This window comes from Variovorax sp. J31P207, from assembly GCF_030316965.1.
Lineage (GTDB): Bacteria > Pseudomonadota > Gammaproteobacteria > Burkholderiales > Burkholderiaceae_C > Variovorax > Variovorax ginsengisoli_B.
In genome coordinates this window covers 166,816-223,906 of sequence record NZ_JASZYN010000004.1, presented here as the reverse complement: position 1 = coordinate 223,906, position 57,091 = coordinate 166,816, and the positions used below count along the sequence as shown (strand labels likewise).

At 67.9% G+C, this 57,091-nt stretch carries 47 protein-coding genes, 4 tRNA genes and 1 pseudogene (2 of these 52 running past the window's edge); 28 read left to right on the top strand and 24 right to left on the bottom strand.

Annotated elements, in window-relative coordinates:
• The 6 genes from QTI68_RS15650 to QTI68_RS15625 all read right to left on the bottom strand — a co-directional run.
• A protein-coding gene (locus tag QTI68_RS15650; protein ID WP_286522513.1) for a TonB-dependent receptor crosses the window boundary here: on the bottom strand, positions 1–1,666 show its 5' portion. The gene continues 659 nt to the left of window position 1, outside the view; only the first 1,666 of its 2,325 coding nucleotides appear in the window; its start codon is at positions 1,664–1,666; the stop codon falls past the left edge of the window.
• 97 nt (positions 1,667–1,763) lie between these two features.
• A complete protein-coding gene (locus QTI68_RS15645) occupies positions 1,764–2,120 on the bottom strand; it encodes a DUF2946 family protein (RefSeq protein ID WP_286522511.1) in 357 nt (118 codons plus the stop codon).
• A gap of 57 nt (positions 2,121–2,177) precedes the next feature.
• The gene (locus QTI68_RS15640) at positions 2,178–2,531 is read right to left on the bottom strand and encodes a hypothetical protein (protein ID WP_286522510.1); all 354 of its coding nucleotides are present in this window, start codon (positions 2,529–2,531) and stop codon (positions 2,178–2,180) included.
• Positions 2,532–2,561: 30 nt separating this feature from the next.
• Positions 2,562–5,669, bottom strand: coding sequence for an efflux RND transporter permease subunit (locus QTI68_RS15635; protein WP_286522509.1), 3,108 nt, complete (start codon positions 5,667–5,669; stop codon positions 2,562–2,564).
• Positions 5,670–5,682: 13 nt separating this feature from the next.
• Positions 5,683–6,840, bottom strand: a complete 1,158-nt coding sequence (locus tag QTI68_RS15630; RefSeq protein WP_286522508.1) for an efflux RND transporter periplasmic adaptor subunit — start codon at positions 6,838–6,840, stop codon at positions 5,683–5,685.
• The gene (locus QTI68_RS15625; RefSeq protein WP_286522507.1) at positions 6,837–8,327 is read right to left on the bottom strand and encodes an efflux transporter outer membrane subunit; all 1,491 of its coding nucleotides are present in this window, start codon (positions 8,325–8,327) and stop codon (positions 6,837–6,839) included. The genes QTI68_RS15630 and QTI68_RS15625 overlap by 4 nt, the downstream gene beginning before the upstream one ends.
• A gap of 224 nt (positions 8,328–8,551) precedes the next feature.
• Here QTI68_RS15625 and QTI68_RS15620 point away from each other — a divergent pair, with 224 nt between their 5' ends.
• The 8 genes from QTI68_RS15620 to QTI68_RS15585 all read left to right on the top strand — a co-directional run bounded on the left by QTI68_RS15620 (position 8,552) and on the right by QTI68_RS15585 (position 16,698).
• Entirely contained in the window at positions 8,552–10,087 is a 1,536-nt protein-coding gene (locus tag QTI68_RS15620; protein ID WP_286522504.1) for a sigma-54 interaction domain-containing protein, read from the top strand.
• A gap of 150 nt (positions 10,088–10,237) precedes the next feature.
• Complete coding sequence (locus QTI68_RS15615; RefSeq protein ID WP_286522503.1) at positions 10,238–11,428, top strand: substrate-binding domain-containing protein; 1,191 nt, start codon at positions 10,238–10,240, stop codon at positions 11,426–11,428.
• A 138-nt stretch (positions 11,429–11,566) separates the two neighbouring features.
• Positions 11,567–12,334, top strand: a complete 768-nt coding sequence (locus QTI68_RS15610) for an ABC transporter ATP-binding protein (RefSeq protein ID WP_286522502.1) — start codon at positions 11,567–11,569, stop codon at positions 12,332–12,334.
• 5 nt (positions 12,335–12,339) lie between these two features.
• Entirely contained in the window at positions 12,340–13,065 is a 726-nt protein-coding gene (locus QTI68_RS15605) for an ABC transporter ATP-binding protein (protein ID WP_286523177.1), read from the top strand.
• Complete coding sequence (locus QTI68_RS15600; RefSeq protein ID WP_286522501.1) at positions 13,062–14,045, top strand: branched-chain amino acid ABC transporter permease; 984 nt, start codon at positions 13,062–13,064, stop codon at positions 14,043–14,045. The genes QTI68_RS15605 and QTI68_RS15600 overlap by 4 nt, the downstream gene beginning before the upstream one ends.
• A 10-nt stretch (positions 14,046–14,055) precedes the next feature.
• Positions 14,056–15,120 (top strand): branched-chain amino acid ABC transporter permease, encoded by a 1,065-nt coding sequence (locus QTI68_RS15595; protein WP_286522500.1) that lies wholly within the window; start codon positions 14,056–14,058, stop codon positions 15,118–15,120.
• Positions 15,121–15,265: 145 nt separating this feature from the next.
• Complete coding sequence (locus tag QTI68_RS15590; protein WP_286522499.1) at positions 15,266–16,141, top strand: alpha/beta fold hydrolase; 876 nt, start codon at positions 15,266–15,268, stop codon at positions 16,139–16,141.
• Between the two features lie 50 nt (positions 16,142–16,191).
• Positions 16,192–16,698, top strand: coding sequence for a DUF1993 domain-containing protein (locus QTI68_RS15585; protein ID WP_286522497.1), 507 nt, complete (start codon positions 16,192–16,194; stop codon positions 16,696–16,698).
• A 6-nt stretch (positions 16,699–16,704) separates the two neighbouring features.
• Here QTI68_RS15585 and QTI68_RS15580 read toward each other — a convergent pair whose 3' ends face one another.
• The gene (locus QTI68_RS15580; protein WP_286522495.1) at positions 16,705–17,685 is read right to left on the bottom strand and encodes an AraC family transcriptional regulator; all 981 of its coding nucleotides are present in this window, start codon (positions 17,683–17,685) and stop codon (positions 16,705–16,707) included.
• A gap of 74 nt (positions 17,686–17,759) precedes the next feature.
• On the opposite strand from QTI68_RS15580, the gene QTI68_RS15575 reads away from it, so the two are divergent.
• Positions 17,760–18,149, top strand: a complete 390-nt coding sequence (locus tag QTI68_RS15575; RefSeq protein ID WP_286522494.1) for a nuclear transport factor 2 family protein — start codon at positions 17,760–17,762, stop codon at positions 18,147–18,149.
• On the opposite strand, the gene hemH is transcribed toward QTI68_RS15575, so the two are convergent.
• Positions 18,122–19,180 carry a ferrochelatase gene (gene hemH / locus QTI68_RS15570; protein WP_286522492.1) on the bottom strand — a complete coding sequence of 353 codons (1,059 nt, stop codon included), beginning with the start codon at positions 19,178–19,180 and terminating at the stop codon, positions 18,122–18,124. The genes QTI68_RS15575 and hemH overlap by 28 nt on opposite strands.
• 15 nt (positions 19,181–19,195) lie before the next feature.
• Between hemH and QTI68_RS15565 the strand changes: the two genes are divergently transcribed.
• Positions 19,196–19,927 (top strand): HAD family hydrolase, encoded by a 732-nt coding sequence (locus tag QTI68_RS15565; RefSeq protein ID WP_286522490.1) that lies wholly within the window; start codon positions 19,196–19,198, stop codon positions 19,925–19,927.
• A 16-nt stretch (positions 19,928–19,943) separates the two neighbouring features.
• Here the strand turns inward: QTI68_RS15565 and QTI68_RS15560 are convergent, their stop codons facing one another.
• From QTI68_RS15560 to QTI68_RS15545, 4 genes are all read right to left on the bottom strand, one after another.
• Positions 19,944–20,474, bottom strand: coding sequence for a hypothetical protein (locus QTI68_RS15560; RefSeq protein WP_286522488.1), 531 nt, complete (start codon positions 20,472–20,474; stop codon positions 19,944–19,946).
• Positions 20,474–21,154, bottom strand: a complete 681-nt coding sequence (locus QTI68_RS15555; RefSeq protein WP_286522487.1) for a C39 family peptidase — start codon at positions 21,152–21,154, stop codon at positions 20,474–20,476. The genes QTI68_RS15560 and QTI68_RS15555 overlap by 1 nt, the downstream gene beginning before the upstream one ends.
• Positions 21,155–21,166: 12 nt before the next feature.
• The gene (locus tag QTI68_RS15550) at positions 21,167–21,529 is read right to left on the bottom strand and encodes a hypothetical protein (RefSeq protein ID WP_286522486.1); all 363 of its coding nucleotides are present in this window, start codon (positions 21,527–21,529) and stop codon (positions 21,167–21,169) included.
• A 96-nt stretch (positions 21,530–21,625) separates the two neighbouring features.
• A complete protein-coding gene (locus tag QTI68_RS15545) occupies positions 21,626–22,993 on the bottom strand; it encodes a hypothetical protein (RefSeq protein ID WP_286522483.1) in 1,368 nt (455 codons plus the stop codon).
• A 564-nt stretch (positions 22,994–23,557) separates the two neighbouring features.
• On the opposite strand from QTI68_RS15545, the gene QTI68_RS15540 reads away from it, so the two are divergent.
• Positions 23,558–24,877, top strand: a complete 1,320-nt coding sequence (locus QTI68_RS15540; RefSeq protein ID WP_286522482.1) for a tol-pal system YbgF family protein — start codon at positions 23,558–23,560, stop codon at positions 24,875–24,877.
• A gap of 21 nt (positions 24,878–24,898) precedes the next feature.
• Positions 24,899–26,404, top strand: a complete 1,506-nt coding sequence (locus QTI68_RS15535; protein ID WP_286522481.1) for a sigma-54 interaction domain-containing protein — start codon at positions 24,899–24,901, stop codon at positions 26,402–26,404.
• Between the two features lie 6 nt (positions 26,405–26,410).
• On the opposite strand, the gene hpnE is transcribed toward QTI68_RS15535, so the two are convergent.
• The 3 genes from hpnE to hpnC are packed head-to-tail and all read right to left on the bottom strand — an operon-like array spanning position 26,411 to position 29,448.
• Positions 26,411–27,697, bottom strand: coding sequence for a hydroxysqualene dehydroxylase HpnE (gene hpnE, locus QTI68_RS15530; protein ID WP_286522479.1), 1,287 nt, complete (start codon positions 27,695–27,697; stop codon positions 26,411–26,413).
• 1 nt (position 27,698) lies between these two features.
• Positions 27,699–28,538, bottom strand: a complete 840-nt coding sequence (gene hpnD, locus QTI68_RS15525; RefSeq protein WP_286522477.1) for a presqualene diphosphate synthase HpnD — start codon at positions 28,536–28,538, stop codon at positions 27,699–27,701.
• 13 nt (positions 28,539–28,551) lie between these two features.
• Positions 28,552–29,448, bottom strand: a complete 897-nt coding sequence (gene hpnC, locus QTI68_RS15520) for a squalene synthase HpnC (RefSeq protein WP_286522476.1) — start codon at positions 29,446–29,448, stop codon at positions 28,552–28,554.
• A gap of 52 nt (positions 29,449–29,500) precedes the next feature.
• On the opposite strand from hpnC, the gene QTI68_RS15515 reads away from it, so the two are divergent.
• The 10 genes from QTI68_RS15515 (at position 29,501) to QTI68_RS15470 (ending at position 43,209) form a co-directional block, all read left to right on the top strand.
• A complete protein-coding gene (locus QTI68_RS15515; RefSeq protein ID WP_503011685.1) occupies positions 29,501–31,414 on the top strand; it encodes a potassium transporter Kup in 1,914 nt (637 codons plus the stop codon).
• Between the two features lie 117 nt (positions 31,415–31,531).
• Positions 31,532–32,650, top strand: a complete 1,119-nt coding sequence (locus QTI68_RS15510) for an efflux RND transporter periplasmic adaptor subunit (RefSeq protein WP_286522475.1) — start codon at positions 31,532–31,534, stop codon at positions 32,648–32,650.
• A 10-nt stretch (positions 32,651–32,660) separates the two neighbouring features.
• On the top strand, positions 32,661–35,828 hold the full coding sequence (locus tag QTI68_RS15505) for an efflux RND transporter permease subunit (protein ID WP_286522473.1): 3,168 nt from the start codon (positions 32,661–32,663) through the stop codon (positions 35,826–35,828).
• Between the two features lie 117 nt (positions 35,829–35,945).
• Positions 35,946–36,032, top strand: a tRNA-Leu gene (locus QTI68_RS15500).
• A gap of 31 nt (positions 36,033–36,063) precedes the next feature.
• Complete coding sequence (gene tig, locus QTI68_RS15495) at positions 36,064–37,377, top strand: trigger factor (RefSeq protein WP_286522471.1); 1,314 nt, start codon at positions 36,064–36,066, stop codon at positions 37,375–37,377.
• Positions 37,378–37,468: 91 nt separating this feature from the next.
• Entirely contained in the window at positions 37,469–38,077 is a 609-nt protein-coding gene (gene clpP, locus QTI68_RS15490; RefSeq protein ID WP_286504210.1) for an ATP-dependent Clp endopeptidase proteolytic subunit ClpP, read from the top strand.
• Between the two features lie 142 nt (positions 38,078–38,219).
• Positions 38,220–39,485, top strand: coding sequence for an ATP-dependent Clp protease ATP-binding subunit ClpX (gene clpX, locus QTI68_RS15485; RefSeq protein WP_286522469.1), 1,266 nt, complete (start codon positions 38,220–38,222; stop codon positions 39,483–39,485).
• 119 nt (positions 39,486–39,604) lie between these two features.
• Positions 39,605–42,046 (top strand): endopeptidase La, encoded by a 2,442-nt coding sequence (gene lon / locus QTI68_RS15480; RefSeq protein ID WP_286504212.1) that lies wholly within the window; start codon positions 39,605–39,607, stop codon positions 42,044–42,046.
• A 54-nt stretch (positions 42,047–42,100) separates the two neighbouring features.
• Positions 42,101–42,176, top strand: a tRNA-Gly gene (locus tag QTI68_RS15475).
• 304 nt (positions 42,177–42,480) lie between these two features.
• Entirely contained in the window at positions 42,481–43,209 is a 729-nt protein-coding gene (locus tag QTI68_RS15470) for a Crp/Fnr family transcriptional regulator (protein WP_286522467.1), read from the top strand.
• Between the two features lie 41 nt (positions 43,210–43,250).
• Here QTI68_RS15470 and QTI68_RS15465 read toward each other — a convergent pair whose 3' ends face one another.
• Both QTI68_RS15465 and QTI68_RS15460 read right to left on the bottom strand, forming a co-directional pair.
• The gene (locus tag QTI68_RS15465) at positions 43,251–44,528 is read right to left on the bottom strand and encodes an MFS transporter (RefSeq protein WP_286522465.1); all 1,278 of its coding nucleotides are present in this window, start codon (positions 44,526–44,528) and stop codon (positions 43,251–43,253) included.
• Between the two features lie 101 nt (positions 44,529–44,629).
• Complete coding sequence (locus QTI68_RS15460) at positions 44,630–45,043, bottom strand: hypothetical protein (RefSeq protein ID WP_286522464.1); 414 nt, start codon at positions 45,041–45,043, stop codon at positions 44,630–44,632.
• Positions 45,044–45,426: 383 nt separating this feature from the next.
• Here QTI68_RS15460 and QTI68_RS15455 point away from each other — a divergent pair.
• From QTI68_RS15455 to QTI68_RS15440, 4 genes are all read left to right on the top strand, one after another.
• Positions 45,427–45,500: transfer RNA gene (locus tag QTI68_RS15455), tRNA-Cys, on the top strand.
• Between the two features lie 86 nt (positions 45,501–45,586).
• Positions 45,587–45,679 (top strand) — tRNA-Leu (locus QTI68_RS15450).
• A 22-nt stretch (positions 45,680–45,701) separates the two neighbouring features.
• Positions 45,702–46,334 carry a DUF6806 family protein gene (locus tag QTI68_RS15445; protein ID WP_286504213.1) on the top strand — a complete coding sequence of 211 codons (633 nt, stop codon included), beginning with the start codon at positions 45,702–45,704 and terminating at the stop codon, positions 46,332–46,334.
• Positions 46,335–46,411: 77 nt separating this feature from the next.
• Positions 46,412–47,713 (top strand): MFS transporter, encoded by a 1,302-nt coding sequence (locus QTI68_RS15440; protein WP_286522463.1) that lies wholly within the window; start codon positions 46,412–46,414, stop codon positions 47,711–47,713.
• An 11-nt stretch (positions 47,714–47,724) separates the two neighbouring features.
• Here the strand turns inward: QTI68_RS15440 and QTI68_RS15435 are convergent, their stop codons facing one another.
• From QTI68_RS15435 to proV, 6 genes and pseudogenes are all read right to left on the bottom strand, one after another.
• Positions 47,725–48,495, bottom strand: coding sequence for a PA3715 family protein (locus QTI68_RS15435; RefSeq protein WP_286522461.1), 771 nt, complete (start codon positions 48,493–48,495; stop codon positions 47,725–47,727).
• On the bottom strand, positions 48,495–49,307 hold the full coding sequence (gene murI, locus QTI68_RS15430; RefSeq protein ID WP_286522460.1) for a glutamate racemase: 813 nt from the start codon (positions 49,305–49,307) through the stop codon (positions 48,495–48,497). Before murI ends, QTI68_RS15435 begins: the two co-directional genes overlap by 1 nt.
• On the bottom strand, positions 49,304–50,854 hold the full coding sequence (locus tag QTI68_RS15425; RefSeq protein ID WP_286522458.1) for a fumarate hydratase: 1,551 nt from the start codon (positions 50,852–50,854) through the stop codon (positions 49,304–49,306). Before QTI68_RS15425 ends, murI begins: the two co-directional genes overlap by 4 nt.
• 149 nt (positions 50,855–51,003) lie before the next feature.
• Positions 51,004–51,984 (bottom strand): glycine betaine/L-proline ABC transporter substrate-binding protein ProX, encoded by a 981-nt coding sequence (gene proX, locus QTI68_RS15420; RefSeq protein ID WP_286523173.1) that lies wholly within the window; start codon positions 51,982–51,984, stop codon positions 51,004–51,006.
• A gap of 39 nt (positions 51,985–52,023) precedes the next feature.
• A pseudogene (gene proW / locus QTI68_RS15415) lies at positions 52,024–53,148 on the bottom strand (glycine betaine/L-proline ABC transporter permease ProW); the annotation flags it as partial.
• Between the two features lie 19 nt (positions 53,149–53,167).
• Positions 53,168–54,415 (bottom strand): glycine betaine/L-proline ABC transporter ATP-binding protein ProV, encoded by a 1,248-nt coding sequence (proV, locus tag QTI68_RS15410; RefSeq protein WP_286522456.1) that lies wholly within the window; start codon positions 54,413–54,415, stop codon positions 53,168–53,170.
• 459 nt (positions 54,416–54,874) lie between these two features.
• On the opposite strand from proV, the gene fumC reads away from it, so the two are divergent.
• Positions 54,875–56,272 carry a class II fumarate hydratase gene (gene fumC, locus QTI68_RS15405; protein WP_286522454.1) on the top strand — a complete coding sequence of 466 codons (1,398 nt, stop codon included), beginning with the start codon at positions 54,875–54,877 and terminating at the stop codon, positions 56,270–56,272.
• 15 nt (positions 56,273–56,287) lie between these two features.
• Here fumC and QTI68_RS15400 read toward each other — a convergent pair whose 3' ends face one another.
• Positions 56,288–56,902, bottom strand: a complete 615-nt coding sequence (locus QTI68_RS15400; protein ID WP_286522452.1) for a YqhA family protein — start codon at positions 56,900–56,902, stop codon at positions 56,288–56,290.
• 165 nt (positions 56,903–57,067) lie between these two features.
• On the opposite strand from QTI68_RS15400, the gene acs reads away from it, so the two are divergent.
• On the top strand, positions 57,068–57,091 hold the 5' portion of the coding sequence (acs, locus tag QTI68_RS15395; RefSeq protein ID WP_286522451.1) for an acetate--CoA ligase. It continues 1,974 nt past the right edge of the window; 24 of the gene's 1,998 nt are visible here — the first part of the coding sequence; the start codon lies at positions 57,068–57,070; its stop codon lies beyond the right edge, outside the window.

Sequence of the window (57,091 nt, the reverse complement as noted above, 5' to 3'; positions counted from 1 at the left end):
CCACGGTCGGGTAGCGCACCGCCCGGCCGAGCGAGGCCTTGAGCACCGTGTCGTCGGCCCACTGGTAGGCCAGCGCCGCTTTCGGCGAGGCGTCCGATTCGCTGCGCGACGGGTAGGACAGGGCGCTGTTCGCGGTGGCGGTGAAGCCGTTGCTGGCTTGCCAGTCTTCCCATCGCAAGCCCAGCACGGCCTTCCACTTCGGCGCGAAGGACCAGCTGTCCTGCGCCCATCCGGCGACGGTCTCGGTGTTGCCGCCGACGTTGCTGACCAGCGTGCCGGAGGGGCCGGAAAGCCAGTTGCCGATCGTGTTGGTCTTGAGGATGCCGAGCTTGTAGGCATCGCGCTCGACGCCGAAGTCGACGATGTGGGCGCCGCCCACCCCCTGCGGCCGCCAGGTGCCCTTGGCCGTCAGTGTGTTCCAGCCCGTGGAGCCGCCCTGGTCCTGCAGGGTGCCGGCGCCGCCGATGGCCGCCAGCGGCAGCGCCACCGTGGGCGCGCGCTGCTGATCCTTCGAATAGTCGTAGAGGCTGGCGGCCACTTCCCAGTCCCACTCGCCCTGGGTGTTGCTCTTGACCGAGAGGCCGTGCATGTAGTGGGTCTGCGCGTCGTTGGTGAGCGGAAACGCCGTCGGCCCGAGCGTGAAGCTGCGTCCGAGGATGTTGACCAGCCCGGTGTAGACCGGCTGGCCCTGGGCATTGCTCAGGTAGCTCTCCGGCCGGCCTTCGGAGCTGTTCTGCCACCAGCCCAGCGTGTAGGTGGCGGTCACGGTGGGCGAGAAGTCGTAGGCCAGCTTGAGCTTGGCGTGGTCCTGGAGCGTGTGGTACTGGGTGCCGGTGCCGAGGATGTACCACGGCGTGTTGGTGGTGTTGAGGCCCGGCACGAAGCCCACCACCGGGGTGCCGGCGCGCCCGGGCGTGCCCGAGGCCACGGTCGCGGTCGTGAAGGTCAGCGGCTGGCCCTGGCTGTCGCCCCGGCTCAGGTCGATGAACCACGACCAGTCGCCGCTGCGGCTGCCGAGCGAGGCGCTGGACTGCCAGCTGTTGAAGGTCTTGCTCGTGTTGTAGAGGTCGTTGGGCTGCGACTGGTAGCCCATCTTGACGTGGGCTTCAAGCTGCGAGGGCATGCGGGTCACGTAGTCGACCACCGCGCCGGCCGAGTTGCCGGGGTAGGCGGCCGAGAAGGGGCCGTACATCACGTCGACCCGCTCGATTTCCTCGGTCGTGACGAGGCCCCAGCGCGGCGCGTAGTTGCTGCCGTTGGCGATGCCGTTGCCGAGGTAGTTCGACAGCAGGATGCCGTCGGCATAGACCGCGGAGCGGGCGCTGTTGCCGGTGCCCGAGGCGCGGGTCGACAGGATGGCGTGGTTGTAGTCGCCGATGTAGCGCTTGCGCACCAGCAGGCTGGGCAGGTACTTGAGCGCGTCCTCGCTGTCGGTGGCGTTGATGCGGGTCTCGATCTCCTCGCGGGTGACGCCCTCGATGGTGGTCGGGATCTGGGTCGGCAGCGAGGTCGGCTGGCCGCCGGTCACGGTGACGACGCCGAGCGAGCGCGTGCGCTCGGGGGCCTCGTCGGCGGCACGCGATGCCGGTCGCTCCTGGGCCGACGCCGGCAGCGCCCACCAGGGGGATGCCGCGCTCAACGCGAGCGACAGCAGGGTCTTGTTCATGGAAGGATCTCCTCGGCAGCCGTCGGCTGCCTGCGCATTGCGGGATCGCGCAGCGCGGCGCCTTCCATGCGCCGCGTGCGTCAGGGCTGAAGCAAGCTCAGGAGAGAGGAGGTCCGCGCGCTGGCAGCGGGGCGGCGGTGGCCGCGGCGATGCGCGCGGCCGGAATCGACTGGACCGCATGGCCCAGGGGCTGCACTGTCGGCAATTGCGCCAGCGGCAAGGCCGGCGGCGGTGCACCGGCCGGCAGGCACAGCGGGCAGTCGAGGTGGCCGGCGGCCGGCGCCTGTGCGCCGTCGTCGGTCATGACCACCAGCATGGTGGCGCCGGCGGCCGAGCAGACGATTTCCATCGGCTTCGGCTGGACCAGCGGAGAGGCCACGGCGACACCGAGCGACAGCGCGAACCACGCCAGCACGAAGCTGGCGAGGAGGCGGGCGCGGCGGAGTGCGGGCATGGGCGCGATTATGCGGCTTGGCGTGGGGCGGGCGGACCGGCGTCGTGCGGGCGGGGCTCAGCGCGCGGGGGCGTCGGCCGGCACCACGGTGGTGGAACGGCGCGAGCGGACGGTTTCGGTCGCGCCCGGCACTGGCTGGCCGGCCGGCGTGACCACCGTGGCGCGCCGGTCGGGCGTGCGCGTCGTGACGTTGGCCGGCGGTCCGCCGCGCGCGCGGTCCAGTGCCGCGCCGGCGTCGCGGACGCAGGCTTCGCGCTCGGGCGCCGGCAGCTTGCCGCTGTTGCAGACGGCCAGCTGGCGTTCGTGGCGCTCCTGGGCCTGCTGCAGATCGGTCGCGGTCTGCGCGTGGGCGCCGAAGGCGCTGGCCAGCAGGACGCCGCACAGTGCGGCACGGGAAACGGGTCGAGTCATGGTGTGGCTCCGTCGAGTGACGGGGCTAGTCTATCCGGCGCCGTGCGCCGCGTCCGGCCTCGTTTCGGTCACCGGGGGCTTGCCGCGCAGGCGCCGCGCGGTGCGCCTGATCCAGCCCTCGACGTCGTCGACGTAGGTGAACACCGCCGGCACCACCAGCAGGCTCAGCACGGTGGAGGTGATCAGCCCGCCGATCACGGCCATCGCCATCGGCGAGCGGAAGCTGGAATCAGCGGCGCCGAGCCCGATCGCGATCGGCAGCATGCCCGCGCCCATCGCCAGCGTGGTCATGATGATCGGCCGGGCCCGCTTGTGGCAGGCGTCGCGCAGGGCGTCCCAGCGGCTCATTCCGTGATCGCGGCGCGCCACGATCGCGTACTCGACCAGCAGGATCGAGTTCTTGGTCGCGATGCCCATCAGCATGATGAGACCGATCAGCGAAGGCATCGACAGCGCCTTCTGGCCGATCAGCAGGCCGACGAAGGCGCCGCCGAGCGCCAGCGGCAGCGCGCAAAGGATCGTGATCGGATGCAGGAAATCCTTGAACAGCAGCACCAGCACGATGTAGATGCACAGCACGCCGGTCAGCATGGCCAGGCCGAAGCTCGCGAACAGCTCGGTCATGACCTCGGCGTCGCCGACCTCGGCCACCCGCACGCCGGGCGGCAGGCTGCGGATCGAGGGCAGCTTCATCGCCGCGTCCTTGGCGTCGCCGAGGCCGACGCCCGACAGCTCGATCTCGAAATTGACGTTGCGCGAGCGGTCGTAGCGGTCGATCACGGCCGGGCCGCCCTCCATCGTGAGCGCCGCCACCTGGCCCAGCATGACCGGGCCGCGCGTGCCGGGCACCGCGAGCCGTTCGAGCAGCGCCAGGTTCTGCCGCGCCGAATCCTCCAGCTTGACAACGATCGGCACCTGCCGCTGCGCCAGGTTGAGCTTGGGCAGGTTCTGGTCGTAGTCGCCGAGCGTGGCGACCCGCAGCGTCTCGGCGATCGCCGAACTCGTGACGCCGAGGTCGGCGGCGCGCGCGAAGTCGGGCCTGACCGCGATCTCGGGCCGGATCAGGCTGGCGGTCGAGGTGATGTTGCCGAGGCCAGGAATGGTGCGCAGGTCGCGTTCCACCGCGCGTGCGGCGGTGGTCAGCGCATTCGGGTCGTCGCCGCTGAGCGCCAGGATGTATTTCTCGCCCGAGCCGCCGAGGCCCACAGTGCTGCGCACGCCGGGCAGGGTCTCGAGCGCGGCCCGGATGCGGTTCTCGATCACCTGCTTGCGTGGCCGGTCGCCGCGCGGGTCGAGCTGGATCGTGAGTGTCGCCTTGCGGGTCTCGGGGGTGCCGAAGTTGGCGAAGGGGTCGCCGCCGGCGCTGCCGCCGCCGACCGTGGTGTAGACGCTGCGCACATGGTCGATCGCCATCAGGCGCCGGCGCGTTTCCTCGGCAGTTGCGGTGGTCTGGGCCAAGGTGGCGCCGGGCGCGAGCGACAGGTAGACCTGGGTCTGCGAGTTGTCGTCGGGCGGGATGAAGCCGGTCTTGAGCAGCGGGATCATCGCCACCGAGCCGAAGAAGAAGAGGGTGGCCAGCACCATCGTCGTGAATCGGTGCCTCAGGCACCACTCGGCCATCCGCATGTAGATTTTGAGCCAGCGCGGCTCCTTCTCGGCGTGGACGATCGGCTTCAGGATGTAGGCCGCCATCATCGGCGTCAGCACGCGGGCCACCACCAGGGATGCGAACACCGCGAGCGAGGCGGTCCAGCCGAACTGCTTGAAGAACTTGCCGGCCACGCCGCTCATGAAGGCGGTCGGAAGGAACACCGCGATCAGGGTGAAGGTGGTGGCGATCACGGCCAGGCCGATCTCGTCGGCGGCTTCCATCGCGGCCTGGTAGGGCGACTTGCCCATTCGCAGGTGACGCACGATGTTCTCGACCTCGACGATCGCATCATCGACCAGGATCCCGACCACCAGCGACAGCGCCAGCAGCGACACCACGTTGATCGAGAAGCCCAGCAGGTACATGCCCACGAAGGCCGGGATCACCGACATCGGCAGTGCCACCGCCGAAATGAAGGTCGCCCGCCAGTCGCGCAGGAACAGCCAGACCACGATCACGGCCAGGATCGCGCCCTCGTAGAGCAGGTGCAGCGAGCCTTCGTATTCCTCCTCGACCGGGGCGACGAAATTGAAGGCCTCGGTGAGCTGGATGTCGGGGTGCTGCAGGCGCATCTCGCCGAGCGCCTTCTGGATCGCGGCGCCGACCTCGACCTCGCTGGCGCCGCGGCTGCGCGCCACCTCGAAGCCGACCACCGGCCGGCCGTCGAGCAGCGCCGCGGCGCGCGGCTCGGCGATCGTGTCGCTGATGCGCGCCACCTCGTCGAGCCGGATGCGGCGGCCGTCGGTCAGTGCGATCTGCATGGCGGCCAGCTGGTCGGCCGACTGCACCGTGGCCAGCGTGCGCACTGGCTGCTCGCTGCCGCCGACGTCGGTGCGGCCGCCCGCGCTCTCGGTCTGCACCAGCCGCAGCTGGCGCGAGATGTCGGCCGCAGTGGCGCCCAGCGCCTGCAGCTTGGCCGGATCGAGATCGACATGCACCTGGCGCGTGACGCCGCCGACGCGATTGACAGCGCCGACGCCGGGCAGCGCCAGCAGCTTCTTGGTGACATCGTTGTCGACGAACCAGGACAGGGCCTCGTCGTCCATCTTCGAAGACGCGATCGTGAAGGCCAGCACCGGCTGGGCCGCGAAGTCGAGCTTGGTGACCACCGGATCGCGGACGTCAGCCGGCAGGTCGGCGCGCACCCGCTGCACCGCCGAACGCACGTCGTCGACCGCTTCCTGGACCGGCTTCTCGAGCCGGAATTCGACGATCAGCGTGGCCGCGCCGTCCTGCACCTTGGTCGTGATGTGCTTCAGGCCCTGGATGGTGGCGATCGAGTTCTCGAGCTTGCGCGCGACATCGTTCTCGAGCTGCGAGGGCGCGGCGCCCGGCAGCGCGGCCGACACCGTGACGGTCGGCAGGTCGATGTCCGGGAAGTTCTGGACCTTCATGGCGTTGAAGGACAAGAGACCCGCGAAGGTCAACAGCACGAACAGCATCACCGCCGGGATCGGGTTGCGGATGGACCAGGCCGAGACGTTCAAGATCGCTGCTCCTTCACTTGGCTGCGGCTTCGGCCGCAGGCTTGGCGGCGGCGGGCGTCTCGACCACGCGCACCAGGTCGCCGTCGTTCAGGAAGCCGGCACCCTGGACCACCACGCGGGCGTCGGCCGGCAGCGGCGTCGTGATCTCGACCCGGTCGCCGACCCGGCGGCCGGTCTCGACCTTGAGCTGGGCGACCCGATTGTCGGGCTGCAGCAGCAACAGGTAGTTGAAGCCGTCGCGCGGCACCACCGAGGCCTGCGGCACGGTCAGCGCGCTGGTGCGGCCGAGCTGGAAATCGCCGCGCGCGAACATGCCGGCCTTGAGGCCGGTGTTCTGCAGCACGTTCGGGATGTCGACGTAGACCAGCGCATTGCGGGTCTGCGGATCGACCGTCGGCGCGATGCTGCGGACCTTGCCGCTGACGGTGGCGCCGCTGGCGCTGGTGATCACGGCCGGCGTGCCGACCGCGATGCGGCCGAGTTCGGAGGAGGTGACCTCGGCGCGCCATTCGAGCCGGCCCTGGCGCACCATGCGGAACAGCTCGGTGCCGGCACTGACCACGCTGCCGACCGTGGCGGTGCGCGCCGAGATCACGCCGTCGTCGGGCGCCAGCACCTGCGTGTTGCGCCCGCGCACCTGCTGGGCGGCGAGCACCGCCTCGGCGGCCTCGACCCGCGCCTTGGCGGTCTGCTCGGCGGTCTGGTATTGGTTGATCTGCTGCTGGCTCATGGCGCCGGTGGCCTGGAGCGTGCGCGCCCGCGCCGCGGTGCCGGTGGCGTCGGCGGCAGTGGCTCGGGCCTCGGCCAGCGAGGCCTTGGCCTGAGCCACGTCGGCCTGCACCGACTCGGCCGAGAAGGTGGCGAGCACCTGGCCTTTCTTGACCACGTCGCCGACGTTGACCCGCACCTCGGCGAGCTTGAGGCCGGTCGATTCGGAGCCGATGCTGGCCTCCTGCCAGGCGGCGACGTTGCCGTTGGCCGCCAGCGTGATGCTGAGTTCGCTGGTCTCGGGCTTGGCGACCGTGACGGTCAGCGACGGCCGGGCCGTGGCCTCGGGCTTTTTCTCGGGCGTGGCGGCGGGCTTGCCGCGCAGCAGCCAGAAGGCGCCGGCGACGAGGACCAGCACGGCGGCCAGCACGACGATGAGGGTGGAACGCTTCATTCTTTTCATGGCGACGGGGCGGCGGCGGGGGCCGTGGAGGCGAGGGCTTCGGGTCGTGTCCAGCCGCCGCCCATGGCGCGGTAGAGCGAGACCCAGGCTTCGGCGTGTTCGCGCTGCAGCGCGACGCGGGCGGTCTGCGAGACGAACAGCGTGCGCCGCGCATCTTCCAGGTCGAACAGGCTGGCCAGTCCGGTGTTGAAGCGGGCCTGGGTGGCGTCGAAGGAGATCTGGTAGTTCTGTACCGCGGTGTCGGCGTCTGCCGCGCGGTCGCTGGTGCTCTGCAGGTTGATCAGCGCCTGCTCGACCTCGCTCACGGCGCGCCGCACATTGGCGCGGTACAGCGACACGGATTCTTCGTAGCGGCCCTTGGCGGCGTCATAGTTGGCCGCCAGGGTGCCGCCGTCGAAGATCGGGACGTTGAGCGCCAGCGGTCCGAGGGTCCAGGTGTCCAGGGTTTCGCTGAAGCCACCGCCGCGCACCTTCAGCACGGCGATCGATCCCTGGAGCGACAGGCGCGGGAAGCGCTGGGCCAGCGCCGCGCCGGCCTCGGCGCTCGCCGCGGCGACGTCGAGCTCGGCCGCGTAGACGTCCGGCCGCTGCGCCAGCGCCTCGGCCGGCACGCTGTAGACCGCCTGAACAGCGGGCAGCGTGACGTCGATCGGGGCGGCGGCGAGCTTGGCCGCCAGCAGCGGACCTTCGATGCCGGTCAGCGCGATCAGCGCCTGCTGCTGCACGCTGCACAGGGCGCGCTGCTGCGTCAGCCTGCCCGCCGCTTCGGCCGCGCTGGCGCGCGCCAAGGCGGCATCGGCGGGCGCCGTGAAGCCGGCGCGCGCCGACAGCTCGGTCAGCCGCGCGGTCTCGGCGCGCGATTGCGCATCCGAGGTCGACACCACGAGCTGGCGCCGGCAGGCGCGCTCGCCCAGGTAGGCGTTCGCGGTCTCGGCGGCGACCGACACGCGGGCGTCGTGCCAGCGGGCGTCGGCGCCCGCATAGCGCGACTGGCTGGCGTCGCGGCTGGCGCGCAGGCCGCCGAACAGGTCGATCTCCCAGCTCGACTGCAGACCGGCCTGCTGGGTGGTGATCGGAGGGATGTCGGTGCTGGTTCCGCCCGTGGCGCCGGTCGAGAAGCCCGAAGTCGGCGAATTGCCGCGGCTGGCCGACAGCGAGCCGTTGAGATTGGGCACCAGCGCCGCGCCGGCCGCGACCCGCGCGGCGCGGGCTTCGCCGATGCGCGCCTGGGCGCTGGCCACGGTCGGGCTGGCGGCCTCGGCGGCGACGATCAGCTCGACCAGCAGCGGGTCGTCGAGCTGCCGCCACCACTCGGCCAGCGACGGCATCGAGCCGCCATGCGGCAGGGCCGCGGTGCCGGTCGGCAGCGGCGTCTGCCATCGCGCCGGCATCGGCGCCGCGACCTGCTCGGGCGGCCGCGGAACGGCGCAGGCGGCGAGCAGCAGGGGAGCGACGAGACACAGCGCGGGGAGCCGGGAGTTCCTCATGAGATTCCGCAAAGAAAGGGGTGACGTGCGCTGGCGAACGGGGGGTGCGCCAGGGCGTCGGCAGGCGGCCGGTGGACCGTGCATGCAAGGGGCGCAGCATAGCAAGGCCCCTCGAGCGCCTCTGTAGTCGCGCACCGCGTTTTCAAAGGGCTATCGATGGTAGCGACTCGGCGAGTCGGAATCGTCTGATTCGGCGCCGGAGGGATGCACGCTACGATTCCGCCATGCCACCCGCCGCCGCCGCACCTCCCGCCCTGCCGCTCGATGCCGAAGGCATCCTCGCGCTCGCCGCGCGCTCGATGTTCCATCTGTTTTCCAGCATCAGCCAGGGCATGTTCCTGGTCGACCGGGGCGGACGCATCGTCTGGGTCAACGAGGGCTACCGGCGCTTCCTGCCGGCGCTGGGTTTCTCGTCGATCGACCAGTTCCTCGGTCATCCGGTCGAAGACGTGATCCCGAACACGCAGATGCGCCGCGTCCTCGACACCGGCGAGCCGATCCTGATCGACCTGCTGACCAACAAGGCCGGCACCTTCGTGGTCAGCCGCATCCCCTTGCGCGAAGAGCGCGAGGGCGATGCCGGCGCGACGCCCGGCGAGGTGATCGGCGCCATCGGCATCGTGCTGTTCGATCATCCCGAGACCACGCTGCAGCCGCTGATCAGCAAGTTCGCGCTGCTGCAGCGCGACCTCGACGATGCCCGGCGCGAGCTCGCGAGCCAGCGCGCCAATCCGCTCTACCAGCAGTCGGCCGACGGCCAGCGGCGCTCCAAGTACACCTTCGCCAGCTTCATCGGCAGCAGCCCGGCCGCGGTCGAGGTCAAGCGCCACGCACGGCGCGCGGCGCAGTCGTCGAGCCCGGTGCTGCTGCTCGGCGAGACCGGCACCGGCAAGGAACTGCTGGCCCACGCGATCCATGCCGCCTCGGCACGGGCCGGCGGCATGTTCGTCAGCGTCAACATCGCGGCCGTGCCCGACACCCTGCTCGAAGCCGAGTTCTTCGGCGTCGCGCCCGGCGCCTACACCGGCGCCGACCGCAAGGCGCGCGAGGGCAAGTTCAAGCTGGCCGACGGCGGCACGCTGTTCCTCGACGAGATCGGCGACATGCCGCTGGGCCTGCAGGCCAAGCTGCTGCGCGCGCTGCAAGAGGGCGAGATCGAGCCGCTGGGCTCGAACAAGCTGGTGCCCTTCGATGCCCGTGTGATCGCCGCCACCTCGCGCGATCTGGCGGCGCTGGTGCGGGAAGGGCGCTTCCGCGAAGACCTGTACTACCGCCTCAACGTGCTGCCGGTGCGCGTGCCGCCGCTGCGCGAACGGCGCGCCGACATCCCGGCGCTGGTCGAGGCGCTGGGCGAGGACATGGCGCTGCGCAGCGGCGAGGCGCCGCCCGAGCTCACGCCCGACGCGCTGGCGCTGCTGGCCGCGCAGCACTGGCGCGGCAACATCCGCGAGCTGCGCAACGTGCTCGAGCAGGTGACCATGCGCAGCGACTCGCAGCGCATCGACGCCGCGCAGCTCGAGCGCATCCTGCGCGAGGCCGGGCAGGAAAAGATCGCGGCGCCCGAGCCGCTGCCGAGCGCCGCCGCCGACACGGCCGAAGGCGCGGCGCTGCTGCGGCCGCTGGCACAGCAGGTGGCCGAACTCGAACGCCGGGCGATCGCCGCCGCCATGGCCGCGACCGGCGGCAACAAGCTCGCGACCTCGCGGCTGCTCGGCATCTCGCGCGCGACGCTCTACGAACGTCTGGAAAACCCTGAATAGAAAACATGCAATTGCCTGAAATTCGGACAATACATTTGTCCTGATTCCGGGCGCTTCAGGCGAAAACCAAGGGAAAGTCCTTTGTTTTCAAGGCGATGGCGGCTGGCACGAACTGTGCAATATTCAGCCATCACCTTCAGGAGACAAAGAATGCAACGTCGCTACCTCGTCGCGCTGGCCACCCTGGCTGCCGCAGGTGCCCTGGCCGCTCCGGCCTGGGCCCAGTCCAACGAGATCAAGATCGCCCACATCTACAGCAAGACCGGTCCGCTGGAAGCCTACGGCAAGCAGACCCAGACCGGCCTGATGATGGGCCTGGACTACGCGACCGGCGGCACCATGACCGTCAACGGCAAGAAGATCGTCGTCATCGAGAAGGACGACCAGGGCAAGCCCGACCTCGGCAAGTCGCTGCTCGCGGCAGCCTACGCCGACGACAAGGCGGCGCTGGCGGTCGGCCCGACCTCTTCGGGCGTGGCGCTGGCGATGCTGCCGGTGGCCGAGGAATACAAGAAGATCCTGCTGGTCGAGCCCGCCGTGGCCGACTCGATCACCGGCGACAAGTGGAACAAGTACATCTTCCGCACCGGCCGCAACAGCTCGCAGGACGCGATCTCGAACGCGGTCGCGGTCGACAAGGCCGGCGTCACGGTCGCCACGCTGGCGCAGGACAACGCCTTCGGCCGCGACGGCGTGAAGGCTTTCGGCAGCGCGCTGAAGAAAGCCAAGCTGGTCCATGAGGAATACCTGCCGCCGGCCACCACCGACTTCACGGCCGGTGCCCAGCGCCTGATCGACAAGCTCAAGGACCAGCCGGGCCGCAAGATCATCTGGATCGTGTGGGCCGGCGCCGGCAACCCGTTCAAGATCGTCGACCTCGACCTGAAGCGCTATGGCATCGAGATCGCTACCGGCGGCAACATCCTGCCCGCCATGGCGGCCTACAAGGCGCTGCCGGGGATGGAAGGCGCGGCCTACTACTACTTCGGCATTCCGAAGAACCCGGTCAACGAGGCCATGGTCTCGATGCACTACAAGGAATTCAAGACGCCGCCGGACTTCTTCACGGCCGGCGGCTTCTCGGCCGCGATGGCGATCGTGACCGCGCTCAAGAAGACCGGCGGCGACACCAGCACCAACAAGCTGATCACGGCCATGGAAGGCATGAGCTTCGACACGCCCAAGGGCAAGATGACCTTCCGCAAGGAAGACCACCAGGCGATGCAGTCGATGTACCACTTCAAGATCAAGGTCGATCCGGCCTTCGCGTGGGGCGTGCCGGAGCTGGTGCACGAAATCAAGCCTGAAGAGATGGACATCCCGATAAAGAACAAGCGCTAAGAAAGCGATCGCGGCCGGCGAAGCCCGGCCCATTCGGGAAATGCCGCGGAACCGGCTTTGCCGGGCCGCAGGCGTTGCCCCCGGTAGGGGGTGGGCGGCTACACGAAGTGAGCCAACCTGGGGGGGAGCCCCATTTTCATGCTCGAAACCAAAGATCTCACCATCCGCTTCGGCGGACACGTGGCGGTGAATGCTGTCTCTTGCGCGTTCGCGCCGGGGACGCTGACCGCGATCGTCGGCCCCAACGGGGCCGGCAAGACCACGTACTTCAATCTGATCTCGGGGCAGCTCAAGGCGTCCGCGGGCACGGTGTCGCTCGACGGCCAACTGCTGTCGGGACTGCCGGCCTCGGCACGCACGCGGGCCGGGCTCGGGCGGGCGTTCCAGCTCACGAACCTGTTCCCGAATCTCTCGGTGCTGGAGAACGTTCGCCTCGCGGTGCAGGCCACGCGCGAAGGCGCGCACCGGCGCGGCCTCAACCTGTGGAGCATCTGGAGCGATCACCGCGCCTTGACCGAGCGCGCCGACCAGATCCTGGCCGATGTCGCGCTCAAGGCCAAGGAGCACGCGACCGTGGCCAGCCTGCCGCACGGCGACCAGCGCAAGCTCGAAGTGGCGCTGCTGATGGCGCTCGAACCCAAGGTCTTCATGTTCGACGAACCGACCGCCGGCATGAATGCCGCCGAGGCACCGGTGATCCTCGACCTCATCCGCAAGCTCAAGCAGGACAGGAGCAAGACCATCCTCTTGGTCGAGCACAAGATGGACGTGGTGCGCGAACTCGCCGACCGCATCATCGTGCTGCACAACGGGCAACTGGTGGCTGACGGCGAACCGGCCGAGGTGATCGCCTCGCCGATCGTCCAGGAAGCCTATCTGGGCGTTGCGAAGGAGGCCGCCGCATGAGCCGCATGAACACGAATCTTCTCGAGATGAAGGGCGTGCACACGCACATCGGCGCCTACCACATCCTGCATGGTGTCGACCTCGCCGTGCCGCGCGGCCAGCTCACGATGCTGCTGGGCCGCAACGGCGCCGGCAAGACCACCACGCTTCGCACGCTGATGGGCCTTTGGCATGCCTCGCAGGGCAGCGTGCGCTTCGGCGACAAGGACATCACCGCCCTGCATACGCCGCAGATCGCCGAACTCGGCATCGCCTACGTGCCCGAGAACATGGGCATCTTCTCGGACCTCACGGTCAAGGAGAACATGCTGCTGGCGGCCCGCAAGGCGAAGAACGCCGAGCAGATGGACGACGCGCGCCTGAAGTGGATCTTCAAGCTGTTCCCCGCGGTCGAGAAGTTCTGGAACCACCCGGCGGGCAAGCTCTCCGGCGGGCAGAAGCAGATGCTGGCGGTGTCGCGCGCGATCGTCGAGCCGCGCGAGCTGCTGGTCATCGACGAGCCCAGCAAGGGCCTGGCGCCGGCCATCATCAACAACATGATCGACGCCTTCGGCGAGCTCAAGCGCAGCGGCGTGACGATCCTGCTGGTCGAGCAGAACATCAGCTTCGCGCAGCGCCTGGGCGACCAGGTGGCCGTGATGGACAACGGCCGCGTGGTGCACAGCGGCAGCATGGCCGCGTTCTCGGCCGACGAACGACTGCAGCAATCCCTGCTGGGACTCGCGCTATGAAAAACACCGACTTCGACTGGAAGCCGCTCCTGCTGGTGCCGGTGCTCGCGCTGGTGGCGCTGCCGCTCACGGGCTCGGTCTCGACCTGGCTCACGCTCACGGTGGCCGGCCTCGCGATGGGCATGATCATCTTCATCATCGCCTCCGGCCTGACATTGATCTTCGGCCTGATGGACGTGCTGAACTTCGGCCACGGCGTGTTCATCGCGCTCGGCGCCTTCGTCGCCAGCAGCGTGCTCGGCCTGATGGGCGACTGGACCGGCTCGGGCGAGTTGTGGCGCAATCTGGTGGCCGTGTTCCCCGCGATGCTGGTCGCCATGGGGGTGGCCGGCGCGGTCGGCCTGGCCTTCGAGCGCTTCATCGTGCGGCCGGTGTACGGCCAGCACCTGAAGCAGATCCTGATCACCATGGGCGGCATGATCATCGGCGAGGAGCTGATCAAGGTGATCTGGGGCCCGGCGCAGATCCCGCTGCCGCTGCCGGAGGCGCTGCGCGGCTCGCTGCTGGTCGGCGACGCGGCGATCAGCAAGTACCGCATCCTCGCGGTCGTGATCGGCCTCTTCGTGTTCGGCCTGCTGGCCTGGACCCTCGGCCGCACCAAGATCGGCCTCCTGATCCGCGCCGGCGTGCAGGACCGCGAGATGGTCGAGTCGCTGGGCTACCGCATCGGCCGGCTGTTCGTCGGCGTCTTCGTGGTCGGCAGCGCGCTGGCCGGCCTGGGCGGCGTGATGTGGGGGCTGTTCCAGCAGAACCTGATCCCGCAGATGGGCGCGCAGGTCAACGTGCTGATCTTCATCGTGATCATCATCGGCGGGCTCGGCTCGACCGCCGGAGCGCTGATCGGCGCCTTGCTGGTCGGCCTCATGACCAACTACATCGGCTTCATCGTGCCGACGCTGACCCAGTTCGCGAGCATCTTCCTGATGGTGGCGGTGCTGCTGTGGCGTCCGCAGGGCGTGTACCCCGTGGCCAATCGTTGAAGAGAAACCCATGCTGTCCCGACTTCTTTCCAACGACCTGCCGCGCAGCCGCCTGCTGGCCTTGCTGCTCGCAGCCCTGGTGCTGGCGCTGGCCTTCGCACCCTTCCTGTTCCCGGGTGTCAAGGCGCTCAGCGTGGCGGCCAAGATCCTGGTCTTCATCGTGCTGGTCGCGAGCTTCGACCTGCTGCTCGGCTACACCGGCATCGTGAGCTTTGCGCACACGATGTTCTTCGGCATCGGCGCCTACGGCATCGCGATCTCGGCCAGCCGGCTGGGCGCGAACTGGGGCGCCGTGGCGGTCGGCCTCGGCGCCGCGCTCGCGATCTCGCTGGTGCTGTCGCTCGCGATCGGCCTGTTCTCGCTGCGCGTGCGGGCGATCTTCTTCGCCATGATCACGCTGGCCGTGGCCTCGGCCTTCCAGACCCTGGCATCGCAGATGTCGGATTTCACGGGCGGCGAGGATGGCCTGACCTTCAAGCTGCCGGAGCTGATCTCGCCGAGCTTCGAGTTTGCCGAGGAGCCCTTCCTCGGTGTGTCGCTCGACGGCCGTCTGCTGTGCTACTACCTGCTGTTCGTCGCCACCGTGGTGCTGGTGCTGGCGCTGCTTCGGATCGTGAATTCGCCCTTCGGCCGCGTGCTGCAGGCGATCCGCGAAAACGAGTTCCGCGCCGAGGCGATCGGCTACCGCGTGGTGGTCTACCGCACCACGGCCTCGGTGCTGTCAGCGCTGTTCGCGACGCTGGCCGGCGCGATGCTCGCCATCTGGCTGCGCTACAACGGACCCGACACCTCGCTCAGCTTCGAGATCATGGTCGACGTGCTGCTGATCGTCGTGATCGGCGGCATGGGCACGATCTATGGCGCGGTGGTCGGCGCGGTGCTGTTCGTGATCGCGCAGAGCTACCTGCAGGATCTGCTGCGCATCGCCAGCGAGGCGGCGAGCGGCATCGGCTGGCTCGCGGCGCTGCTGTCGCCGGACCGCTGGCTGCTGTGGCTGGGCGTGCTGTTCGTGCTGTCCGTGTATTACTTCCCGACCGGCATCGTCGGCCGCCTGCGCGCGAGGGCCAAAGGATGAAGCACCCCCGAAGCGCCTGCGGCGCCTCCCCCTCCAAGGGGGCGATACCAGCGGCCCGGCAAAGCCGGTTCCGCGGTATCCCTGGCATCTGGCCGTGCCGGTTTCACATGTCACGGGTCACGCGATCGCGTGGTGGAGCGATGAGATGATTCTGAAAACCTCGAACTACCTCCAACTCGCCGGCCGCGAGGTGCACTGGCTCGATTGGGGCCCGCGCGATGGCCCGGTGATCGTGGCCTGGCATGGCCTCGCGCGCACCTGCCGCGACATGGACGAGCTGGCCCGGCACTTCGCCGAGCGCGGCTTCCGCGTGATCTGCCCCGACACCATCGGCCGAGGACTGAGCCAGTGGAGCCCGGCGCCGGACGAGGAGTACCAGCTGTCCTTCTACGGCCGGCTCGCGCTCGGGCTGTTCGATGCGCTGAAGCTCACGCGCGTCCACTGGATCGGCACCTCGATGGGCGGCGCGATCGGCATGGTCTGCGCGTCGGGCCTGCTCGAGGCGACGATGAAGCCGCGCATCGCGAGCCTGGTGCTCAACGACAACGCGCCGCAGATCGCCGCGGCCGCGGTTCAACGCATTCGCTCGTATGCCGGCCAGCCCCCGGCCTTCGACACGGTGGTCGAACTCGAGCAGTTCTTCCGCACCGTCTACAAGCCCTATGGCTGGCTCAGCGACGCGCAGTGGCGCCGCCTGACCGAGAGCTCGACCCGGCGCCTGCCCGACGGCCGCGTGACGCCGCACTACGATCCGGCGATGGTGCGGCAGTTCGAGGCCCACCCGGACGACTACAGCGTGTGGCCGCACTACGACGCGATCGAGGCGCCGGTGCTGTGCCTGCGCGGCGCCGACTCCGACCTGGTGCTGCCCGAGACCCTGGCCGAAATGCGCACCCGGGGGCCCGGTGCCACCGGCCGGCTGCAGATCATCGAGGTGCCGGGCTGCGGCCACGCGCCGGCGCTCAACGTGCCCGGGCACCTGGCGCCGATCGAGGCCTTTGTGCGCGCCGCCGGCACCTGAATCGAGACGGGCAGACAATCGGCCCGCTCATTCACTCGGAGACTTCATCCATGGCGCTTTCGTTCTACGACATCTCGGTCCCGGTTTTCGTCCGCGGACTCGGCCAACTCTCGCACGTGCTCGACAAGGGCCTGGCCCATGCGCAGGCCAGCGGCACCGACCCGGCCGCATTGTTCGATGCGCGCCTCGCGCCCGACATGTTCACGCTGGCCGGCCAGGTGCAGAGCGCCAGCGATGCGTCCAAGCTCGGCACGGCCCGCATCGCCGGCATCACGGCGCCCAGCTTTCCCGACACCGAGGCCACCTACGCCGAGTTGCAGGCGCGGGTCGCGAAGACGATCGAATTCCTCAACGGCGTCGACCGTGCGGGCGTCGACGGCGCCGAGGCGCGCGAGGTCGTGATGAAGGTGCGCGGCAACGAGCTGAAGTTCACCGCCGAACGCTACCTGCTGCAGTTCGCGCTGCCGAACTTCTTCTTCCACGTGACGACGGCCTACGACGTGCTGCGGCACAGCGGCGTGCCGCTGAGCAAACTCGACTACCTGGGACGCTTCTAGGTTCGATCACAAAGGCCGGCAAGGAGCCCTTTGCCGGCGTCGGAACTCCACGGGCGTGCAGCCGGCTTCTCGTTTGAAGAACTTGCTGAAGTTGGTGGCCTCGTCGAAGCCCAGCTTGTCCGCGATGGCGACGGCCGGCATGTCGGTGTGCACCAGCAGACGTTTCGCCTCCAGGTTGATGCGCGCAGCGATGAAGGCCTTGGCTGTCATGCCCATCGCCGCCGTCACTGCGCGCCCCAGGCTCTTTTCGGTGTAGCCGAGCTGGGTGGCGTAGTCGGCCACCTGGTGCCACTCGGCAAAGCGTTCGTCCACGAGCCGCTGGAATCGCTTGAAGCGTTGCGATGCAGCGGAGATCACCGGCTCCTTTGACTGTCGTCGGCCTTGCAGGATGCTCAGTCGCGTCAAGAGCGCATGCAGTTGGTGGCGCAGCAGGGCATGCACGTCTTCCAGCGGCGCGTCGATCAGCGTGTCGTCGCGCATCCGCTGGATCGCGTCCGTCACCTTTCGCAGTTCATCGCTGTTCAGGAGCAGATGTTCCGGCAGTCTCTCCAGATCGACCGCGAGCCTGGGGTCTCCGGGCGTCTTTGAAACCGGGAAGACGAATTCCGGACGGAACAGGACGTTCCAGCCATCCCAATCCTGGTCATCTCCGTAGTTGTGGGCTTGCCCTGGCCGCAACACGAGCAGCGACCCCGGCTGGCAGGTGAGCGACTTGAAGTCGACCCACTGCGTGCAGTCGCCCCGCGTGACGCAGACCAAGGTGTGGAACTCGTACCGATGCGTCGTTCGCACCTTCTCCTGGCTCCGATGCCTCAAGTCGGCGACGGTGAAGATTTCGAGATCGAGCGGGTAGGGCGCGCGCGGGCGATAGCCCAGCCGCTGGATATCGGCGTGCGCCTTCGGAGCCGGTCTCAGTGAAGCGTAGGGCCCTCTTCTTGCTTTCGGTGTCTTGAAAGTATCTCTCATTGTCCAGATCGGACCGTTCAATTGGGCCTATTTTGTCGAAAATTAACCAACATTGACAGCCGATATCCACAACCGCATCGACATGGGAGCGCATCATGAACAACATCGACATCACCAAGACTTACATCAAGGCCGTGCAAACAGGCGACCAAGCCACGCTGGGCAGCCTCATATCGCCCGACGTGGTCTGGCACCAGCCGGGCAGCAATCAGTTCTCGGGCACGCATCGGGGCATGGCTGCGGTCGGCGCGATGCTCGGCAAGATGATGGAAGCATCCAGGGGAACCTTCGCGATCACCCGCGCCGACCCCTACATGGCCAATGGCGACTGGGTGGCCGTCACGCTGGAATTTGCCGGCCAGGCGAATGGCGTCGAGCTCAAGCAGCCGGGCGTCGACTTGATCCGGATCGAGGGCGGCCAGATCGTCGAAGTCCGGCTGTTCTCCAGTGACCAGGATCAGGAAGACCTGTTCTGGGGACAATGATCCGTCGCCCGCGTCGGCCAGCCCGCGAGATGGCGCTCGGCGATGCCGCTGAGCGCGGTGATCCATGCCGGGCTGTCGTTGAGGCAGGGGATGTAGTTGAACGCCTTGCCACCCGACGCGACGAAGGCTTCGCGGCCTTCCATCGCGATCTCTTCCAGGGTCTCCAGGCAGTCGGCCGGAAAGCCCGGGCACATCACGTCGACCCTTGAAACTCCCGCTGCGCCGAGTTCGCGCAGCGTGGGCTCGGTGTAGGGCTCGAGCCACTTCGCACGGCCGAAGCGCGACTGGAAAGTCACGCGGTACTGCGTCGGTGCAAGCGTGAGCCGCTCGGCCAGCAGCCGCGCCGTCGCGAGGCATTGCGCCTGGTACGGATCGCCGAGCCGGATGTTGCGCTCGGGAATGCCATGGAAGCTCATCACGAGCAGCTCGCCGCGGCCGTTGCGCTGCCAGTGCCGCTGCACGCTCTGCGCCAGCGCGTCGATGTAGAGCGGGTCGTCGTGGTAGTCGTTGACGAAGCGCAGCTCGGGCAGCCGGCGCACCCGTGCGCTCCACGCGTTGACCGCATCGATCACGCTGGCGGTGGTGGTGGCGGAGTACTGGGGGTAGGCCTGCAGCACCAGCACCCGGGTCGCGCCTTCGGCCTTGAGTTCGTCCAGCCGCGCCGCGATCGAGGGCTGGCCGTAGCGCATGGCATCGAGCACCGTCAGACGATGGCCGCGCTCCCCGAGCCAGCCGGCCAGCAGCACGGCCTGCTTGCGGGTCCAGACCTTGAGCGGCGATCCCTCGGGCGTCCAGATGCTGGCGTACTTGGCGGCCGACTTGGCCGGCCGGGTCCGCAGGATGATGCCGTGCAGGATCAGCGCCCAGAGCGGGCGTGGAATCTCGACCACGCGCGGATCGCCGAGAAAGTCCGCGAGGTACGGCCGCACGGCCCGGGCGGTGGGCTCGTCGGGCGAGCCGAGGTTGCACCAGAGCACCGCGGTGCGCTCCGGGGTCATGGGGGCGGCGGGCGGTTCGTCTCTGAAGGGCATGCGATATTCTCGGTCATGGCTTTTGCGACCCCCGATTCCCTCGCGCTCGACGTCAAGCGCATCGCCGCGATCTCGCTCGACCTCGACGACACGCTGTGGCCGATCTGGCCCACCATCGAGCGCGCCGAGCGCGTACTGCACGACTGGCTGCTGCGCGAGGCGCCCAGGACCGCCGACCTGCTGGTGACGCCCGGCATCCTGCGCGAGTTGCGCGAGGCGGCCGCCAAGGAGCGCTCCGACCTGGCGCATGACCTGAGCGCGCTGCGCCGCGAGTCGATCCGCGGCGCGCTGCGGCGCGCCGGCGAAGACCCGGCGCTGGCCGAGCCGGCTTTCGATGTCTTCTTCGAAGAGCGACAGCGCGTCACCCTCTATGACGACGCACTGCCGGCGCTCAAGTGGCTCAGCGAACGCTATCCGCTGGTGGCGGTCTCCAACGGCAACGCCGACATCCACCGCACCGGCGTCGGACGCTGGTTCCGCACCGCTTTCAATGCGCGCGATTTCGGCAGCGGCAAGCCGCACGCGCCGATCTTCCGCGCCGCCGCGGCCTCGGTCGGCCTGCTGCCCAAGGACGTGCTGCATGTCGGCGACGATGCGGCGCTCGATGTGGTGGGCGCGCTCGATGCCGGCATGCAGGCCGCCTGGCTGGTGCGCGAGGAGCGGCCCTGGGAGCATGGCGCGCGGCCGCAGCTGATCGTGCCGAACCTGCACGCGCTGTGCATGGCCCTGGACACGGCCCGCGATTGAACTGATCCGCTGCGTCTCAGCGCGGCCCGGTGATCGCGCGCACCAGGCCGTCGCTCACGGGGGCCTGGGTGTTGAGGTTCTTGATCATGCCCAGCGCGTTGCTGCTGGCATCGATCACGGTCTGGTTCACGATGTGCTGGTTGTCCAGCGTGTTCTGGATGACGGTGCCCGAGGTCCCGGCCTGTTGGGGCAGGAAGCTGTTCCCGGGGCCGATCTGGATCAGGTTGATGGCCGCCATCTGCTTGCTGAGCTGCGCCGCCTGGGCTGCGCTCAGGTTGTTGAGCTGCCCGAAGTTGAGGGTGGTCTGCGTCACCAGGTCGCCGTTGACATAGGTGGCGCGCGAGATGCCGAAAGTAACCATCAGTCCGTTGCCGGTGTCGAAGCCGCCACGCAGGCTGTCGAGGGTGCTGTCGCCCACCGCCATCCAAGTCTCGTTGTGCCGCTGCACCGGGTCGGCCAGGCCATCGGCCCAGGCGCCGCAGGTGCCCGCGAGCACGGCAAGGCCGAGCATCGCTCGCATCATCGACCGGGCAGGTGCGCGGCGCATCAGAAGTCTCCGGGGCCGAGCTTCGGCAGCGAGAGGTCGGTCATGGCGTTGCGGGCCATGCTCGTGTCCACCGGTGCCCGCGGCGCGGCGCGCCAGTCGGCAGCGACATTGAAGCGGGCCGATTCCATGCGGTTGTGGATGACGAACAGCAGCCCGTTCTGCCACACCTTGTCGAAGGCCTGGCGCGACATGGCGCGCGTCCCCAGGGCCGGATCGCCGACCAGCACACGGTCCGCCTGCACGCCCTTGACGACCACGAAGTGGTGGTAGCCGTCGGAGTTGATCAGCACGATGGCGGGCACGCGGGCCTCGTTGAGCTTCTCCAGCGGCTGCTCGAAGCCGTCGGCCTCGAAGCCTTGCGCCTCCAGGTAGCGCTTCATGTCGAGCAGCGAGAAGCCCTCGGTGTGGATCTTCTTCTGGTCGCCATGCTCGTACATCTGTTGGAACACGGTCTCCTCGGTCACCGGGAAACCGTAGTGATGGGTGAGCAGCGTGGCCAGGGCGGCCGAGCCGCAGCTGAAGTCGTATTTCTGGATCAGCGTGCGCCCGGTGCGGGACTGCTTCAGGCTGGTCATGGGAATCACGACGTCGCCCATGGCGATCGACGGCATGTACGCGCCGTCGGCGGCGGCCAGTTCGGCCGTCGCCAGCAGCGCGACGCATAGGAGGAGGCGGCGCATGGTGCCTGCCTCTCAGTTCATCTGCAGATTGAGGATCGTCGCGTTCTGTATCAGCACGTTCGCGCCGCTATTCTGGATCACCGTCGGCAGCCCGCTCATGTTGGCGAATGATCCGGCGCTGATTGTGTTGTCGCCCGTCGTGACGTTGCGTGCCGAGTTGTTGGCAGTGACGCCGCGCAGGGTCATCTCGTTGCTCACGACTTCGGCGCCGCCGCGCGTGTTGGCCAAGGTGGTCGCGTCGACCGGCTGCGCGATGAAGGCGATCGGCCGGGCTTCGGAGCCGGGCGCGTCGCGCAAGGTCTGCGCTGCCACTGTCGCCGGCAGCAGGATCCCGAGGGCCGCGCAAATGGGCCCGAGGCGGGTGATGGATGTCATGGCGTCTCCCTTCGGCCTGCGGTGTGGGGCGAGCCGATCTTCGCCATGCGCCCCGGTGACCCGGGTCGCACGGCGATGATCGGTCTCAGGCTTCGATCAACGTCCCACGGACAGGTTGGCCTGCACGTTCACGCTTTGCTGAACCATCGACGCGATGCCGCTGTTCTGGTTCGCGACCATGATGCCCGCCGCCGTCTGGCCGACGCTGGTCATGGTGTTGGACATGTTGAACGTGCCGGCATTCACGGTTGCCGTGCCGCCTGCGCCGCCCGTGCCACCGTTGCCGGTGCCGCCGGTTCCGCCGTTGCCGGTATTGGTTCCGCCGTTGCCCGCACCGCCTGCGCCGCCCGTGCCGCTACCGCCCGCGCCGCCGGCGCCTGCGGTGTTGTTGCCGTTGCTGGCGCTGCCGTTGGTGGCGCTGCCGACCGTGCTCGAGCCGCCTGCGCCGCCCGTGCCCGCGCCGCCGGTCTGGGTGCCGGTCGCGGTGCTGGTGGCAGTGCCGCTCGCTCCGCCTGCTCCACCCGCTCCGCCGCCGCCCGTGGCGCCGCTCGCGCCGCCTGCGCCTGCCGTGCTGGTCGATGTGCCGGCTCCGCCCGCGCCGCTCGCGCCACCTGCGCCTGCCGTGCCGCTGGTGCCGCCTGCACCGCCCGCACCGCCCGCGCCGCCTGCACCCAGGCCGCCGCCATCACCGCCCGAACCACCCGAGCCGCCCGAGGTGTTGCCGGTGCTTCCGCCGCCGCCGCCACCGCCGGTCCTGCCGCCGAGCGCAGCGGACAGGCTGCCGCTGCTTCCGCCGCGTCCGCTGTCACCGCTCGCGCCGCCGCGTCCGCCGTCGCCGCCACTGGAGGAGGCGCGTCCGCTGCCGGTCAGGCCTGCGGCGATGCCGCCGAGGCCGTTGCCGCCGTCACCTGCCGTGGAATCGCCGATCGTGGCGCTGCCATGCTGGATGGCGCCGTTGGATGCGCTGCCACCCACCGCGCCGACCGCACCGGTGCCCGTGGCACCGTTGCCGCCCGTGCCCGTGCCATAGGCTGCGCCGCCCTTGCCCGTGCCGCCACGTCCGCCATAGCCGTTGCCGCCCGCGACAGAGCCATTGTTGGTGGCGTAGTTGCCGATGTTGGACACGCTGTTGCCAGACACATAGCCTTCGAGCTTGCTCACGGCTGTTGCCTTGGCCGTATTGAAGGCGTTGGTGAAGTTTCCGGTGGACCCGTTGTTGATGGCGGCAGAACGTTCTGCACTCGCGTCGGCAGCACCCGACTCCCTGTTGGTACTCGTGCTGTTCCTCGTACTCGAGCTCGTGCGACTGCTGGTACTCGTACTCGTACTGGTGCTCGTGCTGGTGGCGGTGTTGCTGCCCGTATCGGTCGTTTGACGGGTGCGCTGATCCGTGTCATTTGCAAACACCGAACCACTGAACCCGAAGGCAAGGGCAATGGCCGAAGCCAGAAGTGTCTTTTTCATGAACCCTCCAGAAAGTTGAACAAGCTTGGTATTGACGTGCGTCGCCGCAAATCGAGGGGCCATGTGCAACTTCGGTGCCAGCAACTTACGGCTTGTTTCGCCGGCCCTCGCGCCCAGAGGCGAAGGCTGCTTCGCGACCGTCCGGAGCCTTCCATCGACGCCGCGCGGAGCGGGCGGCAGGGAGGGATTCGGCACTCGCTCTGTCACACTCCCTTGACGGCCGTTCGATGTAGCGGCACGGCTGTGCGCCGAAGGGTTCGACAACCCTCGGACCGGCTCCAGCCTTGCGCCGGCGTGCTTTTCGTCACGTCGGTGTGACAGTTGATCGCGTCGAAGCTAGGCCTTGCTCGGGGGCCGCCCCTTTGGCTGCGAGGCCAGGCTTGGCGCAGCGCGCCGCGCAGCCGCCGGCGGTCGTCCGGACCGAAGTGCAACAAATCTGAGACAGCGACTGAATTCGCTACAAATTCCTTACCTTTGTTTGCAACTTGTAGCTTGGTGTGCTTGTTCTTTACGATTAGGCTGGCACGCGAAAACGCTCGTACCAAGAAGCAAGAGAGGGACACCATGGAGACCTTCGGTCCGCACAGGGCGCTGGCATTGCTGGCCTGTTCGTCACTGGCATGGTCGGGTGCCCTTGCTCAGAGCCAGGGTGCTTCCTCGACGCGCAATGCAGCCAAGCGCCTGGAGGCGCTGCAGCAGCAGGTGAAGGACCAGGGCCGGCAGATCGACGCACTGAAGGAGCAGGCCGACCAGCAGGAGGCCCGCTACCGCGAACTGCAGCAGCGCCTCGAGACGCAGGAGGCGCGCGGCGCGCCGGCGCCCGATGCGACCCGGACCGCGACCCGCAAGCCGGCCCCGGAGGGCGAGGCGGCCGATGCCGGCGCGAGGCCGGTGCAGGTCGGCGTCGCGCCCAGCGACGAGACGCCGCAGCCGCCGCAATATGCGCAGCTGTTCGACGAACCCGGCGTCCTCACGCCCAAGGGCAAGTTCGTCTTCGAGCCTTCACTCTTCTACGGTTATTCGTCCAGCAATCGCGCCTCGCTGGTGGGCTACACGGTGATCCCGGCCCTGCTGATCGGGCTGATCGACGTGCGCGAGTTCAAGCGCAACACCTTCATCGGCACCCTGACCGGCCGCTGGGGCGCCACCAACCGGCTCGAGTTCGAAGCCAAGCTGCCCTACGTCTCGCGTTCGGACGACACGATCAGCCGCGAGATCTTCACCGGCTCGGCGTTCGACAACGTCTTCAACACCAAGGGCAGCGGCATGGGCGATGCCGAATTCGCGGCCCGCTACCAGATCACCGACGGCAAGGACGGCATGCCCTACGTGATCGGCGGCTTGCGCTTCAAGTCGCGCACCGGCACGGACCCGTTCGAGGTGGTCACCGACTGCGTGACGCGCTGCATCGGCAACGCCACCGGCACCGGCCTGCCGCTCGACCTGGCCACCGGCTCGGGCTTCTATTCGCTGCAGCCGGGCGTCACCTGGCTGCTGCCGTCGGATCCCGCGGTGTTCTTCGGCGGCCTCAACTTCACCTACAACTTCTCCCGCAGCGGCATCAGCCGGCTGGTGCTCAACGGCGAGCGCGAGTTCATCGGCGACGTCAAGCCCGGCAACGTGTGGGGCTTGAACTTCGGCATGGGCCTGTCCATCAACGACCGTTCGTCCTTCAGCCTGGGCATGGAGCTGTATTCGATCGGGCCTACCGAGCAGAACGGCCAGCGCGTGATCGGTTCGGTGCGCACGCAACTGGCTTCGCTGCTGCTGGGCTACTCGTACCGCTACAGCCCCAAGACCACCTTGAACGTGACCGTGGGCGCGGGGCTGACGCGCGATACGCCCGATCTCCAGATGACAGTCCGGGTGCCGATGTCGTTCTAGCCGCGGCTGGGATTGGTCACCATGCAGCAACCAGGCAGCATTCTTTGCGTGACGCTAGGCGGCCATTCGATGCGGGTGGCCGAGCAGTTGCTCGGGCGCGGCTGGGACCTGGCCCAGGCGAACGACCTGGCCGCCGCGGGCCGCCTGCAGGCGCACCGCAGCTTCATGCTCGGCCTGCTGGTGGCGGGCGCCGAATTGAGCGTGCCCGAGACGGCGGTGGAGGCCTGCATCGGCGCCTCGGGCGGCAGCGAGTGGGTGGCGGTGTGCGAGCCCCAGGCGCTGGAGTCGCCGGCCTTCCGCGACCTCGTCCTGGGGAGCTTCTTCGATCACCTGCTGATGCCCTTCCACCTGGACGAGCTGGAACTGGTGCTCGGCCACGCGACCCAGCGCGCCATGCTGCGGCAGCGCCACGACGCGGCCCGCCGGCATGCGGTGGATGCGCTCGGCATGGTCGGGCAGGGGCCCGCGATCACCCGCTTGCGCGAGCAGATCCGCAAGGTCGCCGCGACCGAGGCGCCGGTGTTGATCGGAGGCGAGAGCGGCAGCGGCAAGGAACTGGCGGCGCGCGCCATCCATCAGTGCTCGCACCGCTCGGCCGGGTCCTTCGTGGCCGTCAACTGCGGCGCGATATCGCCGTCGCTGATCCAGTCCGAACTGTTCGGCCACGAGCGCGGCGCCTTCACCGGCGCATCGTCTGAACGCCGAGGGCTGATCGAAGCGGCCAGCGGCGGCACCATCTTCCTCGACGAGATCGGCGACCTGCCGATCGAGCTGCAGACTAACCTGCTGCGCTTCCTGCAGGAAAAGACGATCAGCCGCGTGGGCGGCGTGCGCAACATCCATGTGGATGTGCGGGTGGTCGCCGCATCCCACGTGGACCTGGCCGAGGCGGTCGCCGTCGGGCAGTTCCGGGAAGACCTGTTCTATCGGCTGAACGTGCTGTCGATCGACGTCGCGCCGCTGCGCCGGCGGATGGAGGACGTGCCGATCCTGGCCGAGTATTTCTTCCAGCGCTGCGTCGCCAAGAGCCGCACGCGGGTGCGCGGATTCAGCCGCCAGGCGCTGGCCGCGATGCTCGCCCACGCGTGGCCGGGCAACGTCCGGGAGCTGTTCAACCGCGTGCAGCGCGCAGTCGTCATGACCGACCGGCGCCTGATCGGACCCACCGACCTGGGCCTGCAGGCGGTAGAGAACGTGGCCGGCATGGGGCTCGACTTGGCACGCACGGCGGCCGAGCGCGACGTGATCTGCCTGACCCTGACGCGGGTGGGACGCAACATCACGCATGCCGCGCGCGAACTCGGGGTCTCGCGCATGACCTTGTATCGGCTGATGGAAAAGCACGGCATCGCGCTCGAATCGGAGTCGCGGCTTCACGTGGCCCCGGTGTGGCCGGAGCCGGCGCCGGTGATTCGACCGACGCCCTCGCCGCGGGTCGGCGATCCGCTCGAGGCCATGATGAATGCGCCGTCCGCGGGCTTCCACGCCGATTGGGCGGGTGCCGGCAAGCCGGCGGGGCGGGCTTAGGCGGGTCTAGGCGAGCGCACGTGCGGCGTCGATGGCGCTGCGCACCGCGCCTTCGAGCGTGGCCGGATAGGCGCCATCCACGTAGTCGCCGCAGGCCAGCAGGCCCGGCGCCAGCGCCTGGCGTGGGCGAACCAGCCCGGGCACGCAGGCGAAGGTGGCGCGCCGCTCGACCACCGTCAGCACCGCCTGCAGGTCGGGCTGGCCGAGTTGCTGCCGGGCCTGCGCCAGCACCTGGCGCTGCAACTGTTCGCGGTCGGCACCGCTGGCACTGATCACGCAGGCCAGCAGGCCACGCGGACCGCCGAGTTGGCCGCGATCGAAGACGAACTGCGCCGGCGCGTCGTCGCGGCTGCGCAGCGCGAGCATCGGTGCCGGCAGCACGGTGTCGCCGTGCAGGTAGACGGTGGCGATGGCTTCGTGCGCCAGCGCCTCGGCCGCCGCGGCCCAGTGCGGCGCCTCGTCGGCCGCCAGCCGGGCCGCTTCCCAGGGCGGGCAGGCCAGCACCACCCGATCGAAGGGCTCGCCGTCGACCTGCCAGCCGGCGCCATGGCGCGCCAGCGTGCGCACCCGGCGGCCCGTTTCGGTCCGGGCGCCGTGCTGCCGCAGCCAGCGATCGGCCGCGTCGGGGAACAGCGCACCGAGGTCGACCCGCGGCAGCAGCAGCTGCGACCCGCCGGGCGTCTTGAACAGCGCATCCGCCAATACCCGCAGGAACACCTGGCCGCTGGCTTCGGCCGGCGGCGTGTTCAGGGCCGACAGGCACAGCGGCTCGATGAGCTCGGCCTGCACGCGCGGCGTCAGGGTGCCGCACAGGTCGGCCACCGTGGCCGTGTCGGCGCAGGCGAAGCCTTGCCGCTGCCAGCGTATGGACGTCTGCAGCAGCGACAGCTTGTCCCGCCACGACCAGCCGCGCGCCGCCAGCACCCCGGCCAGCACGTCGAGTGGTGCCAACCGGCGCGTCGCCCGGTCGAGCCAGTGCGGCAGCTGCGGCAGCGACAGTCCGCCGCCGTCCGGGAAGCGCAGCACCAGCGGAATGCGCTGGAGGGCCGCACCGGTATCGACGCCCACCCGTGCCATCAGCGCCAGGGTCTCGGTGTAGGCGCCAATCAGGATGTGCTGCCCGTTGTCGAGCAAGAGCGGACTTCCGTCGGGCAGCGTCGCCGACAGCGCCCGCGCCCGCCCGCCCCATTGCCGCGCGGCCTCGAAGACCGTGACCGCATGCCCGGCCCGCGCCGCCTCGACCGCGCAGGCCATGCCGGCCCAGCCGCCACCGACGACCGCAACGGTGCTCAAATCACAATTTCCCGAGTGCCTGCACGCGCCACGCCAGCCACAGCTTGCGCACCGGCGTCAGGCTCACGCGCTGGTCGAGCACCTTGAAGTCGTCGCGCGCGATCTCCTCGAGCAGCGTGCGATAGATGCTGGCCATCATCAGTCCGGGCTTCTGGGTCCGCCGGTCGGCCGTGGGCAGCAGCGCGAGGGCCTCGTCATAGGCCCCCAGCGCCCGGCCGGCCTGGAACTTCATGAGCGCCACGAAGCGCTCGGAATGGACCCGGTTCAGGATCTCGTGGGCCTTGACGTCGAACTGCTGCAGTTCGTTGACCGGCAGGTAGATGCGGCCCCGCAGGGCATCTTCGCCGACGTCGCGGATGATGTTGGTCAGCTGCAGCGCCAGGCCCAGCTTGTGCGCGTACTCGGTGGTCTGCGAGTCAGTCTGGCCGAAGATGCGTGCCGCGCCTTCGCCCACCACGCCCGCCACCAGGTGGCAATAGCGGCGCAGCGCCGGGAAGTCGAGGTAGCGGGTCTGGTCGAGGTCCATCTGGCAGCCCTCGATCACCTGCTGCAACTGGCGTTCCTCGATGCCGTAGGCGGCCGCGTGCGGCATCAGGGCCTGCATCACCGGGTGGTGAGGCTGGCCGGCGAATGACTGCGCGACCTCGCTGCGCCACCAGGCGAGCTTGGTCGCCGCGACGCCGGGGTCGCTGACTTCGTCGACCACGTCGTCGACCTCGCGGCAGAAGGCATAGAAAGCCGTGATCGCCGCGCGGCGCGGTTTCGGGAGAAACAGGAAAGCGTAGTAAAAGCTGCTGCCCGACGCAGCGGCCTTGTCCTGGACGTACTGCTCGGGGGTCATCGTGCGGGACTCTTCATGCGGCCGATTGTCTCCGCATCCGGAAGGCCCGCCAGGCCAGCAGCGCCGCGTCGCCGCGGCCGAGGGTCGGGCGGGCCGAGAAGCTGTCGCAGCCCTGGGCCTCGATCTTGTCGAGGATCCGGCTGCCGCCCTGGACCACGAAGCGCAGTTCCCAGCCGGCGCGCCCGGGCAGCCGGTGCACCAGCGGCGCGCCTTCCTGCATCATTCCGCGGGCCCATGCCACTTCGCTCGCCACCAGCGCGATGGCGGCCGACGGCGGCGCGGTCGTCGCCAGCGGGGCGAAGCGGTCGAAATCGCCGTCCGCGAGCCCGTGGACGCGGCAGTCCTCGCGCGGCAGGTAGCGGCGCCCCCGCGGCAGGTCGACGCTCAGGTCCTGCCAGAAGTTGATCAGCTGCAGCGCGCTGCAGACGGCGTCGCTCTGCGCCAGCGAGCGCGCGTCGGTGACGCCGTACAGGTGCAGCAGCAGGCGCCCGATCGGGTTGGCCGAGCGGCGGCAGTAGTCCAGCAGCTCGGCGCGGTCGGCATAGCCGGCGCGATCGCGGGTTTTCTCGATGTCCTGCACGAAGGCCGACAGCAGGTCCGCCAACAGCTTCTCGGGCAGCGCGAATTCGCGCATCGCAAAGGCCAGCGGCCCGAACACCTCGGGCCAGCGGCTGGCGGGCGCCACACCTCCCGCGGCGGCACCGAGGTCGGCACGGAAGTCGCGCAGGGCCTCCAGCCGTTCGGCCGGACCGGCATCGCCTTCGTCGGCGATGTCGTCCGCGGTGCGGGCGAAGGCGTAGATGGCCGCGATCGGCGGGCGCAGCCGCGGCGGGCACAGCCAGGAGGCGACGGGGAAGTTCTCGTAGTGCGTGGGCGCGGCTGCGAGCGGGGGAGGGGAGAGGGATGACACGCAGCGGATTGTCCCGCACGCTACGATCGGAGCGCCCACGAATCCCCCCGCCATGCCCATATCGACGTCGCAGACGAATCTCTCCCATCCTGCGCCGCACCGGCAGCGGCTGCCGCTCGTCATGGTCGCCGCCCTCGGCGTGGTCTTCGGCGACATCGGCACCTCGCCGCTCTACGCCTTCAAGGAGACGATGAACCCGGAGCATGGCGTGCCGTTCACGCCCGACTCGGTACTCGGGCTCCTGTCGCTGATCTTCTGGGGGCTGATGTTCGTCGTGACGCTGAAGTACGTGGTGTTCGTGCTGCGCGCCGACCACGACGGCGAAGGCGGCATCCTGGCGCTGCAGGCGCTGGCCGCCGGCGCGGTGTCCAAGCCGCCGGCGCGGCGCTGGCTCGTGCAGGCCGTCGGCTGGCTGGGCCTGGTGGGTGCCGCCACCTTCTATGGCGACAGCCTGATCACGCCCGCCATCTCGGTCCTGTCGGCGGTCGAGGGCCTCGAAGTCGAGGCGCCGGGGCTGCAGCCCTTCGTGATCCCGATCACGGTCTCGATCCTGATCGCCTTCTTCGCGGTCCAGCGCAAGGGCACCGGGGTGGTCGGCAACATCTTCGGGCCCGTGATGCTGCTGTGGTTCGTCCTGATCGCGTTGGCGGGCCTGTGGCAGGTGCTGCAGCAGCCGCAGGTGCTGGCGGCGCTCGACCCGCAGCGTGCACTAGGCTTCCTGTTGCACCACCGGGCCCAGTCGCTGGCGGTGCTGGGCGCTGTGTTCCTGGCCTTCACCGGCGGCGAGGCGCTCTATGCCGACATGGGGCATTTCGGCGCCAGGCCGATCCGGCTGGCCTGGCTTTTCATCGCCTTGCCCGCGCTGGCCCTGAACTATTTCGGCCAGGGCGCGCTGGTGCTGGGCAATCCGGCCGCCATCGACAACCCGTTCTTCCGTCTCTTCCCGTCTTGGGGCGTGCTGCCGATGGTGGTGCTGGCCGCGATGGCCACCGTGATCGCCTCGCAGGCGGTGATCTCCGGCGCCTTCTCGATCACGGCCCAGGCCATGCGCATGGGCTACCTGCCGCGCATGCAGGTGGTCCAGACCTCCGGCCTGGCCATCGGGCAGATCTACGTGCCGACCATCAACTGGCTGCTGATGGTGGGCGTGCTGCTGCTGGTGATCGGCTTTCGCAGTTCGAGCGCGCTGTCGGCCGCCTACGGGATCGCGGTGTCGATCACGATGGTGACGACCACGCTGCTGACCGGCGTGGTGGCTTGGCGCCTCTGGCGCTGGAACCGGGTGGCGGTGCTGGCCGGGGTGCTGGTGTTCGCGCTGGTCGACGTCACCTTCGTCACCGCCAACAGCCTGAAGATCCTGCAGGGCGGCTGGCTGACGCTGGCCGTGGCGGTGGGGGTGATGCTGTTGTTCACGACCTGGGGCAAGGGCCGCCGGCTCGGGCTGGCCGCCGCGGAGGCCGAGCGGCTGCCGCTCGAACCCTTCGTCCGCTCGCTGGAGGCCCACATGCCCTACCGGGTCCGCGGCACGGCCGTGTTTCTCAATGCCGATGCCGACTCGGTCCCGCACGCCCTGCTGCACAACCTCAAGCACAACCAGGTGCTGCACGAACAGGCGATCGTGCTGCGGGTGCTGCCCTGCAACACGCCGCGGGTCGACGCCCGCCAGCGGATCGAGGCCGAGTCGCTCGGCAGCGGCGTCTGGGTCGTCACCGCCCGCCACGGCTACATGGAACGCCCCGACGTGCCCGAGTTCATCCGCATCCTGGCCTACCAGAAGGGCCTGGCCTGCGACTCGATGACGACCTCGTACTTCGTCTCGCGGGCCTCCGTCGTCGATGCCCACCTGCCGGGCATGAACCCCTTGCGCCGGGCTCTGTTCCGCTGGCTTCAGCGTAACGCGGGCCGGGCTTCCGATTATTTCGAGCTGCCGGGGAACCGGCTGGTGGAGATGGGGCAGCGGGGGTAGCGGAGGGCCGGCGGGACCGAAGTCGCCCCCGATTCCGTTTGACATCGATTCGCGTTTACCCTAGATTACTAACCGGCTGGTCATTAATGACCCCGTCCGCAATCTCAAGGGTGCTCCATGACCGCGTCGACCTCCAACCCATTTCCCGGCCGCGCCTGGCTGTTGCTGGCCGTGCTCGCGCTGGCCGGCTGCTCGCGCCCGCCGGCGGCCGAAGAACCCCTGCGTGCGGTCAAGGTGGTCCAGGTCGGGACCAGCGCCTACGACACCGAGCCCGAGTTCTCGGCCGAGGTGAAGGCCCGGGTCGAGTCGCGGCTCGGCTTCCGGGTTGCCGGCAAGATCGCCCGGCGCCAGGCTGAACTGGGCCAGCACGTCCAGGCCGGCCAGGTGCTGGCCCAGCTCGATCCGCAGGACTTCCGGCTGGCCGCCGAAGGCGCGCGCGCCGCGCATGCCGCGGCCCTGACCAACCGCGACCTCTCGCTGGCCGACCTGAAGCGCTATCGCGAACTGCGCGAGCAGAACTTCATCAGCGGTGCCGATCTCGAGCGCCGGGAAAGCACCTACAAGGCCGCCCAGGCGCAGCTCGAGCAGGCGCAGGCGCAGCTGTCGGCGCAGGGCAACCAGACCAGCTACACCTCGCTGGTGGCCGACGTGCCCGGCATCGTGACGGCGATCGAGGCCGAGCCCGGCCAGGTGGTCGCGGCCGGCGCGCCGGTGGTGCGGATCGCCCAGGACGGCGCCCGCGACGTGGTCTTCGCGGTGCCCGAGGACCGCGCGGCCCTGGTCAAGCCGGGCTCGCCGGTGGCGGTGCGCGGCTGGTCCGGCGGCGGCGAACTCGAGGGCAAGGTGCGCGAGGTCGCGGCCAGCGCCGATGCCGTCACCCGCACCTATTCCGTCAAGGTGGCGATCGATGCCGCCACGGCGCCGGCGCTGGGCGCCACCGTCTACGCGCGCCCCAAGGCCCTGTCGCACAGCGGCACGCCGGTGCTCAAGCTGCCGACCAGCGCCCTGCGCCAGGAGGGCAGCGGCAGCGCCGTCTGGGTGCTCGATCCGGCCAGCCTGACGGTGCGCTCGCAGCCGGTGCAGGTGGCGACCGCCGACGGCAACGAGGCGGTCATCGCCTCCGGCCTCGCGCCCGGCATGCTGGTGGTGGCGGCCGGCGTGCACGTGCTGTCGCCGGGGCAGAAGGTGTCGATCTACCGCGACAAGTCCGCGGCGGCGCCGGTGGCGGTGCGCTGAGGACACCGCGATGAGCGCGCAGCAGAACGCCGACGCCGGCAAGGCCGGATTCAACCTTTCGAAATGGGCCCTCGAGCACGCGGCCCTCACCCGCTACCTGATGCTGGTGCTGATGCTGCTGGGCTTCGCGTCCTATTTCCAGCTCGGCCAGGACGAAGACCCGCCGTTCACCTTCCGGGCGATGGTGGTCCGCACCTACTGGCCCGGCGCCACCGCGCAGCAGGTCGCCGAGCAGGTCACCGACAAGCTCGAACGCACGCTGCAGGAGGCGCCCTATGCCGACAAGATCCGCAGCTACTCCAAGCCCGGCGAGTCGCAGATCATCTTCGAGATCAAGGATTCGTCGAAGGCCGGCGACGTCGCCAACGTCTGGTACACGGTGCGCAAGAAGATTTCCGACATGCGCCAGACGCTGCCCGCGGGCGTGCAGGGCCCGTTCTTCAACGACGACTTCGGCGATGTCTACGGCGTGATCTACGCGCTCGAGAGCGACGGCTTCAGCTATGCCGAGCTCAAGACCTTCGCCGATGACGTGCGCCAGCGGCTGCTGCGGGTCAAGGACGTGGCCAAGGTCGAGCAGTTCGGCGTCCAGGACGAGAAGATCTTCATCGAGGTCTCGCAGAAGCGCATCGCCCAGCTGGGCCTGGATTTCAATGCGGTGCTGGCGCAGATCGGATCGCAGAACGCGGTCGAGAGCGCCGGCACGATCCAGGCGCCGCAGGACGTGGTGCAGGTCCGGGTGGCGGGCCAGTTCACCAGCGTCGACCAGCTGCGCGCGATGCCGATCCGCGGCAGCTCCGGCAACCACCTGCGGCTCGGCGACATCGCCGAGATCCGCCGCGGCTACATCGACCCGCCGGCGATCAAGGTGCGCCACGAGGGCCGCGAGGTGATCGCGCTCGGCGTCTCGATGGCCAAGGGCGGCGACATCATCGCGCTCGGCAAGGCGCTGCGCGGCGCCACCGCGGAGATCGACAAGCGGCTGCCGCTGGGCGTCAAGCTGGTGCAGGTGCAGGACCAGCCCGTCTCGGTGTCGCGCTCGGTCAACGAATTCGTGCACGTGCTGATCGAGGCGGTGGCGATCGTGCTCGCGGTGAGCTTCGTCGCCCTCGGCCTGCACAAGGGCGGGCGCTTCGGCTGGTATATCGACATCCGGCCCGGGCTGGTGGTGGCGATCACGATCCCGCTGGTGCTGGCCGTCACCTTCCTGGCGATGAACTACTTCGGCATCGGGCTGCACAAGATATCGCTGGGTTCGCTGATCATCGCGCTCGGCCTCTTGGTCGACGACGCGATCATCGCGGTCGAGATGATGGTGCGCAAGATGGAGGAGGGCTACGACAAGGTCCGCGCCGCCACTTTCGCCTACGACGTCACGGCCAAGCCGATGCTGACCGGCACGCTGATCACCGCGGCCGGCTTCCTGCCGATCGGGCTGGCGAAATCGGTCACCGGCGAATACACCTTCGCGATCTTCGCGGTCACCGTGATCGCGCTGGTCCTGAGCTGGTTCGTCTCGGTGTATTTCGTGCCGTACCTGGGCACCTTGCTGCTCAAGGTCAAGCCGCACGACCCCGACGCGCCGCCGCACGAGCTGTTCGACACGCCGTTCTACAACGCCTTCCGAAAGTCGGTGAACTGGTGCGTCGAGCACCGCTGGCTCACCATCGGCGCCACCGTGCTCATGTTCGCGCTGGGCATCGTCGGCATGGGCAAGGTCCAGCAGCAGTTCTTCCCCGATTCCAGCCGGCCCGAGATCCTGGTCGAGCTCTGGTTCCCCGAGGGCACGTCGTTCGCCGCCAACGAGGAAGTGGTCAAGCGGGTCGAGCAGCGGATGAAGGAAGAGGAGGGCGTCGACACCGTCACCAGCTGGATCGGCTCGGGCGTGCCGCGCTTCTACCTGCCGCTCGACCAGGTGTTCCAGCAGACCAACGTGTCGCAGTTGCTGCTGTTGTCCAAGGACCTGCATTGGCGCGAGAAGCTGCGCCTCAAGCTGCCGGCGGTGCTGGCACAGGAATTCCCCGAGGCCCGCGGCCGCGTCAAGCTGCTGCCCAACGGTCCGCCGGTGCCCTACCCGGTGCAGTTCCGCGTCGTCGGCGCCGACCCGGCGCAGCTGCGGGTGCGGGCCGACGAGGTCAAGGCCGTGATGCGCGAGAACGCCCACATGCGCGGCGTCAACGACAACTGGAACGAATCGGTCAAGGTGATCCGCCTCGAGGTCGACCAGGACAAGGCGCGCGCGCTCGGCGTCACCAGCCAGGCGATCGCGCAGGCGTCGCGCACCATGTTCAGCGGCACCACGGTCGGCCAGTTCCGCGAGAACGACTTGCTGATCGACATCGTGCTGCGCCAGTCGCCGGACGAGCGCGAGGCGATTTCGGACATCGGCAATGCCTACCTGCCGACCAGTTCGGGCCGCTCGATCCCGCTGACCCAGATCGCCAAGCCGGTGTTCAGCTGGGAGCCGGGCGTGATGTGGCGCTGGAACCGCGACTACGCGATCACCGTGCAGGGCGACATCGTGGAGGGCATGCAGGGCGCGACAGTCACCAACGAATTGCTGCCCCAGCTGCGCGCGCTCGAGGCGAAATGGGCCGCCGACGGCCAGGGCGCCTACCGCATCGACGTCGCGGGTGCGGTCGAGGAGAGCAGCAAGGGCTCGGCCTCGATCGTCGCCGGCGTGCCGATCATGCTGTTCCTGGTGTTCACCCTGCTGATGCTGCAGCTGCACAGCTTCAGCCGCTCGCTGCTGGTGTTCATCACCGGGCCGCTCGGCATCGTCGGCGTGGCCGGCGCGCTGCTGGCCCTGAACCGGCCCTTCGGCTTCGTGGCGCTGCTCGGCGTGATCGCGCTGATGGGCATGATCCAGCGCAATGCGGTGATCCTGATCGACCAGATCGAGAGCGACCGCGCCGCCGGCGTGCCGGCCTGGGACGCGATCGTCGAATCGGCGGTGCGGCGGCTGCGGCCGATCGTGCTGACCGCCGCGGCGGCGGTGCTGGCCATGATCCCGCTGTCGCGCAGCGTGTTTTGGGGCCCGATGGCGGTCGCCATCATGGGCGGGCTGATCGTCGCCACCGTGCTGACCCTGCTGGCGCTGCCGGCCATGTACGCGGCCTGCTTCCGCGTCAAGCGCGAGACGCCAGTGGCGTCAGGAATCGTCCCGGTTAGCGTTTAAAATACGCGGTTGACCGATTTCAGGCGGGTGGTGCGAAAGCCCACCCGCCGCCATTTACCGGAAGCGCGGCACGTCTGAGCTGAGCCTTTCTCGGTATTCACCTGAAAAACTGGAACTGCGCGGGTGGCGAAATTGGTAGACGCACCAGGTTTAGGTCCTGACGTTCGCAAGAACGTGCCGGTTCGAGTCCGGCCCCGCGCACCAGCAAAAAAGACCCCTCAAAAGGAAGACTGAAATGACCGTGAACGTTGAAACCCTCGAGAAGCTCGAACGCAAGATCACGCTGACCTTGCCGGTCGGCACCATCCAGTCCGAGGTCGATTCGCGCCTCAAGAAGCTGGCCCGCACCGTCAAGATGGACGGCTTCCGTCCCGGCAAGGTGCCGATGAACGTCGTCGCCCAGCGTTACGGCTACTCGGTCCACTACGAAGTCATGAACGACAAGGTCGGCGAGGCCTTCTCGCAGGCCGCCAACGAAGCCAAGCTGCGCGTCGCCGGCCAGCCGCGCATCACCGAGAAGGAAGAGTCGCCCGAAGGCCAGCTCGCCTTCGACGCGGTGTTCGAAGTCTTCCCCGACGTCAAGATCAACGACCTGTCGGGCGCCGAAGTCGAGAAACTCGACGCCGAAGTGGGCGACGAAGCGATCGACAAGACCCTCGACATCCTGCGCAAGCAGCGCCGCACCTTCGCCCAGCGCCCGCAGGACGCCGCAGTGGCCGATGGCGACCGCGTGACGGTCGACTTCGAAGGCAAGATCGACGGCGAGACCTTCCAGGGCGGCAAGGCCGAGGACTTCCAGTTCATCGTCGGCGAAGGCCAGATGTTGAAGGAATTCGAAGACGCGGTGCGCGGCCTCAAGTCCGGCGACAGCCGCACCTTCCCGCTCTCGTTCCCGGCCGACTACCACGGCAAGGACGTGGCCGGCAAGCAGGCCGACTTCATGGTCACCGTCAAGAAGATCGAAGCCTCGCACCTGCCCGAAGTCAACGAACAGCTGGCCAAGTCGCTCGGCATCGCCGACGCCACGGTCGAGGGCCTGCGCGCCGACATCAAGCGCAACCTCGAGCGCGAGGTCAAGTTCCGCCTGCTGGCGCGCAACAAGAACGCCGTCATGGACGCCCTGATCGCCAACGCCGAACTCGACCTGCCGAACTCCAGCGTGCAGGCCGAAGTCGACCGCATGGTCGAAGGCGCCCGCGCCGAGCTCAAGCAGCGCGGCATCAAGGACGCCGACAAGGCGCCGATCCCCGACGACGTGTTCCGCCCGCAAGCCGAGCGCCGCGTGCGCCTGGGCCTGGTGGTGGCCGAGCTGGTCCGCGCCAACAACCTCCAGGCCAAGCCCGAGCAGATCAAGGCCCACATCGACGAGCTGGCCGCCAGCTACGAGAAGCCGGCCGACGTGGTGCGCTGGTACTTCAGCGACAACCGCCGCCTGGCCGAAGTCGAAGCGGTGGTGATCGAGAACAACGTCACGGACTTCGTGCTCGGCAAGGCCAAGGTCAATGCCAAGTCGGTGTCCTTCGACGAACTGATGGCCCAGCAGGGTTGATCCTGCCGGCCGCCGCGCCCTGGGGCTTGTGCTTTCCGGCACGGGCCCCATGTCGTCTGGGTACCGTATAAAACCCCTCTGGAGAGCACACATGAGCGCACAGGACATTCAAGGCCTCGGCATGGTTCCGATGGTCATCGAGCAATCGGGCCGCGGCGAGCGTTCCTACGACATCTATTCGCGCCTGCTCAAGGAGCGCGTGATCTTCCTGGTCGGCGAAGTCAACGACCAGACCGCCAACCTGGTGGTGGCGCAGCTGCTGTTCCTCGAAAGCGAGAACCCCGACAAGGACATCTCGTTCTACATCAACTCTCCGGGCGGCAGCGTCAGCGCCGGCATGGCGATCTACGACACCATGCAGTTCATCAAGCCCGACGTCTCGACCCTGTGCATCGGCTTCGCGGCCAGCATGGGCGCCTTCCTGCTGGCGGCCGGCGAGAAGGGCAAGCGTTTTTCGCTGCCCAACTCCAAGATCATGATCCACCAGGTGCTCGGCGGCGCCCGCGGCCAGGCCACGGACATCGAGATCCATGCCCGCGACATCCTCAAGACCCGCGAGCAGATGAACCGCATCCTGGCCGACCGCACCGGCCAGTCGTTCGAGAAGATCGCCCGCGACACCGAGCGCGACTACTTCCTGACGGCCGACGAGTCCAAGGAATACGGCCTGATCGACCAGGTCATCGCCAAGCGCAGCTGAAAAATAGCCCCCGCGCCGAGGCGCGCGAGCAACAACGGCGTTTTCCATAGGGGAAAGCGCCGTTTTTCTTCAGGTCACCGACGGGCTTGTGGGCTTTCATCTTCGCTATCATTGTTAAACCCCTGTTACGAGGCATCTGCCCATGGCCGAGAAAAAAGGCTCCTCCAGCGAAAAAACGCTTTACTGCTCGTTCTGCGGGAAGAGTCAGCACGAGGTCAAGAAGCTGATCGCCGGTCCGTCGGTCTTCATCTGCGACGAGTGCATCGATCTGTGCAACGAGATCATCCGCGACGAACTGCCTGCGGGTGACGAGTCGCGCGAGGCGCGCAACGACCTGCCGACGCCGCTCGAGATCAAGGCCAACCTCGACAACTACGTGATCGGCCAGGAGCCCGCCAAGCGGATGCTCGCGGTGGCGGTCTACAACCACTACAAGCGGCTGCGCCACAAGGAGAAATCCAAGGGCGACGACGTCGAGCTCAGCAAGAGCAACATCCTGCTGATCGGGCCGACCGGATCCGGCAAGACCCTGCTCGCTCAGACGCTCGCGCGCATGCTCGACGTGCCCTTCGTGATGGCCGACGCCACCACCCTGACCGAGGCCGGCTACGTCGGCGAAGACGTCGAGAACATCATCCAGAAACTGCTGCAGAGCTGCAACTACGAGGTCGAGCGGGCCCAGCGCGGCATCGTCTACATCGACGAGATCGACAAGATCTCGCGCAAGTCAGACAACCCCTCGATCACCCGTGACGTCTCGGGCGAGGGCGTGCAGCAGGCACTGCTGAAGCTGATCGAAGGCACCATGGCCAGCGTGCCGCCGCAGGGCGGGCGCAAGCACCCGAACCAGGATTTCCTGCAGATCGACACGACCAACATCCTGTTCATCTGCGGCGGCGCCTTCGCCGGCCTCGAGAAGGTCATCGAGAACCGCACCGAGGCCTCGGGCATCGGCTTCGGCGCCTCGGTCAAGAGCAAGCAGCAGAGGAGCATCACCGAGGTGTTCCGCGAAGTCGAGCCCGAGGATTTGATCAAGTTCGGCCTGATCCCCGAACTGGTCGGCCGGATGCCCGTGGTGGCGTCGCTGGCCGAGCTCAGCGAGGACGCGCTGGTGCAGATCCTGACCGAGCCCAAGAACGCGGTCGTCAAGCAGTTCACCAAGCTGCTGCAAATGGAAGGCGTCGACCTCGAGATCCGTCCGGCGGCGCTGAAGGCGATCGCCCGCAAGGCGCTGGCCCGCAAGACCGGCGCCCGCGGCCTGCGCTCGATCCTCGAGCAGTCGCTGATCGACACCATGTTCGAGCTGCCGAACGCGACCAATGTCGACAAGGTGGTGGTCGAAGAGTCGACGATCGACGAAAACAAGCCCCCGCTGCTGGTCTACCGCGAGGCGGCCAAGAAGGCCTGAATGCAGCTCCGGACGGCCCTTTCCCGCGAGGCGTCCGGCGTCTTCGACGAAGACCGTGCCCGCGCACTTGAAAAGTGCGCGCGGCCGACCATCTTTCCATGATCAAGTAAAGGATTCCCATGTCCGGTCATACCCCCCTGCCTGCCACCGAGCTCGACCTCCCGCTGCTTCCGCTGCGCGACGTGGTCGTGTTCCCCCACATGGTCATCCCGCTGTTCGTCGGCCGGCCCAAGAGCATCAAGGCGCTCGAGCTGGCGATGGAGGCCGAGCGCCGCATCATGCTGGTGGCGCAAAAGGCCGCCGCCAAGGACGAGCCCTCGGTCGAGGACATGTTCGAGGTCGGCTGCATCTCGACCATCCTCCAGATGCTCAAGCTGCCCGACGGCACGGTGAAAGTGCTGGTCGAGGGCCAGCAGCGTGCCCGCGTGAACCGCATCGACGACGGCGAGACCCATTTCTCGGCCAACGTCACCCCGGTCGAAGTGGCCGAGGCCGCGACCCAGAAGGGCACCGAGATCGAGGCGCTGCGCCGCGCGGTGATGCAGCAGTTCGACCAGTACGTGAAGCTCAACAAGAAGATCCCGCCCGAGATCCTGACCTCGATCTCGAGCATCGACGATCCGGGCCGGCTGGCCGACACCATCGCCGCCCACCTGCCGCTCAAGCTCGACAACAAGCAGGCGGTGCTCGACCTGGACGACATCAAGGCCCGGCTCGAGAACCTGTTCGGCCAGCTCGAGCGCGAAGTCGACATCCTCAACGTCGACAAGAAGATCCGCGGCCGCGTGAAGCGCCAGATGGAAAAGAACCAGCGCGACTTCTACCTCAACGAGCAGGTCAAGGCGATCCAGAAGGAGCTCGGCGAAGGCGAGGAGGGCGCGGACATCGAGGAGATCGAGAAGAAGATCAAGCTCGCCAAGATGCCCAAGGAAGCGCTCAAGAAGGCCGAGAGCGAACTCAAGAAGCTCAAGCTGATGTCGCCGATGTCGGCCGAGGCCACGGTGGTGCGCAACTACATCGACGTGCTGATCGGCCTGCCCTGGAGCAAGAAGACCAAGATCAAGCACGACCTCGCCAATGCCGAGGCGGTGCTCAACGAAGACCACTACGGGCTGGAGAAGGTCAAGGACCGCATCCTGGAATATCTCGCGGTGCAGCAGCGCGTCGACAAGGTGAAGGCGCCGATCCTTTGCCTGGTCGGCCCTCCGGGGGTCGGCAAGACCTCGCTCGGGCAGTCGATCGCCAAGGCGACCGGCCGCAAGTACACCCGCATGGCGCTGGGCGGGATGCGTGACGAGGCCGAGATCCGCGGCCATCGCCGGACCTACATCGGCGCACTGCCGGGCAAGGTGCTGCAGAGCCTCAACAAGGTCGGCACGCGCAACCCGCTGTTCCTGCTCGACGAGATCGACAAGCTCGGCACCGACTTCCGCGGCGATCCGTCGAGCGCGCTGCTCGAAGTGCTCGACCCGGAACAGAACCACACCTTCGGCGACCACTACGTCGAGGTCGACTTCGACCTCTCCGACGTGATGTTCGTCGCCACCTCGAACTCGATGAACATCCCGCCGGCGCTGCTGGACCGGATGGAAGTGATCCGCCTGGCGGGCTACACCGAGGACGAGAAGACCCACATCGCGCTGAAGTACCTGCTGCCCAAGCAGATGAAGAACAACGGCGTGAAAGAAGACGAGCTGCTGATCAACGAGGAAGCGGTGCGCGACATCGTGCGCTACTACACCCGCGAGGCCGGCGTGCGTTCGCTCGAGCGCGAGCTGTCGAAGATCTGCCGCAAGGTGGTCAAGGGCCTGCTGCTCAAGAAGATGGAGCCCAAGGTGCTGGTCACCGGCGCCAACCTCAACGACTTCCTGGGCGTGCGCAAGTACAGCTTCGGCCTGGCCGAGAAGCAGAACCAGGTGGGCCAGGTGGTCGGCCTGGCCTGGACCGAGGTCGGCGGCGACCTGCTGACGATCGAGGCGGTGACGATGCCCGGCAAGGGCGTGATCAGCCGCACCGGATCGCTGGGCGACGTGATGAAGGAATCGGTGGAAGCGGCGCGTACCGTGGTGCGCAGCCGTGCCCGCCGGCTCGGCATCAAGGACGAGGTGTTCGAGAAGCGCGACATCCACATCCACGTGCCCGATGGCGCGACGCCGAAGGACGGCCCGAGTGCGGGCGCAGCGATGACCACCGCCTTCGTGTCGGCGCTGACCGGCATCCCGGTGCGCGGCGACGTCGCGATGACCGGCGAGATCACCTTGCGCGGCGAGGTCACTGCGATCGGCGGCCTGAAGGAAAAGCTGCTGGCCGCCCTGCGCGGCGGCATCAAGACCGTGCTGATCCCCGAGGAGAATGCCAAGGACCTGCAGGACATTCCCGAGAACGTAAAGAACGGCCTCGAGATCGTGCCCGTCAAGTGGATCGACAAGGTGCTCGAGATCGCGCTCGAGAAGATGCCGACGCCGCTGTCCGACGAAGAGGTCGCAGCGTCCGCGGCGGCGGTGGCCGAGCTCGCCAAGCAGCGCGCGGCGGCGCCGGCCGAAGGATCGGTGAAGCACTGAGCTTCAGGAGTTGCGGCGCCTCGAAAAAATGCTATATAATTCGAGGCTCGAAACGCGGGAATAGCTCAGTTGGTAGAGCGCAACCTTGCCAAGGTTGAGGTCGAGAGTTCGAGACTCTTTTCCCGCTCCAATTCAAGTTTCATGGTCGTCAACGGCGCGCCATGAGTCAACAAAAAAGAGGCTTCGGCCTCTTTTTTCATTTGTGCGGCGCCACTCGAACCTGTGGCGGCCACGCGACCCTCTCCATTCGATCTTTGCGCACGACCGTTTGCTGGACGGTCGCTCGTCCATGCATGAGTCGAGCGGCGACGGCTCTGTCTCACCGCCAGGCACGAAGCGTCTCCAACGGATGCTTCTTCGCGAAATCGAGACTGCTCCTATGGCTAGTGCGAGGTGTTTTACGTAGCTTCGCCTCTTAACAGGAGTATCCGGCGATGAAGCTCGCGCACACCATCGGTCTCATCGAGAATCTGCCGCTTTTTCAAGGCCTGGATGCCGCGCTGGTCGAGAAGATCGCGAAGGCGGCGCGCGTGATGCGCGTCTTGAAGCGAGACATCGTCTATCGCAAGGGCGACGTTTGCGATGGGTTCTATCTGGTGTCCTATGGTCGCATCCGGTTGTCCTTGTTTTCGAGCCAAGGCCTTGAGAAGCCGATCCAGATTGCCGGCATGGGAAACAGCTTTGGCGACGCCACCATGCTGCAGGAATTGGCGCACTACACCACCGGCATCGCGGTGGAGGACTCAGGCCTCGTCTTTGTCCCCAAAGATGTCGTGACCGAGCTTTTGCAATCCGATGGCCGACTGGCCATGCGCATGCTGGCCAATCTGGCCTACCGCCTGCATCTGATGGTGGATGACATTGAGGACTTCCTTTTGCAGCCGCCTGCCGCGAGACTGGCGACCTATCTGTTGCGTCTCATCCCGCCGCGCAGCATCGAGACCAGGAACGTGCAATTGTTCTTGCACAAACACCTGATGGCCGCACAGTTGAACTTGAAGCCCGAAACACTGTCTCGGTACTTCCGGGAGTTCTGCAGCCAGGGGTTGATCGAACTCGATGGCAGCAGGATCACGATTTTCAGCGTGGATCGGCTCTGCCAATATGTATCGAGCGAAAACATGAGGGGTGTCGCTGGCAGGCGCAAGCACAAACTGCTGTGAGGCGGCTCGTGCTTGCGTGTCGGGTCGACCCGTTCCGGCCGTCAAGCCCGGATGGCCGCTGCCTGGAAGAATGTGCGCTCGCGCAGCCAGATGACCGCGCTGCACGCAACGATCACGACTTGCGTCCCGATCAATAGCGCGAACCCGACGAAGAATCCAGCCTTGGCGTCGCCGCCTTCGGACGCCAGGGCGATGGCCCATCCCATCAAGAGCGGCATCAGGCCCGAAACCAGGCCTGCGCAACCCAAGGCCACACCGCAGGAGCTTGCGGTGTACTCGGGCTTGGAAAAGTACTGGATCAGCGCCAGGACGCCGGGGTAGCTCAGGCCCCAGAAGAAATTGGCCGCCGTCAGAAAACCGACCGCCACAAGTCTGTTCTCGGCGTTGATGGCGAGATAGATCGAGAGCGCCACCAGCAGCGCCGATGCGCTGAACAGCAATGGCACGTTGCGGCGCTCGATGCGATCCAGCAACACGCCGCTCAGCAGGATCGAGACGACCGATGCCCACTGCGGCAAGGATGCCAGCGGTCCCATCTCGCTGAATGAAAAACCGCGCGCCTCCTTGAGGTAGGAGGGCAGCCAGCTGCCGCTCCCCCACAGATAGGCCAGCGTCATGGTGGCGATCGCGGCCATCAACAGGATATTGCGCGTCTGGAGCGCGCCATGGATCATGGTGGGCACCTTCGCGCAGGCCTGGGTGAAAGTGGGCCTGGCCGGCGCCGCATCCAGCGCGACCGGCATGCGGATGAATGCCAATACCAGGGGAATTCCGATGAGGATGTTGACCAGGCCAAGCACCACGAACGAGGCCTGCCAATGGATGCCGACCACCAGCGCGCTGATCAATGGATAGCCGAGTGCCAGGCCGATGCCGGTGCCTGTGTTCAGGATGGCGTTCGGTTTTCCGTTTTCCTGGGCGTCGTAGTACGACTTGATGTACGACGATGCCAAGGCGAACAAGGGTCCTTCGCTGAGTCCCAGGAAGACCCGCGACAGCAGGAGAGCGCCGTAGCTGTCGAAGAATGGTGTTGCCAGGGTGACGGATCCCCAGAGCAGGAGGCCGTAGATCAGGCTGCGTCGCACGCCGAACAAGGCCTCGCAGAACGGCGTGAGGAAGAACGCCGCCGAGCCATAGCCGATCATGAAGGCGGTCGCCAAGAGACCCTGGGCTGCGCGATCGGAGGCCACGATCCCCATGTGCGAAAGAAAGTCCCTGTCGGCGATGAGAATGGAAATATTGATTCTGTCGATGTAAGCGATGATGACGATCGCAAATAGCGTGAATACGCCGTGCCACCTCGATTTGTTCGATTTCATTCTTGCCTCCCTTCCGCCTGGTGGTAAAAAAATCGGCAGCTCAAAAATGAATCGAGCTGCCGAAAAAATCCCTTGTGTTTCTGGTTCTCTATCGCATCACGTCAAACTGTCATCCAGGCATGCTCTTCCACGGTCTGAAAAACGCCGGGCGGAGCCATCGGAATCTTGTTGTCGATGGAATCCCTGATCGCCGCGATCTTCATTTTTTCAACTTCCGCCAGGCTTTCGAAGCTCTCCACCATGACGATCTGACCCACCGGGCCGCCAAAGCGGACGTAGACTTCTGCGTTCAGGGAATAGAGCTTGTTGACAGCTTCCTTGCGGGCTTTGGCGAACTTCAGGGCTTCCGTTTGCTGGCCGGGATGGGGGATTCCGATACGGGTGAAAAGAACGGGCATATTGACTCCTTGATGTAGGCCGCCGGATGAATGATTGGGAAAGATCGCTGCTCCGGGGTATTTCAACGACCCGGATGTCATGCTAACCATCCATTTGATTTTTACGGACTGATGCATTTACCAGGCTTGAAATTCTTGATTTGAATCAAGGAATTATTTTTCCAATTGAATTAAAGGGTATACCCGACTTCATCGGCGTGATCGAGTCGTTGAATCCGGCGAGTGCTCGCCTCGACCCCGCCACGCGGCCGATGCGCGCGGTCACCCTCGTACATCACCTCGTGCGCGACCTGATCGCGGCGACGAACCATGGCGTTGCCCGCTGCCGGAGCCGTTTCGCCAAGATGTGTCGCCGAGGCGGGTCTGGCGTGTTGTAGAATCGTAGGCTTTCCGGGAGAAAAGCCTCGCGGCAGGTTCTGCAGGCTGGAATCCCCGAAAAGCTGGCCCCTCGCGGCTTCGACGCGTTCGACGCGTTCGGAGCGGCAAGACTGAAAAAGCGTGGCGCGATAGCAAAGCGGTTATGCAACGGATTGCAAATCCGTCTAGCCCGGTTCGACTCCGGGTCGCGCCTCCACCGACATCGGTACCCAAAGTGCAGCCCCGCCAACCCACGTTGCCGGGGCTGTGTTCGTTTGCGGTATCGTCGTTGTTCGACCGGAAGCCCGGATGGTGAAATTGGTAGACACATCGGACTTAAAATCCGCCGCTTCCTGAATAAGGGGCATACCGGTTCGACCCCGGTTCCGGGCACCACCACATCACAAGGGAGCAAGACATGCCTCGCTACAACGCTCCGTTCGAAATCCATGTGCACGGCGACGTGCCGCTGCGTTCCGACGTGAGCTTCGAGCAGATCCAGGAAGCGCTCGCGCCGCTCTGGAAGTACGCCGGCGCCAAGTCGCTGGCCGATGGCGCCACCAGCGTCTACGAAGAAGAACCGGGCATCCGCTTCGAGCAGAAGGAGCACATGCTCCAGATCTGCTGGACCGTGGCCGGCGACGAAGACTTCCGCCAGGCGCTCGACGAAATGTGCATGGCGCTCAACGAGCTGTCCGAGCAGGGCGCCGCGCTTGAGGTCACCTTCTACGACACCGACTTCGACGAGGAAGAGGGCGATCCCGACGAAGAGTCGCGCGACGATTTCCTGATGCTGTTCGTCGGCCCGAACCCGGCCGCGATCATGCAGGTGCAGCGCGACCTGCTGGTGGAAGACGTGGTGAACCTCATGGAGCGCCACTTCGATGGTGCCGAACTCGGCGGCGTGGTGGCCGAGATCGACAAGCTCTTCGGCGAGCGCTTCGACGCGCTGGTCAATTCGCTCGAGATCGGCAAGCGCCCGCGCGGCGGCACCGGGGGCGCCGGCAGCGGCGGCCACGGCGGCGGCCGCCGTCCGCGGCACCTCCACTAGCCCACTAGCGCCTTGGGTCACGGGCCGGCCACGCCGGTCCGCTATGCTCTGCGACCATCGTTTCGCGGAGTCTTCGCTTGGCCCTGTTTCCCCAGTCCGCCCTCCAGCCCGGCGTGCGCAAGCGCGAGGTGTTCGGATGGGCGATGTACGACTTCGCCAATTCGGGCTACACCACGGTGGTCATCACCGCCGTGTTCGCCGCCTATTTCGTCGGCGGCATCGCCCGCGGCGCGCCCTGGGCCGCGTTCGCCTGGACCGTGGCGCTCAGCATCTCCTATGCGATCGTGATGTTCACGATGCCGGCGATCGGCGCCTGGGCCGACCTGCGCGCGGCCAAGAAGCGGGTGCTGGTCATCGTGACCGTCGCTTGCGTGGCCGGCACCGCGGCGCTGGCGTTGACGCCGCGCCTGGCCGGGCCCTTCGCGGTGGCGCTGGCGATGGCGCTGGTGATCGTCTCCAACACCTTCTATTCCTACGGCGAGTCGCTCACCGGCGCCTTCCTGCCGGAACTGGCCACGGCCGACGGCATGGGCAAGGTGAGCGGCTGGGGTTGGGGCTTCGGCTACCTCGGCGGCATGCTGGCCCTCGGCCTGTGCCTGGCCTACGTGCTCTGGTCGCAGGCCCGGGGCCTGCCGGCGTCGCATTTCGTGCCGGTCACGATGCTGATCACGGCCGCGCTCTATGGCGCAGCCGCCTGCGTCACTTTCGCGCTGCTGCCCGAGCGGGCCCTGCCGCAGCAGCGCGGCGCCGAGCAGGGCGCCTGGCAGCAGCTGCGCGACACCTTCCGCGAGGCCCGCGCCTACCGCGACTTCATGTGGCTGCTGGCCTGCACCGTCTGCTACCAGGGCGGCGTCGCGGTGGCGATCACGCTGGCGGCGATCTACGCCGAGCAGGTGATCGGCTTCGTGCCCAGCGAGACGATGGTGCTGATCTTCGTGCTCAACATCGCAGCCGCGCTCGGCGCCTTCGGCTTCGGCTACCTGCAGGACCGGATCGGCCACCGGCGTTCGCTCGCGGGCACGCTGGTGGCCTGGATCGCGGTGTGCCTGATCGCGGCCTCGGTCAGCACCAAGGGCGGCTTCTGGTGGGCTGCCACGATCGCCGGGCTGGCGATGGGCTCCAGCCAGTCGGCCGGGCGCGCCATGACCGGCATCCTGTCGCCGCCGCGGCAGCTGGCCGAGTTCTTCGGCCTCTGGACCTTCGCCACCCGGCTGGCGAGCATCGTCGGCCCATTGAGCTACGGCGCGATCACCTGGGCCACCGGCGGCAACCAGCGGATCGCGATCCTCTCGACCACGGTGCTGTTCGTCGGCGGCCTGCTGCTGCTGCTGCCGATCGACATGCGGCGCGGACGGGACGCCGCCCTGCGCGCAGCCTGAGAGCCTGAGCCTCAGTCGGCCGCGGCGCCCTTCGACAGCCGGTAGCGCGTACCGTCGTAGCGCAGCAGGCGCGACTTGAAGGTCTGCCGCTGCTCCTGGGTCACGCATTCGTCGCCGAGCGGGCTCGAGCGGCTTTCGGAGCGGGCCTGGCGCAGCACCAGGTCGGCGTAGCCGCCGGTGCCGCTGCGGGCCACGGAGAGGCTGCCGCGCACGGTCTCGAAGCTGCCGGTGCAGTTGGTGTCCCACTCGCCTTGTTCCAGCGTGAGTTCGAGTCCGTCGAGCACCTTGGCGAGCTTCGGGCCCTGGGGCACGTAGAGCGCCAGGCTCTCGTTCGAATAGGGATTGGCCCGCGAGGAGCCCTGGCGCAGGATGCGCAGGCCGAAGGCGCGAACATCGGGCGCCAGCGCGTAGCGTGCGCCGTCGACCCGGATCTCGCTGATGCGCACGGCGTCCTCGGTCAGCACGTCTTCGTCGAACAGCCGGCTCACGATCTTCGCGCGCTCGGTGTTGCCGTTGTCGGCTTGCTGCACCACGAGCACATCGAGATCGAACTGCGTCGTGCCCGGCTCGGTCGACGGCCGCGGCAGCGGCAGCACGACGATGAAGCGGCCCGGCACGCCGCGCCAGGGCTCGCACACGGCGCGCTCGTGGTCGAGCGCGCGCTTGGGGTGCAGCTTGGCGTGCATGCGCTCGGCCAGCCCGGTGTCGCAGGCGGCGTGGGCGGCGATGCCGGCGCCGGCCAGCAGCCAGGCGGCGAACAGGACGCGGGGCAGGCTTGGCATCAGGCGGTCGCCGTGAGCCAGCGGGCGGCCGCGGCGTCCAGGGACCCGGGGGCGCCGCTGCCGAGCAGCCGGAGTTCGCCGCGGCCCTCGGTGCGCAGGGTGCCGGCCTGCTGGAGCAGCCGCCGGGTCTGCTGCGCCACGGGGGCGCCGGTGTCGATGAAGCGCACCCCATCGCCCGTGTGGCGGCGCAGTTCGTCGGCGATGAAGGGGTAATGGGTGCAGCCCAGCACCAGGGTGTCGAGTTCGTCGGCGCCGTTGCCGAAGCGCCCGGCGGCCGACAGGTACTGGGTGCAGAGCGCCGAGATGCGGGCGTCGTCGGAGCGCTCGATCGCGCCGGCCAGTCCGTCGCAGGCCACGATGCTGAAGGTCGCCTGTCCGGCCAGCGAGTCATGCAGGGCCCGGAACTTGCCGCTTTCGACGGTGACCCGGGTCGCCAGCACCGCGATGCGCCCGGTGCGGCTCAGTGCCACGGCAGGCTTCAATGCCGGTTCGACGCCGACCATCGGCAGGGCCGGGTGCCCGGTCCGCAAGCGGTGGATGGCGGCCGCGGTCGCGGTGTTGCAGGCCACCACCAGGGCCTTGATCCGATGCGCTTCGATGAGCTGGCGGGCGACCGCGTCGCTGCGTTCGGCGACGAAGGCGTCGCCGCGCTCGCCGTAGGGGGCATGCCCGGTGTCGGCGAAGTAGACGAAGCGCTCGTGCGGCAGCGCCTCGCGCAGCGCGTTGAGGACGCTCAGGCCCCCGACGCCGCTGTCGAACACGCCGATCGGATCATCGGCGCGCGAGGAACCGTCGACGTGCGCCAGGCTCAAGCCGCTTCCAGCGTGATGGTCTTGAACTCGCCGCTGGCGATGCGCTTCTGCCACTCGGCCGGTCCGGTGATGTGGGCGCTGGTGCCGCCGGCGTCGACCGCCACCGTCACCGGCATGTCGACCACGTCGAACTCGTAGATGGCTTCCATGCCGAGGTCGGCGAAGCCGACCACACGGGCGGTCTTGATCGCCTTGCTCACGAGGTAGGCGGCACCGCCCACCGCCATCAGGTAGGCGCTCTGGTGCTTCTTGATGGCCTCGATCGCGACCGGGCCGCGCTCGGCCTTGCCGATCATCGCGATCAGGCCGGTCTGGGCCAGCATCATCTCGGTGAAGCCGTCCATGCGCGTGGCGGTGGTCGGGCCGGCCGGGCCCACGGCTTCGTTGCCGACCGGGTCGACCGGGCCGACGTAGTAGATCACGCGGTTGGTGAAGTCCACCGGCAGCTTCTCGCCCTTGGCGAGCATGTCCGAGATGCGCTTGTGGGCGGCGTCGCGGCCGGTCAGCATCTTGCCGTTGAGCAGCAGGGTCTCGCCGGGCTTCCAGCTCGCGACCTCGGCCGGCGTGAGCTTGTCGAGGTCGACCCGCTTGCTCTTGTTGTAGTCGGGCGCCCAGTCGATCTTCGGCCAGAGGTCGAGCGACGGCGCCTCGAGGTAGACCGGGCCCGAGCCGTCGAGCACGAAGTGGGCGTGGCGGGTGGCGGCGCAGTTCGGGATCATCGCCACCGGCTTGCTGGCGGCATGCGTCGGGTACATCTGGATCTTGACGTCGAGCACGGTCGCGAGGCCGCCCAGGCCCTGGGCGCCGATGCCCAGCGCGTTGACCTTCTCGTACAGCTCGATGCGCAGCGCCTCGACCTTGGTCAGCTCGGCGCCGGAGGCCTTCTTGGCCTGCAGCTCGTGCATGTCGAGGTCGTCCATCAGGCTTTGCTTGGCCATCAGCGCGGCCTTCTCGGCGGTGCCGCCGATGCCGATGCCCAGCATGCCGGGCGGGCACCAGCCGGCGCCCATCGTGGGCACGGTCTTGAGCACCCAGTCGACGATGCTGTCGCCGGGGTTCAGCATCGCGAGCTTGCTCTTGTTTTCGCTGCCGCCGCCCTTGGCCGCGACCGTGACCTCGACCGTGTTGCCGGGCACGATCTCGGTGAAGATCACGGCCGGCGTGTTGTCCTTGGTGTTCTTGCGGTCGAACTGCGGGTCGGCCACGACCGAGGCGCGCAGCGTGTTGTCCGGGTGGTTGTAGCCGCGGCGAACGCCTTCGTTGATGGCGTCGTCGAGGCTGCCCGTGAAACCGCCCCAGCGCACGTCCATGCCCACCTTGAGGAAGACGTTGACGATGCCGGTGTCCTGGCAGATCGGCCGGTGGCCGGTCGCGCTCATCTTGCTGTTGGTCAGGATCTGCGCCATCGCGTCCTTGGCCGCCGGGCTCTGCTCGCGCTCGTAGGCGCGGGCCAGGTGGGCGATGTAGTCGGCCGGGTGGTAGTAGCTGATGTATTGCAGCGCGGCGGAAACCGACTCGATCAGGTCGGCTTGCTGAATGGTGGTCATTGTGGGGGAGATTCTCGTGAGTGGGGGACGCGCCCCGATTATCTCAGCCCGAAAAAACCCGCGCCTCAGGCCGGCGCCGGGCCGCCCCAAGGCGGCCTGCGGCCCCCTCGGGGGGCAGCGACACACGAAGTGAGGAGCGTGGGGGCGCGTCAGCTCGCGGCGGCCAGCGCCTGCGCGACCCAGCTGTCGAACAGCTGCCGGTGGACCCGGATCCAGCCGTCGACGTGGCGCTCGATGTCACGCTGCGAGCCGGCGCCCTGGCTCATGCGCAGGTTCTGCGCGTTGATGTCGGCGATCGGCAGCTGCATGACCTCGAACAGCTTGCCGGCGGCCGGATTCTTCTCGATGAAGGCCCTGTTCGCAACGATCTGCTCCTGGTTGGCCTGGAAGCCGTAGTTCCTGCCGTTGGCCAGCGCGGTATCGGCGTTGCCGGCCGGCGAGGACGAGAACGGCACCTGCAGCCAGACCACGTCGGTGCCCGGGCGCAGCACGGCGCTGACCCAATAAGGGGTCCAGGCATAGTAGAGGACCGGCCGGCCCTGCTTGTAGCGGGCGATGGTGTCGGCCATCAGCGCGGCATAGCTGCCCTGCCTGTGGGTCACGCTGTCGCGCAGCCGGTAGGCCGTGAGGTGGTTCTCGATCGCCCCTTCGCAGCCCCAGCCCGGGTTGCAGCCGGTGAGGTCGGCCTTGCCGTCGCCGTCGGTGTCGAACAGCTTCGCGATCGCGGGGTCCTTCAACTGCGCGATGTTGGTGATGTCGTACTGTTCGGCCGTCTTCTTGTCGATCAGGTAGCCCTGGACCGCGCCGTCGGCGTAGACCCCGCGACGCCACAGCTTGGCGTCGCCGCCGCTGTTTTTGTAGAAATCTGCATGCAGCAGGCTCCAGTGGCTGGCCATGAAGGTGGCATCGCCGTTGGCGATCGCCAGGTGCTCGGTGGCCGGCTCGAGGTCCTTCATCGGCTGCACGTCGTAGCCGAGCCGCTCCAGCGCCCGGGACACCAGCAGCGTCTGGAACGCCTCTTCGGCGAGCGAGCTCTTGAGCGGCTGCACGGTGACGCCCTTGCCCGGCAGCTCGGCCGCGTCGGCCTGGGCGGAAAGACCGAGGCCCAGGCCCAACCCGAGCCCGAGCACGGCCGTGGCCAGCACGCCGTGCGCGGCGGCGGGCTCGCGCCCGCTGTGCGACGGGCGCACCAGGCGATGCAGCAGGCGCAGCGCGAGGCCGGCCGGTCCGGTGTGCCACCAGCGGCGCCCGGCGCTGCGGCGCGAGCGGCCCATGGCCTGCGTCAGGCGATCGAGCGAGATCGCCAGCAGCACGATGCCCAGGCCGCCCACGGTCGCCAGGCCCATGTCGAGCCGGCCGATGCCGCGCAGCACCATCTGGCCGAGGCCGCCGACGGCGATCATCGAGGCGATCACCACCATCGACAGCGACAGCATCAGCGCCTGGTTGATGCCCGCCATGATCGAGGGCATCGCCAGCGGCAGCTTGACCTTCACCAGCATCTGCCACGGCGACGCGCCGTAGGCGCGGGCGGCCTCGACCAGGTCTGGCCGCACCTGGCGCAGGCCCAGGTTGGTCAGGCGCACCAGTGGCGCCAGCGCGAAGATGATGGTCACGATCACGCCCGGCACGTTGCCGATGCCGAACAGCATCACCACCGGCACCAGGTAGACGAAGGCCGGCGTGGTCTGCATCGCATCGAGCACCGGCCGCATCAGGCGTTGGGCCCGGTCGCTGCTGGCCAGCAGCACGCCCAGCGGCAGGCCGACCGCCAGGCAGAAAACCAGCGATGTCAGCACCAGCGACAGCGTGACCATGGCTTCGGACCAGATGCCCAGCAGCGCCACGAGCAGCAGCGACACCGTGGTCCCGATGGCCAGCTTGCGGCCGGCGAACTGCCAGGCCAGCAGGCCGATCAGCGCGATCATGGCCAGTGGGGGCAGGCCGTTGAGCAGGCCCTCGACCCGTGTCAGCGTGCCATCGATCGGCAGGCGCACGGTCTGGAAGAAGGGGCGGAAGTTCTCGACCACCCAGCCGAGCCCCTGGTTGATCCAGGATTCGACGGGCAGCGAGCCGTCCCAGAGGCGGTGCAGCTGGAAGCCGGTCGCCGCGGGGTCGGCCGATCCGGCCAGTTGCCGGGCCGTGTCGACCGGGGCGTCGAGCCAGGCGCTGGCCGACGCCGTGTCGGGCGTGGCGGACAGGGCCGCCCAGGGGTCGTTCACCGGGGGCGGGGGCAGCGCGGTCACGGGATCGTTCAAGGTGGCCAGTTCGGAAGGCAGTGCGGTGTCGTTCATCGGGAGGTCCTTCGGAAAGTCAGTGCGCTTCAATGGTTTCGGGAGGCCGGGAGGCCGCGGCCTCGATCGGCGGCGTGTCGCGGTCGAGGAACTTCAGCAGGGTGGTCTTGCTGATCGCGCCGCAGAAGCGGCCGTCGCCGGCCACCACCGGAACGGCGCAGGGCGCCTGCGCCACCTGGCCGAACAAACCGGCCACCGGCGCGTCCGCGGCGATCGGCGCCAGCCCGTCCAGGAACGCGTGCTGCAGGCCGAGCGGGCCTGAATGACCGTCGAGCGCCGCGCGCAGCGTGTCGGCCGACACCGTGCCCAGGTAGCGCCGGGCCGGGCTCACGACGTAGGCGAATTCGCGGTCCTGGTCCTCGAGCATCTTCAGCGCGGCGCGGGCGCCCCGGTCGCTGTGCTCGCAGACCACGGTCAGCGACTGGCGGGCGATGTCCGCGGCCTTGAAGACCGCCGCGGCATCGACGCCGCGCACGAAGCTGCGCACGTAGTCGTCGGCCGGGCTGCGCAGGATCTCGTCGGGCGTGCCGACCTGGATCACCTGGCCGTCCTTCATGATCGCGATGCGGTCGCCGATGCGCATCGCCTCGTCGAGGTCGTGCGAGATGAAGACGATGGTGCGGCGCTGTTGCTGCTGCAGCCGAAGCAGTTCCGACTGCATCTCGGTGCGGATGATCGGGTCGAGCGCCGAGAAGGCCTCGTCCATCAGCAGGATCGACGGATCGGCGGCCAGCGCGCGCGCCAGTCCGACGCGCTGCTGCATGCCGCCGGAGAGCTCGTCGGGGTAGCTGTCGCCCCAGCCGGCCAGGCCCACCTGGGCCAGCGCCTGGTCGGCCTGTTCGAGCCGTTGCTTCCTGCCGGCGCCGGCCAGTTCGAGCCCGAAGGCGGTGTTCTCGCGCACCGTCATGTGCGGCATCAGCGCGAAGGACTGAAACACCATGCTGATGTCCTTGCGGCGCAGCGCCCGCAGCCTGGCATCCGAATGCTGGTTGATGTCGGCGCCGTCGATCACGATGCGCCCGGCGGTCGGCTCGATCAGCCGGTTGAGCAGGCGCACCAGGGTCGACTTGCCGGAGCCCGACAGACCCATGATGACGAAGATCTCGCCGGCCTGGATCTCGAAGGTGGCGTCGAACACGCCGATCGACTGGCCGGTGCGGGCCAGGATCTCTTTCTTCGAAAAGCCTTGTCGGACCAGGTCCAGGGCCTGTTGCGGCGCGTCGCCGAAGACCTTGAAGACGTGGTCGATCAGAATTCCTTTGGCCATGGGCCGGGCTCCTTTTGTGCGGGCCACGCCGTCGGCCGATCGGGTCGCGCGGACGCGCAGGCGGCGGCCGGCCAGCCCCGAGGGCTGCCGACAGGCACTGAAGACGACTTGGCGACGAAACCAGTGCCCGCCGGAGGCTTCATTCGCAGGGCAGCGGGCCTGGTCGAGGGGCGCCGCCTGGATGAGCGAGACGTGGCAGTGGGGCCGGAACGGTCCGGCCGATTTGCCGGGCGGGGCCCGGCGGCGAGAACCTGCACCGCGACGGGATTCGGGATCCGCGAGTAGCGCAGGGCAATCAACATGACTTGTTGATCGTCTGAGGGGCTGGATTATAACTTTCCGGTATGACGTCTGTCAAGGCGAACCCGGGCAAATGCGACCCATTCTTGTTTGAGACGATACTCGGTGCAAATCCCGGTCCGCCGGGCGTACCCTCCCATCCGAACTCCGGAGCCATCCATGACGACATCTCCCAAGACCCGTGTCGAACGCGACACTTTCGGCCCGATCGAAGTCCCGGCCGACAAGCTGTGGGGCGCGCAGACGCAGCGCTCGCTGCAGAACTTCGACATCTCCGGCGAACGGCAGCCGCGGGAAATCATCCGTGCCCTGGCGCAGGTCAAGCGCGCCTCGGCCGTCGTGAACCATGCGCTGGGCCTCCAGGACGAGGCCAAGACGCAGGCCATCGCGGCCGCCGCCGACGAGGTGATCGCCGACCGGCATGCGGACGAATTCCCGCTGGTGGTCTGGCAGACCGGCTCCGGCACCCAGACCAACATGAACGTCAACGAGGTGCTGGCCAACCGCGCCAGCGAATTGCTCGGCGGCGAGCGCGGGGAAGGGCGGCGGGTGCACCCGAATGACGACGTCAACCGCAGCCAGTCGTCCAACGACGTCTTCCCGACCGCGATGCACGTGGCGGCGGTCGAGGCGATCACGCACCGGCTGCTGCCGGCGATCGCCAAGCTGCGCGGCACGCTCCTGCAAAAGTCGAAGGACTTCGCCGACATCGTCAAGATCGGCCGCACCCATCTGCAGGACGCGACGCCGCTGACCCTGGGCCAGGAGTTCTCGGGCTATGCGGCCCAGCTGGCCCACGGCGAGGCCCATGTGCGGGCGTCGCTGCCGCACCTGTGCGAGCTGGCGCTCGGCGGCACCGCGGTCGGCACCGGCCTCAACGCCCCCAAGGGCTATGCGGAACAGGTGGCGGCCGAACTCGCGAAGCTCACCGGCCTGCCGTTCGTCACGGCGCCGAACAAGTTCGAGGCCATGGCCTCGGTCGATGCGCTGGTCCATGCGCATGGCGCGCTCAAGACCCTGGCGGCCAGCATGATGAAGATCGCCAACGACGTGCGCTGGCTGGCCAGCGGGCCGCGCAGCGGCATCGGCGAGCTCAGCATTCCCGAGAACGAGCCGGGCTCCTCGATCATGCCGGGCAAGGTCAATCCGACGCAGAGCGAGGCCGTCACGATGCTGGCGGCGCAGGTCTTCGGCAACGACGTCGCGATCAACATCGGCGGCGCCTCGGGCAACTTCGAGCTCAACGTGTTCCGCCCGATGGTGGCGCACAACTTCCTGCAGAGCGTGCGGCTGCTGGCCGACGGCATGGTGAGCTTCAACGACCACTGCGCGGTCGGCATCGAGCCCAACCGCGAGCGCATCACCGAGCTGGTGCAGCGTTCGCTGATGCTGGTGACGGCGCTCAACACCCACATCGGCTACGACAAGGCGGCCTTCATCGCCAAGAAGGCGCACAAGGAAGGCAGCAGCCTGCGCGAGGCGGCGATCGCCTCGGGGCACCTGACGGCCGAGCAGTTCGACCAGTGGGTGGTGCCCGAGAACATGACGGGGCGCTGAACGGCCCCGGCCGCGTCAATGGTCGGCGGGCGCGCGGGCCATCAGCCGGTCGGTCGCCGCGATCGCCATCGCCGACAGCAGGAAGGTGATGTGGATCGCGGTCTGCGCGATCAGCACCCGGTCGGTGTAGTTGTCGGCATTGATGAAGGTCTTGAGCAGGTGGATCGAGCTGATGCCGATGATCGCGGTCGCCAGCTTGACCTTCAGCACCGAGGCGTTGACGTGGCTCAGCCATTCGGGCTGGTCGCGATGGCCTTCGAGGTTCATGCGGCTCACGAAGGTCTCGTAGCCGCCGACGATCACCATGATCAGCAGGTTGGAGATCATGACGACGTCGATCAGCGCCAGCACCACCAGCATGATCACGGTCTCGTTGAGCGAGGTCACCGGGGCGGTGGTCTTGTAGCCGATGCTGGTGACCAGCGCCTCCAGCGCATCATTGCTGCCGAACGCGGCCTCGACCAGGTGGGTCAGCTCGACCAGGAAATGCATCACATAGACCGCCTGCGCCACGATCAGGCCGAGGTACAGCGGCAGCTGCAGCCAACGGCTCGCGAAGATCAGGTTGGGGAGCGGCCGCAGCGGCGAGACCTTGCCGGTCCGGGGAAGGAGAGGATCGTCGTTTGACATCGAAAGGTTTCGGTGAACTTGCGAACAGCTGTAAAACGGCGATTCTAGGGGCGGCCTGTGACCGAACTGCGCAATGCCCCGTGTCGTTAACATGGCCCGTCAGTCGTCCGTAAGTGCGGAATCCGACATTACGACCCGTCATCACGTTTGGTACAGGAGACAAGAATGAGCAGCGCATCGACGATCGAA

Coding starts and splice junctions, on each gene's coding strand:
- QTI68_RS15645 (WP_286522511.1), bottom strand. CDS start 2,120: ATGCCCGCACTCCGCCGCGCCCGCCTCCTCGCCAGCTTCGTGCTGGCG.
- QTI68_RS15640 (WP_286522510.1), bottom strand. CDS start 2,531: ATGACTCGACCCGTTTCCCGTGCCGCACTGTGCGGCGTCCTGCTGGCC.
- QTI68_RS15630 (WP_286522508.1), bottom strand. CDS start 6,840: ATGAAAAGAATGAAGCGTTCCACCCTCATCGTCGTGCTGGCCGCCGTG.
- QTI68_RS15625 (WP_286522507.1), bottom strand. CDS start 8,327: ATGAGGAACTCCCGGCTCCCCGCGCTGTGTCTCGTCGCTCCCCTGCTG.
- QTI68_RS15620 (WP_286522504.1), top strand. CDS start 8,552: ATGCCACCCGCCGCCGCCGCACCTCCCGCCCTGCCGCTCGATGCCGAA.
- QTI68_RS15615 (WP_286522503.1), top strand. CDS start 10,238: ATGCAACGTCGCTACCTCGTCGCGCTGGCCACCCTGGCTGCCGCAGGT.
- QTI68_RS15610 (WP_286522502.1), top strand. CDS start 11,567: ATGCTCGAAACCAAAGATCTCACCATCCGCTTCGGCGGACACGTGGCG.
- QTI68_RS15605 (WP_286523177.1), top strand. CDS start 12,340: ATGAACACGAATCTTCTCGAGATGAAGGGCGTGCACACGCACATCGGC.
- QTI68_RS15600 (WP_286522501.1), top strand. CDS start 13,062: ATGAAAAACACCGACTTCGACTGGAAGCCGCTCCTGCTGGTGCCGGTG.
- QTI68_RS15595 (WP_286522500.1), top strand. CDS start 14,056: ATGCTGTCCCGACTTCTTTCCAACGACCTGCCGCGCAGCCGCCTGCTG.
- QTI68_RS15590 (WP_286522499.1), top strand. CDS start 15,266: ATGATTCTGAAAACCTCGAACTACCTCCAACTCGCCGGCCGCGAGGTG.
- QTI68_RS15585 (WP_286522497.1), top strand. CDS start 16,192: ATGGCGCTTTCGTTCTACGACATCTCGGTCCCGGTTTTCGTCCGCGGA.
- QTI68_RS15575 (WP_286522494.1), top strand. CDS start 17,760: ATGAACAACATCGACATCACCAAGACTTACATCAAGGCCGTGCAAACA.
- hemH (WP_286522492.1), bottom strand. CDS start 19,180: ATGCCCTTCAGAGACGAACCGCCCGCCGCCCCCATGACCCCGGAGCGC.
- QTI68_RS15565 (WP_286522490.1), top strand. CDS start 19,196: ATGGCTTTTGCGACCCCCGATTCCCTCGCGCTCGACGTCAAGCGCATC.
- QTI68_RS15560 (WP_286522488.1), bottom strand. CDS start 20,474: ATGCGCCGCGCACCTGCCCGGTCGATGATGCGAGCGATGCTCGGCCTT.
- QTI68_RS15555 (WP_286522487.1), bottom strand. CDS start 21,154: ATGCGCCGCCTCCTCCTATGCGTCGCGCTGCTGGCGACGGCCGAACTG.
- QTI68_RS15550 (WP_286522486.1), bottom strand. CDS start 21,529: ATGACATCCATCACCCGCCTCGGGCCCATTTGCGCGGCCCTCGGGATC.
- QTI68_RS15545 (WP_286522483.1), bottom strand. CDS start 22,993: ATGAAAAAGACACTTCTGGCTTCGGCCATTGCCCTTGCCTTCGGGTTC.
- QTI68_RS15540 (WP_286522482.1), top strand. CDS start 23,558: ATGGAGACCTTCGGTCCGCACAGGGCGCTGGCATTGCTGGCCTGTTCG.
- QTI68_RS15535 (WP_286522481.1), top strand. CDS start 24,899: ATGCAGCAACCAGGCAGCATTCTTTGCGTGACGCTAGGCGGCCATTCG.
- hpnD (WP_286522477.1), bottom strand. CDS start 28,538: ATGACCCCCGAGCAGTACGTCCAGGACAAGGCCGCTGCGTCGGGCAGC.
- QTI68_RS15515 (WP_503011685.1), top strand. CDS start 29,501: ATGCCCATATCGACGTCGCAGACGAATCTCTCCCATCCTGCGCCGCAC.
- QTI68_RS15510 (WP_286522475.1), top strand. CDS start 31,532: ATGACCGCGTCGACCTCCAACCCATTTCCCGGCCGCGCCTGGCTGTTG.
- QTI68_RS15505 (WP_286522473.1), top strand. CDS start 32,661: ATGAGCGCGCAGCAGAACGCCGACGCCGGCAAGGCCGGATTCAACCTT.
- tig (WP_286522471.1), top strand. CDS start 36,064: ATGACCGTGAACGTTGAAACCCTCGAGAAGCTCGAACGCAAGATCACG.
- clpP (WP_286504210.1), top strand. CDS start 37,469: ATGAGCGCACAGGACATTCAAGGCCTCGGCATGGTTCCGATGGTCATC.
- clpX (WP_286522469.1), top strand. CDS start 38,220: ATGGCCGAGAAAAAAGGCTCCTCCAGCGAAAAAACGCTTTACTGCTCG.
- lon (WP_286504212.1), top strand. CDS start 39,605: ATGTCCGGTCATACCCCCCTGCCTGCCACCGAGCTCGACCTCCCGCTG.
- QTI68_RS15470 (WP_286522467.1), top strand. CDS start 42,481: ATGAAGCTCGCGCACACCATCGGTCTCATCGAGAATCTGCCGCTTTTT.
- QTI68_RS15465 (WP_286522465.1), bottom strand. CDS start 44,528: ATGAAATCGAACAAATCGAGGTGGCACGGCGTATTCACGCTATTTGCG.
- QTI68_RS15460 (WP_286522464.1), bottom strand. CDS start 45,043: ATGCATCAGTCCGTAAAAATCAAATGGATGGTTAGCATGACATCCGGG.
- QTI68_RS15445 (WP_286504213.1), top strand. CDS start 45,702: ATGCCTCGCTACAACGCTCCGTTCGAAATCCATGTGCACGGCGACGTG.
- QTI68_RS15435 (WP_286522461.1), bottom strand. CDS start 48,495: ATGCCAAGCCTGCCCCGCGTCCTGTTCGCCGCCTGGCTGCTGGCCGGC.
- QTI68_RS15425 (WP_286522458.1), bottom strand. CDS start 50,854: ATGACCACCATTCAGCAAGCCGACCTGATCGAGTCGGTTTCCGCCGCG.
- proV (WP_286522456.1), bottom strand. CDS start 54,415: ATGGCCAAAGGAATTCTGATCGACCACGTCTTCAAGGTCTTCGGCGAC.
- fumC (WP_286522454.1), top strand. CDS start 54,875: ATGACGACATCTCCCAAGACCCGTGTCGAACGCGACACTTTCGGCCCG.
- QTI68_RS15400 (WP_286522452.1), bottom strand. CDS start 56,902: ATGTCAAACGACGATCCTCTCCTTCCCCGGACCGGCAAGGTCTCGCCG.